At 68.1% G+C, this 55,797-nt stretch carries 55 protein-coding genes, 2 tRNA genes, 1 other RNA gene and 1 pseudogene (2 of these 59 running past the window's edge); 25 read left to right on the top strand and 34 right to left on the bottom strand.

The window, feature by feature from the left end; translation table 11 throughout:
* The 6 genes from EV192_RS14055 to EV192_RS14080 all read right to left on the bottom strand — a co-directional run.
* Nucleotides 1–63: the 5' portion of a hypothetical protein gene (locus tag EV192_RS14055; protein ID WP_132115082.1), read on the bottom strand. 306 nt of this gene lie to the left of the window's left edge; the window shows 63 of its 369 coding nt (coding positions 1–63); its start codon is at nt 61–63; the stop codon falls past the left edge of the window.
* Between the two features lie 173 nt (nt 64–236).
* Nucleotides 237–452: a type II toxin-antitoxin system antitoxin gene (locus tag EV192_RS14060; RefSeq protein WP_132115084.1), complete on the bottom strand. Its 216-nt coding sequence runs from the start codon at nt 450–452 to the stop codon at nt 237–239.
* Between the two features lie 9 nt (nt 453–461).
* Nucleotides 462–1,379: an SPFH domain-containing protein gene (locus EV192_RS14065; protein ID WP_132115086.1), complete on the bottom strand. Its 918-nt coding sequence runs from the start codon at nt 1,377–1,379 to the stop codon at nt 462–464.
* A gap of 30 nt (nt 1,380–1,409) precedes the next feature.
* The gene (locus EV192_RS14070; protein ID WP_243726813.1) at nt 1,410–3,191 is read right to left on the bottom strand and encodes a carboxyl transferase domain-containing protein; all 1,782 of its coding nucleotides are present in this window, start codon (nt 3,189–3,191) and stop codon (nt 1,410–1,412) included.
* Nucleotide 3,192: 1 nt separating this feature from the next.
* A complete protein-coding gene (locus EV192_RS14075) occupies nt 3,193–4,086 on the bottom strand; it encodes a hypothetical protein (RefSeq protein WP_132115088.1) in 894 nt (297 codons plus the stop codon).
* Between the two features lie 160 nt (nt 4,087–4,246).
* Nucleotides 4,247–4,522, bottom strand: coding sequence for a helix-turn-helix domain-containing protein (locus EV192_RS14080; protein ID WP_132115090.1), 276 nt, complete (start codon nt 4,520–4,522; stop codon nt 4,247–4,249).
* A gap of 102 nt (nt 4,523–4,624) precedes the next feature.
* Between EV192_RS14080 and EV192_RS14085 the strand changes: the two genes are divergently transcribed.
* From EV192_RS14085 to EV192_RS14105, 5 genes are all read left to right on the top strand, one after another.
* A complete protein-coding gene (locus tag EV192_RS14085; protein WP_132115092.1) occupies nt 4,625–5,014 on the top strand; it encodes a hypothetical protein in 390 nt (129 codons plus the stop codon).
* A gap of 41 nt (nt 5,015–5,055) precedes the next feature.
* Entirely contained in the window at nt 5,056–5,436 is a 381-nt protein-coding gene (locus EV192_RS14090) for a YybH family protein (protein WP_132115094.1), read from the top strand.
* Nucleotides 5,437–5,526: 90 nt separating this feature from the next.
* Nucleotides 5,527–6,036: a GbsR/MarR family transcriptional regulator gene (locus EV192_RS14095; RefSeq protein ID WP_132115096.1), complete on the top strand. Its 510-nt coding sequence runs from the start codon at nt 5,527–5,529 to the stop codon at nt 6,034–6,036.
* A gap of 9 nt (nt 6,037–6,045) precedes the next feature.
* Entirely contained in the window at nt 6,046–6,756 is a 711-nt protein-coding gene (locus tag EV192_RS14100) for an alpha/beta fold hydrolase (protein WP_132115098.1), read from the top strand.
* Complete coding sequence (locus EV192_RS14105) at nt 6,753–7,511, top strand: class I SAM-dependent methyltransferase (protein ID WP_132115100.1); 759 nt, start codon at nt 6,753–6,755, stop codon at nt 7,509–7,511. Before EV192_RS14100 ends, EV192_RS14105 begins: the two co-directional genes overlap by 4 nt.
* A 7-nt stretch (nt 7,512–7,518) precedes the next feature.
* On the opposite strand, the gene EV192_RS14110 is transcribed toward EV192_RS14105, so the two are convergent.
* Entirely contained in the window at nt 7,519–8,352 is an 834-nt protein-coding gene (locus tag EV192_RS14110) for a class I SAM-dependent methyltransferase (RefSeq protein ID WP_132115102.1), read from the bottom strand.
* A 458-nt stretch (nt 8,353–8,810) separates the two neighbouring features.
* On the opposite strand from EV192_RS14110, the gene EV192_RS14115 reads away from it, so the two are divergent.
* The 4 genes from EV192_RS14115 to EV192_RS14130 all read left to right on the top strand — a co-directional run bounded on the left by EV192_RS14115 (nt 8,811) and on the right by EV192_RS14130 (nt 11,864).
* Nucleotides 8,811–9,575 (top strand): bestrophin-like domain, encoded by a 765-nt coding sequence (locus EV192_RS14115; protein WP_132115104.1) that lies wholly within the window; start codon nt 8,811–8,813, stop codon nt 9,573–9,575.
* A gap of 84 nt (nt 9,576–9,659) precedes the next feature.
* The gene (locus EV192_RS14120; RefSeq protein ID WP_132115107.1) at nt 9,660–10,415 is read left to right on the top strand and encodes an SDR family NAD(P)-dependent oxidoreductase; all 756 of its coding nucleotides are present in this window, start codon (nt 9,660–9,662) and stop codon (nt 10,413–10,415) included.
* A gap of 49 nt (nt 10,416–10,464) precedes the next feature.
* On the top strand, nt 10,465–11,277 hold the full coding sequence (locus tag EV192_RS14125; RefSeq protein WP_132115109.1) for a metalloregulator ArsR/SmtB family transcription factor: 813 nt from the start codon (nt 10,465–10,467) through the stop codon (nt 11,275–11,277).
* A complete protein-coding gene (locus EV192_RS14130; protein WP_132115111.1) occupies nt 11,274–11,864 on the top strand; it encodes a dihydrofolate reductase family protein in 591 nt (196 codons plus the stop codon). Before EV192_RS14125 ends, EV192_RS14130 begins: the two co-directional genes overlap by 4 nt.
* Nucleotides 11,865–12,041: 177 nt before the next feature.
* Here the strand turns inward: EV192_RS14130 and ssrA are convergent.
* Nucleotides 12,042–12,416: a transfer-messenger RNA gene (gene ssrA / locus EV192_RS14135) on the bottom strand.
* Nucleotides 12,417–12,558: 142 nt separating this feature from the next.
* Between ssrA and EV192_RS14140 the strand changes: the two genes are divergently transcribed.
* The 3 genes from EV192_RS14140 (at nt 12,559) to EV192_RS14150 (ending at nt 15,855) form a co-directional block, all read left to right on the top strand.
* Entirely contained in the window at nt 12,559–13,839 is a 1,281-nt protein-coding gene (locus EV192_RS14140) for a sensor histidine kinase (RefSeq protein WP_165960378.1), read from the top strand.
* Complete coding sequence (locus EV192_RS14145) at nt 13,827–14,471, top strand: response regulator transcription factor (protein ID WP_165960379.1); 645 nt, start codon at nt 13,827–13,829, stop codon at nt 14,469–14,471. Before EV192_RS14140 ends, EV192_RS14145 begins: the two co-directional genes overlap by 13 nt.
* Nucleotides 14,472–14,580: 109 nt before the next feature.
* On the top strand, nt 14,581–15,855 hold the full coding sequence (locus EV192_RS14150) for an acyltransferase family protein (RefSeq protein WP_243726814.1): 1,275 nt from the start codon (nt 14,581–14,583) through the stop codon (nt 15,853–15,855).
* Nucleotides 15,856–15,894: 39 nt separating this feature from the next.
* Here EV192_RS14150 and EV192_RS14155 read toward each other — a convergent pair whose 3' ends face one another.
* The 8 genes from EV192_RS14155 to EV192_RS14190 form a co-directional block, all read right to left on the bottom strand.
* Nucleotides 15,895–16,776 (bottom strand): amidohydrolase family protein, encoded by an 882-nt coding sequence (locus EV192_RS14155; RefSeq protein ID WP_243726815.1) that lies wholly within the window; start codon nt 16,774–16,776, stop codon nt 15,895–15,897.
* Nucleotides 16,773–17,255, bottom strand: coding sequence for an SsrA-binding protein SmpB (gene smpB, locus EV192_RS14160; RefSeq protein ID WP_132115119.1), 483 nt, complete (start codon nt 17,253–17,255; stop codon nt 16,773–16,775). Before smpB ends, EV192_RS14155 begins: the two co-directional genes overlap by 4 nt.
* A 29-nt stretch (nt 17,256–17,284) precedes the next feature.
* A complete protein-coding gene (ftsX, locus tag EV192_RS14165) occupies nt 17,285–18,184 on the bottom strand; it encodes a permease-like cell division protein FtsX (protein ID WP_132115121.1) in 900 nt (299 codons plus the stop codon).
* 32 nt (nt 18,185–18,216) lie between these two features.
* Nucleotides 18,217–18,906, bottom strand: a complete 690-nt coding sequence (gene ftsE / locus EV192_RS14170; RefSeq protein ID WP_132115123.1) for a cell division ATP-binding protein FtsE — start codon at nt 18,904–18,906, stop codon at nt 18,217–18,219.
* 58 nt (nt 18,907–18,964) lie between these two features.
* Complete coding sequence (gene prfB / locus EV192_RS14175; RefSeq protein WP_132115125.1) at nt 18,965–20,062, bottom strand: peptide chain release factor 2; 1,098 nt, start codon at nt 20,060–20,062, stop codon at nt 18,965–18,967.
* Nucleotides 20,063–20,137: 75 nt separating this feature from the next.
* Complete coding sequence (locus EV192_RS14180; protein WP_132115127.1) at nt 20,138–20,638, bottom strand: PadR family transcriptional regulator; 501 nt, start codon at nt 20,636–20,638, stop codon at nt 20,138–20,140.
* Nucleotides 20,639–20,740: 102 nt separating this feature from the next.
* Nucleotides 20,741–21,838: a hypothetical protein gene (locus EV192_RS14185; RefSeq protein WP_132115129.1), complete on the bottom strand. Its 1,098-nt coding sequence runs from the start codon at nt 21,836–21,838 to the stop codon at nt 20,741–20,743.
* An 839-nt stretch (nt 21,839–22,677) separates the two neighbouring features.
* A tRNA-Met gene (locus tag EV192_RS14190) sits at nt 22,678–22,751 on the bottom strand.
* Nucleotides 22,752–22,864: 113 nt separating this feature from the next.
* Between EV192_RS14190 and EV192_RS14195 the strand changes: the two genes are divergently transcribed.
* Together EV192_RS14195 and EV192_RS14200 are read left to right on the top strand one after the other, a co-directional pair.
* Entirely contained in the window at nt 22,865–23,806 is a 942-nt protein-coding gene (locus EV192_RS14195; RefSeq protein ID WP_132115131.1) for a GlxA family transcriptional regulator, read from the top strand.
* A 21-nt stretch (nt 23,807–23,827) separates the two neighbouring features.
* A complete protein-coding gene (locus tag EV192_RS14200) occupies nt 23,828–24,445 on the top strand; it encodes a DJ-1/PfpI family protein (protein ID WP_132115133.1) in 618 nt (205 codons plus the stop codon).
* A gap of 157 nt (nt 24,446–24,602) precedes the next feature.
* Here the strand turns inward: EV192_RS14200 and EV192_RS14205 are convergent.
* Nucleotides 24,603–24,676: transfer RNA gene (locus EV192_RS14205), tRNA-Met, on the bottom strand.
* Between the two features lie 74 nt (nt 24,677–24,750).
* Nucleotides 24,751–27,768, bottom strand: a complete 3,018-nt coding sequence (locus EV192_RS14210) for a UPF0182 family protein (RefSeq protein WP_132115135.1) — start codon at nt 27,766–27,768, stop codon at nt 24,751–24,753.
* A gap of 123 nt (nt 27,769–27,891) precedes the next feature.
* Between EV192_RS14210 and EV192_RS14215 the strand changes: the two genes are divergently transcribed.
* On the top strand, nt 27,892–28,410 hold the full coding sequence (locus EV192_RS14215; protein ID WP_132115137.1) for a PPA1309 family protein: 519 nt from the start codon (nt 27,892–27,894) through the stop codon (nt 28,408–28,410).
* A gap of 6 nt (nt 28,411–28,416) precedes the next feature.
* On the opposite strand, the gene EV192_RS14220 is transcribed toward EV192_RS14215, so the two are convergent.
* Nucleotides 28,417–29,484, bottom strand: a complete 1,068-nt coding sequence (locus tag EV192_RS14220; protein WP_243726816.1) for a YlbL family protein — start codon at nt 29,482–29,484, stop codon at nt 28,417–28,419.
* Between the two features lie 44 nt (nt 29,485–29,528).
* Here EV192_RS14220 and EV192_RS14225 point away from each other — a divergent pair, with 44 nt between their 5' ends.
* Nucleotides 29,529–30,824, top strand: a complete 1,296-nt coding sequence (locus tag EV192_RS14225; RefSeq protein WP_132115139.1) for a zinc-dependent metalloprotease — start codon at nt 29,529–29,531, stop codon at nt 30,822–30,824.
* A 469-nt stretch (nt 30,825–31,293) separates the two neighbouring features.
* Here the strand turns inward: EV192_RS14225 and EV192_RS14230 are convergent, their stop codons facing one another.
* Nucleotides 31,294–31,821, bottom strand: a complete 528-nt coding sequence (locus EV192_RS14230) for a M48 metallopeptidase family protein (protein ID WP_243726817.1) — start codon at nt 31,819–31,821, stop codon at nt 31,294–31,296.
* Between the two features lie 118 nt (nt 31,822–31,939).
* Between EV192_RS14230 and EV192_RS14235 the strand changes: the two genes are divergently transcribed.
* The 3 genes from EV192_RS14235 to EV192_RS14245 all read left to right on the top strand — a co-directional run bounded on the left by EV192_RS14235 (nt 31,940) and on the right by EV192_RS14245 (nt 35,350).
* Nucleotides 31,940–32,959 (top strand): hypothetical protein, encoded by a 1,020-nt coding sequence (locus tag EV192_RS14235; RefSeq protein ID WP_132115141.1) that lies wholly within the window; start codon nt 31,940–31,942, stop codon nt 32,957–32,959.
* A 58-nt stretch (nt 32,960–33,017) separates the two neighbouring features.
* On the top strand, nt 33,018–34,319 hold the full coding sequence (locus EV192_RS14240; RefSeq protein ID WP_132115398.1) for an ABC1 kinase family protein: 1,302 nt from the start codon (nt 33,018–33,020) through the stop codon (nt 34,317–34,319).
* An 80-nt stretch (nt 34,320–34,399) separates the two neighbouring features.
* Nucleotides 34,400–35,350 (top strand): hypothetical protein, encoded by a 951-nt coding sequence (locus EV192_RS14245; RefSeq protein ID WP_132115143.1) that lies wholly within the window; start codon nt 34,400–34,402, stop codon nt 35,348–35,350.
* Between the two features lie 1,602 nt (nt 35,351–36,952).
* Here EV192_RS14245 and EV192_RS14250 read toward each other — a convergent pair.
* The 3 genes from EV192_RS14250 to EV192_RS14255 form a co-directional block, all read right to left on the bottom strand.
* The gene (locus EV192_RS14250; protein ID WP_132115144.1) at nt 36,953–37,825 is read right to left on the bottom strand and encodes a class I SAM-dependent methyltransferase; all 873 of its coding nucleotides are present in this window, start codon (nt 37,823–37,825) and stop codon (nt 36,953–36,955) included.
* A gap of 228 nt (nt 37,826–38,053) precedes the next feature.
* Nucleotides 38,054–38,209 (bottom strand): hypothetical protein, encoded by a 156-nt coding sequence (locus EV192_RS53795; RefSeq protein WP_165960380.1) that lies wholly within the window; start codon nt 38,207–38,209, stop codon nt 38,054–38,056.
* 44 nt (nt 38,210–38,253) lie between these two features.
* Complete coding sequence (locus tag EV192_RS14255; RefSeq protein WP_207926022.1) at nt 38,254–38,553, bottom strand: WhiB family transcriptional regulator; 300 nt, start codon at nt 38,551–38,553, stop codon at nt 38,254–38,256.
* 727 nt (nt 38,554–39,280) lie between these two features.
* Here EV192_RS14255 and EV192_RS14260 point away from each other — a divergent pair.
* The 4 genes from EV192_RS14260 to EV192_RS14275 are packed head-to-tail and all read left to right on the top strand — an operon-like array spanning nt 39,281 to nt 40,916.
* Nucleotides 39,281–39,607 carry a hypothetical protein gene (locus tag EV192_RS14260; protein ID WP_132115147.1) on the top strand — a complete coding sequence of 109 codons (327 nt, stop codon included), beginning with the start codon at nt 39,281–39,283 and terminating at the stop codon, nt 39,605–39,607.
* Nucleotides 39,607–40,188: a putative T7SS-secreted protein gene (locus tag EV192_RS14265; RefSeq protein WP_132115149.1), complete on the top strand. Its 582-nt coding sequence runs from the start codon at nt 39,607–39,609 to the stop codon at nt 40,186–40,188. Before EV192_RS14260 ends, EV192_RS14265 begins: the two co-directional genes overlap by 1 nt.
* Entirely contained in the window at nt 40,185–40,454 is a 270-nt protein-coding gene (locus tag EV192_RS14270) for a polymorphic toxin type 28 domain-containing protein (RefSeq protein ID WP_132115151.1), read from the top strand. Before EV192_RS14265 ends, EV192_RS14270 begins: the two co-directional genes overlap by 4 nt.
* Before the next feature lie 51 nt (nt 40,455–40,505).
* A complete protein-coding gene (locus EV192_RS14275; protein WP_132115153.1) occupies nt 40,506–40,916 on the top strand; it encodes a contact-dependent growth inhibition system immunity protein in 411 nt (136 codons plus the stop codon).
* Between the two features lie 26 nt (nt 40,917–40,942).
* On the opposite strand, the gene EV192_RS14280 is transcribed toward EV192_RS14275, so the two are convergent.
* Together EV192_RS14280 and EV192_RS14285 are read right to left on the bottom strand one after the other, a co-directional pair.
* Entirely contained in the window at nt 40,943–41,179 is a 237-nt protein-coding gene (locus EV192_RS14280) for a hypothetical protein (RefSeq protein ID WP_132115155.1), read from the bottom strand.
* Between the two features lie 854 nt (nt 41,180–42,033).
* On the bottom strand, nt 42,034–44,118 hold the full coding sequence (locus EV192_RS14285; protein ID WP_207926023.1) for an ATP-dependent DNA helicase UvrD2: 2,085 nt from the start codon (nt 44,116–44,118) through the stop codon (nt 42,034–42,036).
* A 107-nt stretch (nt 44,119–44,225) separates the two neighbouring features.
* Here EV192_RS14285 and EV192_RS14290 point away from each other — a divergent pair, with 107 nt between their 5' ends.
* The gene (locus tag EV192_RS14290) at nt 44,226–44,957 is read left to right on the top strand and encodes a DUF4191 domain-containing protein (RefSeq protein WP_132115159.1); all 732 of its coding nucleotides are present in this window, start codon (nt 44,226–44,228) and stop codon (nt 44,955–44,957) included.
* Nucleotides 44,958–44,963: 6 nt separating this feature from the next.
* On the opposite strand, the gene EV192_RS55725 is transcribed toward EV192_RS14290, so the two are convergent.
* On the bottom strand, nt 44,964–46,955 hold the full coding sequence (locus tag EV192_RS55725) for a sensor histidine kinase (protein WP_132115161.1): 1,992 nt from the start codon (nt 46,953–46,955) through the stop codon (nt 44,964–44,966).
* Nucleotides 46,952–47,425, bottom strand: a complete 474-nt coding sequence (locus EV192_RS14300; RefSeq protein WP_132115163.1) for an RDD family protein — start codon at nt 47,423–47,425, stop codon at nt 46,952–46,954. The genes EV192_RS55725 and EV192_RS14300 overlap by 4 nt, the downstream gene beginning before the upstream one ends.
* 186 nt (nt 47,426–47,611) lie before the next feature.
* Here EV192_RS14300 and glnA point away from each other — a divergent pair, with 186 nt between their 5' ends.
* A complete protein-coding gene (gene glnA / locus EV192_RS14305) occupies nt 47,612–49,036 on the top strand; it encodes a type I glutamate--ammonia ligase (protein ID WP_132115165.1) in 1,425 nt (474 codons plus the stop codon).
* 67 nt (nt 49,037–49,103) lie between these two features.
* Here the strand turns inward: glnA and EV192_RS14310 are convergent, their stop codons facing one another.
* From EV192_RS14310 to EV192_RS14330, 7 genes and pseudogenes are all read right to left on the bottom strand, one after another.
* Complete coding sequence (locus tag EV192_RS14310; protein ID WP_132115167.1) at nt 49,104–50,285, bottom strand: TIGR02679 family protein; 1,182 nt, start codon at nt 50,283–50,285, stop codon at nt 49,104–49,106.
* A complete protein-coding gene (locus EV192_RS14315) occupies nt 50,282–53,500 on the bottom strand; it encodes an SbcC/MukB-like Walker B domain-containing protein (RefSeq protein ID WP_207926024.1) in 3,219 nt (1,072 codons plus the stop codon). Before EV192_RS14315 ends, EV192_RS14310 begins: the two co-directional genes overlap by 4 nt.
* Nucleotides 53,501–53,543: 43 nt before the next feature.
* The gene (locus tag EV192_RS55730) at nt 53,544–54,005 is read right to left on the bottom strand and encodes a hypothetical protein (RefSeq protein WP_243726818.1); all 462 of its coding nucleotides are present in this window, start codon (nt 54,003–54,005) and stop codon (nt 53,544–53,546) included.
* Between the two features lie 88 nt (nt 54,006–54,093).
* A pseudogene (locus tag EV192_RS57365) lies at nt 54,094–54,537 on the bottom strand (DUF2398 family protein); the annotation flags it as partial.
* A gap of 13 nt (nt 54,538–54,550) precedes the next feature.
* Nucleotides 54,551–54,949: a DUF2398 family protein gene (locus tag EV192_RS54715; protein ID WP_207926026.1), complete on the bottom strand. Its 399-nt coding sequence runs from the start codon at nt 54,947–54,949 to the stop codon at nt 54,551–54,553.
* Nucleotides 54,946–55,659, bottom strand: a complete 714-nt coding sequence (locus EV192_RS14325; RefSeq protein WP_132115169.1) for a DUF2397 family protein — start codon at nt 55,657–55,659, stop codon at nt 54,946–54,948. The genes EV192_RS54715 and EV192_RS14325 overlap by 4 nt, the downstream gene beginning before the upstream one ends.
* Nucleotides 55,660–55,699: 40 nt before the next feature.
* Nucleotides 55,700–55,797, bottom strand: partial view of a glycosyltransferase 87 family protein gene (locus tag EV192_RS14330; protein ID WP_132115171.1) — the final stretch only. Its footprint extends 1,006 nt past the window's final position; only the last 98 of its 1,104 coding nucleotides appear in the window; the start codon falls outside the window, past its right edge; it ends in the stop codon at nt 55,700–55,702.

Below are 55,797 nucleotides of genomic sequence, written 5' to 3' on the forward strand. Positions count from 1 at the left end.
GATCTCTTCTCCTGGTTGCAACAGTGCGCGGACGTGCGCACGATCGCTTGATGACAGTGACACAGCGCACCACCTCCCGACTCCACTGTCCCAAAAACGGAGCACGGATTCGAATCGCAAACGGTGGAAAATACCTGGTCACGCAGGGTTCCAACAGGTGTCGAACTGCTGGTATACCGATTTCGGCAAGGTTACGGAACGTCAGACTCCCGCCCGGTCGGCGCAAACCGACCGGATCACGTGTTGCTGTCAGTAGCGTCGTCCTTGCGTGGCCGTCCGCGTGGCCGAATTCGAGCCGTTTGCTCGGGCATCCGGCCGGCCTCCGACAGTGCCCGGCGAAGTAGGAACTCGATCTGCGCGTTGGTGCTTCGCAGCTCGTCGTTCGCCCACCGGGCCAACGCGTCGTGGACCGCGGGGTCAAGTCGCAACAGGACGCTCTTACGTTCGGCCACAAAGAAACCTCACGTGTAGAGTGAGCCCGCGTTGATGACGGGCTGGGTGTCCCGGTCGCCGCAGAGCACGACGAGCAGGTTGCTCACCATCGCGGCCTTCCGCTCCTCGTCCAGCTCGACGATGTCGTTCTCGGTCAGCTTGTCCAGCGCCATCTCGACCATGCCCACGGCCCCTTCGACGACCAGCTGGCGCGCCGCGACCACCGCCCCGGCCTGCTGGCGCCGGAGCATCGCCTGCGCGATCTCCGGTGAGTACGCCAGGTGCGTCAGGCGCGACTCGATCACCCGCACGCCGGCCCGTTCGACCCGGACGCCGACCTCGGTGGCGAGCTTCTCGGTGATCTCGTCAGCGTTGTCGCGCAACGAAAGCGACCCATCGCCGTGCGAGTCGTAGGGGTACGCGTTGGCGATGTGCCGGATCGCGGTCTCGGTCTGGATGCTCACGAACTGCACGAAGTCGTCCACCTCGAAACTCGCCCGCGCGGTGTCCTGCACCTGCCACACGATCACCGCGGCGATCTCGATCGGGTTGCCTTCGGCGTCGTTCACCTTGAGCACGGATGTCTCGTGGTTGCGGATCCGGGTGGACACCACGGTTCTGGTGGTGAACGGGTTCACCCAGCGCAGCCCGGACGTACGCACGGTGCCGACGTAACGGCCGAGGAACTGCAGCACGCGCGCATAGCCGGGCGCGACGATGGTCAGCCCCGCGAGCAACACGATGAGCCCCAGCAGGACGAGGCCGCTGAGGACGATGAGCGACACGCCGCCGGCCGTGCTGCCGTCCTTGGTGATGAAGATGGCGCCGATCAGCACACCCGCCGCGGCCAGCAAGCCGATGGCGCCGCCGATCAGGAACGGCAGGCCGGGCCGTTCCAGGGTGCCGTGTTCCCGAACCTGAGGTTCGGGCAGGTCAGTGGTACTCATATCACCAGCTTAGCAAAGTGATATCACTTTTCACCACGTGTCGATGTTGGGTCGGTCACCCGGGCGGACGACCTCCGGTAGCGCGGCGGTGATCCAGCGGCGGGTGTCGACCGGGTCGATGACGTCGTCGATCTCGAACACCGACGCGACGTTCAACGCCTTGCCGTGCTCGTACGCCAACTGGACCATCTCCGCCAGGGTCTCCTCGCGCCGCACGGGATCCTCGATCGCCGCCAGTTCCCGCCGGAAGCCGAGCTTGACCGCGCCCTCCAGGCCCATCGCGCCGAACTCCGCGGTCGGCCACGCGACCGTGGCCAGCGGAACCTTGGCGCCGCCGCCGAACATCGCCATGGCGCCCAGCCCGTACGCCTTGCGCAGCACGATCGCGCAGATCGGCACGCTCAGGTTGGCGCCGGTCACGAACATCCGGCTGAAGTGCCGCACGGTCGCGGTCCGCTCGGACTCCGGGCCGACCATGAACCCGGGCGTGTCGCACAGCGAGACGATGGGCAGGCCGTGTCCGTCGCACAGGCCCATGAACCGGGCGGCCTTGTCCGCAGCGTCCCGGTCGATCGCGCCGCCGAGGTGGCCGGGGTTGTTCGCGATGACTCCCACCGGCCGGCCCTCGACCCGGACGAGGGCGGTGATGATCCCGCCGCCGAACCCCGACCGCAACTCCAGCACCGAGTCCTTGTCCGCCAAGACATCGATCACGGCTCGGACGTCGTACGCACGGACCCGGTTCGCCGGCACCGCGTTCCGCAGGACGGTCTGGTCCACTGTGGACCATGACAGCACCGCGCCGAAGTAGGACAGGTACCGCTTGGCGACCCGGACGGCCTCGGCCTCGTCGGCGACCGGGATGTCCACGACGCCGTTGGGTACCTGGACGTCCATCGGCCCGATCTCCTCCGGGGTGACGACGCCGAGACCGCCGCCCTCGATCATCGCCGGGCCGCCCATCCCGATGTTCGCGTCCGCGGTCGCGATGATCACGTCACAGCAGCCCAACAAGGCCGCGTTGCCGGCGAAACACCGGCCGGCGACGATCCCGACCAGCGGCACCAGTCCGGAAAGCCGTGCGAACAAAGAGAACGCGGCCGCGTCCAGGGCGGCGACCGTGGGCACGTCAGTGTCCCCGGGCCGCCCGCCGCCGCCTTCGGCGAAGAGCACCACCGGAAGCCGCCGGCGGGCCGCGATCTCGAACATCCGGTCCTTCTTGGCATGGTTGTACACCCCCTGCGTGCCGGCGAGCACGGTCGCGTCATACGCCAGCACCACGCACTGCACGCCGTTGACCGCACCAATCCCGGCCACCAGCCCGTCGGCCGGTGTCTTCGTCACGAGCTCCTCGAACGACCGGCGTTGTCGTTGGGCGGCGACGACAAGAGCGCCGTACTCGACGAACGTCCCGGGGTCGCAGAGGTCTTCGACATTCTGCCGAGCCGTCCGCCGGCCCTCGCGCCGCCGCCGGGCGACCGCGTCCGGCCGGTTCACGTCCAGCCCGGCCGCCCGCCGCGCCAGGACCTCGGCGAGGTCGGCCCGGGTCTCGTCGCCGTCGGCCGTCGGAACGTGCTCCTCGGCGTGATCGGCCTCCCCTGGCGCGATCACGAGCAACGGCTGGTCCTGTCCGACGGTGTCCCCCACCGCCACGGACACCGACGTCACGTGCCCGGCCCGCGGCGCCGCGACGACGTGCTCCATCTTCATCGACTCGAGCACGACCACCTGTTGGCCGGCTTTGACCTGGTCGCCGGGGCCGACCGAGACCAGTACGACCGTGCCCTGCATGGGTGCCAGAACGTTGTCCACGCTACATATTCCAGCGGATCCCCACGGTCCCCGTCACGTTGAACTCGACGAGGTGCACCGACGCGGCCGGGCTCGGCACCAGCGCCGGCCCGTCCAGCCGGTGGCAGCGGCGCGGCGGCGCGGACCGGTCGAACATGGCCTCCAGCACGTAGTCCCGGGTCGGCCGGTGGAACCGCCGGAAGTACGTGTCGCTGTCGGTGCGCGGCTGGGCGGGGTAGACGATCCGGTACTCCAGGATGATCGTGTCGCCGCGGGCGAGCGGGGCGTCGAAGGCGAGTTCGCCGACCATCATCCGGGTGTCCGGGTCGACGTTCAGCAGCCGCGGCCGGCAGTGCTGCCCGGCGACGACCTCCGGAATCCGCTCGGCGTGGCCCGCGTCCCACACGAGAATCCACCGGTCGGCGCCGTCGTGGCTGGCGCGCAGGATCAGCCGGCTCGCCACCTCGGCCACCCGGCCGGACCGGTCGACCACGACCCGGTCGTGCTGGCTCAGCCTGGTGAGCCGGCCGTCGGACGCGGTGTCGATGCCGGCGAGCAACGGTTCGACACCGGTCCCCCAGGTGGTGACGATCGCGTTGGGCCCCTTGGGATGCGCGGCCCGCCCGCGCGGTCGTGGCGGCCCCAGTAAGGACAACAGCGCCGCCGGCGGCAGCTCAAGCACGTGTTCCAGTTCGGCCAGCGCGCGCAGGGATTCCGGTCGTTCCGGTCTTCGCCGCCCGGACTGCCAGTTGCTCAGGGTGGGCACGCTGATGGTCACGTCCCGCAGCCGCAGCCGGTACCGGATCCGGTCGAGCGCCAGCCCGCTCGAGCTGATCGCCGCCCGCAACGCCACGTGGAACGGCCCCACTGCCAGTAACTCCGCCAACGCCCCGGGCACGGACTGACCAGACGCCATCAACTGAACGTAAGCAGCCGACTCTGGAGTGTCAACACCGCCCATCGGCCGAATCGCGGCGCCGCGAGTCCGGAAATCGAGATTCCGGAATTTCGGAAATGGCGGGCGGTGTTATCGCTCAAGGAGAGTCCGGACGAACCGCGACAACGGTTTTCTTCGACTAAGATCCGGTACCGTCGACCAGGCGGCCATTCGCCGGCGCGTCGAGCAGGTCGTCCAGCGTGAAACCGTCTCGCCCGAGTGCCGTTCCCAGGCCGCGGACCAACGGTTCCAGCGCGCGGACGGCGGGTTTGGCCTCGCCGGTCTCCCATCGGGAGATCTGGAATCGCGACAGGCCGCATTTTCCAGCGAGGTCCTGCTGGGTCAACCCCGCCCGTTCCCGCCATTCACGCAGACGCGCGCCGCTGAACGGCAAAGTAAGCCGGTTCCGCACCATGAAAAGAAAGTAGCGCTTGCAAGCGCCCACAACAAGCCGAGAGTTCACACCATCGGGTGTTCTCCTTTGACGATCGCGGTGAGTTGCGTTTAATGTGCGCTCGTGAGCGCCAATGAGCGGATAGAGGATCGTCTGCGGATGAGCAGGCTGGTCAAGGAAGCGTACGTGGAACAAGGCATGCAGTTGAAGGATGTGGCGCTACAGGGCGACATACCCCAGTCGACACTGCGCCGGGTCCTCAACAAACCGGACACTCCGTTGACCGCGCTGCAACGCCAGCGCATCGAGAAAGGAGCGAATCTGGTCAGCGGCGATCTGGACCGCATACTGACCGACCCGAATTTCCGGCCGAGAATCAAGGACCGCCCGCTCGACGCGTTCAAGTCGCCCGCCGAGGACGTCATCGAGTTCCTCACCAAATACGTGGCGGCCCAGCCGCAGGAGGGACAAAAGGTCCGCGCCGCGGTCGACGTGATCTGGGCGGACGGCTGACATTCGCGATGAGTTCCGGCGACCCGCCGGGTTCTTGTCGTATGACCACTGACGAAGACCGGATCCGTTCCCTCGTCGAGCGCTGGACGGCCGCGGTGCACGCCGGCGACCTGCCCGGCGTCCTCGCCGACCACACCGACGACATCGTGATGTTCGACGTCCCGCCGGCCCGGCCGCGAGGCATCGACGCGTACCGCGAGACCTGGCCGTCATTCTTCGAATGGCAGGCCAGGGGCGCGGTGTTCGAAGTCGACACCCTGGAGATCACGGCGGGCGACGACGTGGCCTTCGCGCACGCCCTGCTGCGCTGCGGGCTCCCGGACCAGCTCGGCGAACCCCTCCGCCTCACCCTCGGCCTGCGCAAGGAGCACGGCCGTTGGGTCGTCGCTCACGAACACCACTCGTTCCCGCATCCTGACTGACACCGGAACACCGCTCCACTTTCACTCAGAGTGAGCGACACGGATGACACTTATTTGTGTCATCCGTGTCGTCCGTGTCAGACTTCGGCCATGCCCACCGCCGACGAGTTCGCGTTCCTGGACCGGGTGGCCGACTTCTACGCCCGCGAGTACGGCTACCCGCCCGTGGCCGGCCGGGTACTCGGGTACCTGTTGATCTGCCAGCCGCCGGAGCAGAGCATCGCCGAGCTGAGCGAGGCCCTCTTCGCCAGCCGCAGCGCCATCACCGGCGCCGTCACCCTGCTCACCGGCTACCGCGCGGTGCGCCGGGCCCGCTCGGTGGGCCAGCGGATGGATCACGTCACGCTCGACCCGCAGGCGCTCGACCCGACCGGCATGGCCGGCACGACGTACCGGGAACAGGCCACCATCGCCCGCGACGCGTTGGCGTTGCTCGCCGACGGCGCCACCGGGCGGCGGGCGATGATCCAGGAAGGCGCCGCCTTCTACGACTTCCTGGCCGAGCGGATGCCCGCCCTGCTCGCCGAGTGGCACGAACTCCGGGGGCCAGGTCCACGGCCACACCCCAACTCGGACGGCGTTGTCGGTGGCATGCTCTAGCCTGCGGCCATGGACATCATCCTGATCCCCGGCCTGTGGCTCAACGGCTCCACATGGGACAAGGTGGCTCCCGTCCTGGCGAGCGCGGGACACCGGACGCACGCGCTGACCCTGCCTGGCATGGCGTCGAAAGACGCCGACAGATCAGGGATCACCCTGCGGGACCACGTGGACGCGGTCGTCGATGTGATCGACTCCCTCGCCGGCCAGGTCGTGCTGGTCGGGCACTCCGGCGGCGGCGCGATCGCCCATGCCGCGGTGGACAAGCGGCCCGACCGGGTCGCCCGAGTGGTCTATGTGGACAGCTGGCCGTTGGGCCACGGCGGAGTCATCAACGACGAGCTGCCGGTCGCGAACGGGGAGATCCCGCTGCCGGACTGGTCGGTCTTCGAGCCAGAAGACTTGGTGGACCTCACCGAAGACTTGCGTGCCGCGTTCCGCGAACGCGCGATCCCGTCGCCGGTGCGCGTTGCGAGCGACCAACAGGAGCTTTCCGACGAGCGGCGCTATGACGTGCCCGTCACGGTCATCGCGTGCGAGGTGTCGAGCGAGACCATCCAGGGATGGATGCAGCCGGATCACCCGTGGCATTCGGCGGTCCGGGAGCTCACGAAGATCCGGGACGTCACGCATGTCGACCTGCCGACGGGGCACTGGCCGCAGTTCACCAGGCCCAAGGAGCTCGGTCAGGTGATCCTGGACAGCGTCGGCCCGGCATGACCGCACCGCGCTCGTTCGAGGAGCTCGTCGCCGAGGCCGACGCGGCGCCCACCGAGGGCTGGGACTTCTCCTGGTTCGACGGTCGGGCCACCGAGGCGCGACCGTCCTGGGGATACCAGCGGTCGATGGGCGAACGGATGGCGAAGGCGACCGCGGCCCTGGACGTCCAGACCGGCGGCGGCGAAGTGCTCGCTGGCGTGCCCAGGCGGCCACCGCTGTGCGTAGCGACCGAAGCCTGGCCGCCGAACGTGGTCAAGGCGACGGCACTGCTGCATCCGTTGGGGACGGTCGTTGTCGCGGCCCCTGAGGAGCCGCCCTTCCCGTTCGCCGACAACGCTTTCGACCTTGTGGTCAGCAGGCACCCAGTCAAGCCATACTTCGACGAGGTCGCACGCGTTCTGCGACCCGGTGGCACGTACTTCGCCCAACACGTCGGCCCGGCAAGCGCCTTCGAAGTCGTCGAGTACTTCCTGGGTCCCCAGCACAGACAAGGCCGCGACCCGGACACCGAACGAGCGCAGGCACAAGAAGCCGGACTCGAGATCGTCGACCTGCACACCGAGCGGCTGCGGATGGAGTTCTACGACATCGGCGCGGTCGTTCACTTCCTGCGCAAGGTGATCTGGATGGTGCCGGACTTCACGGTGGCGAAGTACCTGCACCGCCTCAAGGAGTTGCACGAGCAGATCACCGCCGAAGGCCCGTTCGTGGCGCACAGCAGCCGCACCCTGTTCGAAGCGAGGAAACCGGGCTGACCGGCCGTCAGGGCCGCCAGATGTCGACGGCGATCTCCCGCATCTGCTCGCTGAACAGTCCACTCGGACTGGTGTCGAGCAGGATCCGCCGCAGGTCGGCTTCGAACTCGGTTCGGCGGTCGCCGAACAGGTGTGGTGTCGAACTGGACAAGGAGAAGGTCGCCGCGACGATCTCGTCGGTCAGGCGAGTGACGACCTGGCCCGGTATCTCGATTCGCCGTGGCCCGGTGAATCCCGCAGCCCGGTAGATCTCGCTCTCGCCTGAGACCGTGCCACGCGGCAGGACGCTCCGGCCCGCGCGTCGCACCGGGCCGAGGTACTCGCGCACCAGTTCGGCGATCGCCGCGTGAGGTGGCCTGGGGTGCGGCAGCGCTGTATCGCCCTCGATTCCTTGGTGTGTCGTCGCGTGCACGTGTGCGCAGGCTCCGTTGGCGTCCAGCATCCCGCGCACGGCCGCGGCGACCTGGGACCGATCCATCCAGTGGAACGACTGGGCGAAGGTGACCAGCCTGAAGGTGCCGAGCCCGGCGGGCAGGTCCTCGGCGCGCATCCGCAGCCATCGGGTGTTCGCGATCCCCGCGGCCGCGGCGAGCCGGCCGGCTTCGTCGATCATGCCCTGGTCGGCGTCCAGCCCGACCGCCTGTTCGACCAGACCGGCCAACGGCAGGGTCAGCGAACCGGGACCGCAGCCGACGTCGAGCAGGCGCCCGGTGCCGTCCAGGCCCAGTTCGACGGCCAGGGCTTCGGCCAGGGACTCGGGGTAGGCGAGGCGGCCTCTCGGGTAGTAGGCGGCGCTGCCGGAATACAGTAAGGGATCCCATTCCCACGCATCGGCTGTCACTCTGCCCAGCCTACGGAACGGGAGACAGTACACAGGCGGCCCGACGTGCCGAACGCCATCCGGGGATGTTGACCTTATCGGATGACCGCGTGAGTTCGGTGAGCAAAGTTTCCTTCGATGGCATGAACGGAATTCGACACGCCAAACTTTCGGCTGCAATCCAAGTCACCGCACGCGCCCGTTACCGTCCGCGAGAACGGAATCAGTGCGAACACTCGCCCGACAGAGTGGCGGTCAGCCGGAACCGGTATCAGTCGCCGGCATCGGTCGAGTGACCTGGCCGAAGTATCGTGCCCGGCTCCCAATTTCCCAAGGAACACGGCGCAGTGGAAGCTGTGCAATGTGCATAGCCTACGCAACGATTGGGGGTGGTCAGCTCCCCGGCCGTCACAGTTTCGGGAACGAGCAACACACAGTCTTTTCTCGACCGGCTGCCGGCACAACGATAGGAGTTTCCGATGGCGGTGTTCGTCGCCTGGGGCATCTTGACCGGGATCGTGGCGAGTCTGCTGACCGCGACCGTCGCCGGCCGGCTTCGCCGAACTCGTCTGGGCGAGCGACGGAAAGGGTGGCAGGACCAAACGACATCTCAGGCGGGAGCCCTGTTCAACGTGCTGTTCCTGGCGTCACTCGTGTTCTCGGTGATCCTGGCCTGGCAGTCGTACAACAACGCCAAGATCCACGCACAAGACGAGCGCGCGGCGCTCGTCAAGCTGCACATGACCGTCGGTGCTCTGCCGCACGGCGACGAACTACGCGCAGAGGTCCGAGAACACACGCGCCTGCTCATCGACAACGAGTGGCCACGACTGGAGACGGGCGGGACCGACCACGACGCCGACGTGCGATCGGACCATCTTTCCCAGAAGCTGCTGACGATCCAGCCCACCGACGCGACCGTCCAGGTGGCCCGCACGCAAGCGCTCAAGTACCTCGACAACGTGCTCGACACAAGGCTGGCCCGGCTCCGCGACGCCGCCATGGGCCTCCCGTGGGGCCTGGTTGTCGCTGTGATCGTCGCCGCGTTGGCGCTGATATCCCACGCTCTGCTCGTTGGACTGCCACACGCCGTCGCACCGCTCATTCCCCTCACGGCGGAGGCCGCGCTGATCGCGATGGCGGTGTTCGCCCTGCTCTTGATCCGCCAGCCTTACCACGGCGCGCTGGACATGGAACCCGACCAGTTGCGGCGGGCACTGACGACGTTCACGCCTGTTCACTGACGGCCGCGGCTTGAACTGTCCTGCCACTGCCGATTCAACGACGTGGGCAGAGAATGCCCTGGCACGTTCGTCCTGAGGAGTCAGATGCTTGACCTCACCGGCACTACCGTTCTTGTCACCGGGGCCAGTGGCGGCATCGGCCAGGTGATCGCGCGGCGCTTCGCCGAGGCCGGCAGCGCCGTCGCCGTTCACTACCGCCGCGACCGCGACGCGGCCACCGCGCTCGTCGAGCTCATCGAAGCGGCCGGAGGCACGGCCACCGCCCTGCAGGCCGACCTGTCCAACGACAACGCCTGCCACAGGCTCGTGGACGCGGCGACCGGGTGGGCGGGCAGGCTGGACACCTTGGTCAACAACGCCGGGATCCAACCGGTCGAGGCATTGCCGGACATGCCCGTCACCAGCTGGCGCACCATGATCGACACTAACCTGACCAGCGCGTTCTCCTGCACCCAAGCAGCCGCCCGCGCCATGGCCGACCGTGGCGGCTGCATCGTGCACATAGCCTCGATCGAAGCGACCCAGCCAGCGCCAGGCCATGCGCACTACAGCACCGCCAAAGCCGCTCTCGTCATGCACGCGCGCGCCGCCGCGCTCGAGTACGGCCCGCGCGGTATCCGCGTCAACACAGTGTCCCCGGGTCTCATCGATCGCCCTGGGCTGGCCACGGACTGGCCTGACGGAGTGCGCCGTTGGCAACAGGCCGCGCCACTGGGCCGCCTCGGCACACCCACCGACGTCGCCAATGCCTGCCTGTTCCTCGCTTCGCCTCTCGCCGCCTGGATCACCGGCCACAACCTCACTGTCGACGGCGGCGTCTCCACCCGACCGACCTGGTGACCCAAGATATTCCTTGACATGAATATTCCACTTGGTGAATGCTTGGTCCATGGACCAGATCGCATCAGCACTCGGCGACGCCGCGAGGTGGCGCATCGTGGAGCTGCTCGCTGAGCGTCCCCGGTCTGTCGGTGAGCTGGCCGAACTGACCGGGTTACGCCAACCACAGACCACCAAGCACCTCCAGACCCTGGCCCGCGCCGGCGTCGTCACCGTCTTCCCACTGGGGCAACGTCGTGTCTACGCGGTCGAGGCGGCCCCGCTGGCGGCTCTGACCATCCGGCTGCGTGAACTGGTCGAGACCATCGAGGCGAACGAAGGTGAGCGTGACGTCATCACGCGCTACCTCGCCGCCATCGACGCGAACCACGCGGTCGCGGACCGAGAACGATGGGCGGACGGGCGGACGTTCTCTTTCGAGCGTGCGCTGGCCGCGCCCGTGGACGTCGTCTGGCGACACTGGGTCGACCCGGGCCTGCTGACGTCCTGGTGGGTCCCGCCGTCGATGACGGTTATCGACTGCGTCCTCGAACCGCGAGTGGGCGGACGTGCCGTTCTGGAGTACCGCGACGCCGAAGGGCGATACCACTCCGAAGGATCCGTACACGCCGCGACGCAACCTGAGCGCCTCGTGTTCGACCTGTCAGTGCTGGACACAGCCGGCGCGGTCTCGTTCACCGGCCACTACGACCTGTCCCTCACCGAAGTCGAAGGCGGCACCCAGCTGCGAATGACCCTGCGCATCACCGAAACGACCGTCGAGGCAGTCCCCGCCATCGCCGGGATCGACACCGGCTGGGGCCAAGTGCTCGACAACCTCGCCGAAACCATCCGCAGCACAGAACAGGAAGCAAAGTCATGACCAGCCGCAAGGTGACCGCGAACATCACCCTCACCCTCTACGGACGCTACAACGGCCCCGGCGGCCCCACCGATCTGGGCGCGATCGTCCCGTACGCGACCACAGAGGTCGCGCGAGACCACCTCACCCGCATCTGGCAGAACGCCACAACAGCCGTCCTCGGCCGTCTCAACGCCCAAGGATTCCTGGGCTTCTGGCCCACCATCGCCACCGACGAAAACGCCGACCCCCGCGACCGCGGATACGCGAAATGGCTGGTCGACACCGAAAAAGTAGTCCTCTCAACCACCCTGACCGACTCCCCCTGGGAGCGAACCCGGATAGCCAACGCCCCCACCACGGACGTCATCACCGACCTCAAAGCCACCGGCACCGGCGACATCCTGGTGAACAGCAGCGCCAGCATCATCAAACCCCTACTCGCAGCCGACCTGATCGACCGCCTCTACCTGATGGTCACCCCAGAAATCACCGGAGCCGGCCACCACCTCTTCAAAGACGGCCTCCCACCCACAAAATGGACCCTCACCCACCAAGAAACCGGACCCCTGGGCGAACTAGCCCTAACCTACGACCGCACCCACTGAAACCCGCCACCACGCCGGTGAGCCAGCCGGCCGAAGGCCGCAGTTGGAGTTTGGGCGGAGCCCGCTGGAAAGCAAGGCCGCCGAAGGCGGCACGTGGGGGGTTTTGGGGGGCTCGGCCCCCCAAAAATATGCGGAACGACCCGGCGAGCTTGCGAAGCAAGCGAGCAGGGTCGTCCCGAGTGGAGGTGCCGGGAATCGAACCCGGGTCCTCTGCCGCCTTGCCAAGGCTTCTCCGTGCGCAGTTCACTCTGCCTCTACTTGGCTCCGTCGGTCATGTGAACCTGCCGACGTGACGAGCCCAGTCGCTGTGAGCTTCCCAACCGGGCCCCGCGACCGGACCCGGCGGTAAGCCTCCTAGCTGATGCCAGCAAACCGGGCCGGAGGCACTCCCGGGCTGACAGAGTCACCGTCGCTGCTCAGGCAGCGAGGGCGAACTCGCGCTGACTCGAGGTCTTGGCGCTTATTGGTTTGCGATGACGCTTGAGGTGGTCTCTCGCCTGCACCTGCACGCTTCCCTTGACTCAACGTCCAGAGTCGAAACCGTTCACCCCCCTGGGTGTGTTGCTGTTGTTCCGCTAAGCATAACGCGTCGCGCCGGGTGGTTCATTCCGGTTATGGGGTGGGGTTGGCCCTACCGTGGGTGGACCGGCTTACTCCATCGCGTGGGCCGGCGTCAGGAGGGATGCTTGGGCCTATGACGACCGAGGTGGAGCAGGTGGATGGCCGCGAGCATCAGCCGCGGTCCTTGGGGGCGAACGTCTACCTGCTGGTCAGCTTCCTGGTGGACGTGTTCTGGTTCCCGACGTCTGTCGCGTTCTTCTTCGCCAGCGTGGGGACCGCGGTGGTGTGGGTGGGTATCCCGTTGATGGCGGCCACCATCCTGTGGTGGCGGCTGTACGCACGGTTCGAGCGACGGTTCGTGTACGCCACGCTCGGTTACTACATCTCGCAGCCGTACCGCTTTCCGGAGAAGAATGTCGGCTGGTTCAGGCGCCTGTTCACCGATCCGGCTACTTGGCGTGACTTGCTGTACCTGGCGGTGACGTTCCCGATCTCGATGGTCTCGTTCATCGTGTTCGTGGTGCTGTGGTCGGTCGGCCTCGGGTTCAGCACGCTGCCGCTGTGGTCCCAGTGGGTCAACACCGACATGATGTTCGGCGGCCCCCGGCATCCGTTCTACGTGATCCACTCGTTCGAGGACACGCTGATCCCGGCCGCGGCGGGTCTGCTGGTGCTGTGTCTGGCGTTTGTGTCGAGCCGCTGGGTGGCGAAGATGCGCGGGAAGATGGCGGTCGCGCTGCTCGGGCCGAGCAAGGCGATGCTGTTGCGGGCCGAGGCCGCGCATCTGCAGGCGAGCCGGGCGCGTGGGGTGGACGCGGCCGAGGCGGAGCGCCGGCGGATCGAGCGGGACCTGCATGACGGCGCCCAGCAGCGGCTGGTGGCCGTGGCGATGAGCCTGGGCCGGGCGAAGAACCGGATGGATCTGGATCCGGAGGCTGCGAAGGCCCTGATCGACGAGGCGCACGCGGACGCCAAGCTCGCCGTCGCCGAGTTGCGGGACCTTGCCCGAGGCATCTATCCGGCCGTGTTGGGCGACCGTGGCCTGGATGCCGCGTTGTCGTCGCTGGCGGCGAAGGCGCCGGTGCCGGTCGACGTCACGGTCGAGCAGTCGCTGTCGACGGACCAGCGTCCGCCCGCGGCCGTGGAGAGCACGGCGTACTTCACGGTGGCCGAGGCGTTGACGAACGTCGCCAAGTACTCGAACGCGACCCGGGCCGCGGTGGACGTCCGGCGGGAACGTGACCACGTGATCGTGGAGATCACCGACAACGGTCAGGGTGGCGCGCACACCAGGCGTGGGGGTGGGCTGGCCGGGCTGGCCGACCGGGCTGCCACCATTGACGGCGTGCTGACCGTTGACAGCCCGCCTGGCGGGCCCACAGTGATCCGTGCGGACCTGCCGTGCGAGTGGTGATCGCCGAGGATTCCGTTCTGCTCCGCGCCGGCATCCAGCGGCTGCTGGCCGACGAGGGCATCGAGACCGTGGCGGCCGTCGAGGACGGTGAGAGCCTGCTCGGCGTGATCGCCGAGCACCGGCCGGATCTGGCCATTGTGGACGTCCGGATGCCGCCGACGTTCACCGACGAGGGCCTGCGAGCCGCGTTGCGGGCGCGTGAGCTCACCCCGGACCTGCCGGTCCTGGTGTTGTCGCAGTACGTGGAGGAGCGCTACGCCGTCGAGTTGGTCTCGGCGGGCGCTGGCGGCGTCGGCTACCTGCTCAAGGAGCGGGTGGCCGACGTCGCCGAGTTCGTCGACGCCGTCCGGCGGGTCGCCCGCGGCGGGACGGTCTTCGACCAGGAGGTGATCTCGCAGCTCATGGCACGTGGCAGACGCAACCCGATCGACGCGCTGACGCCGCGCGAGCGCGAGGTGCTCGGGCTGATGGCGCAGGGCCTGTCCAACACCGCCATCGCGCGCAGCCTGACCGTGTCCGACGGCGCGGTGGAGAAGCACGTGGGGAACATCTTCGCCAAGCTCGGCCTGGAGCCCAGCCAGGAGGAACACCGCAGGGTGCGGGCCGTGCTGGCGTATCTGGAACGTCGATAGGTAGGGACAGCCCCCACCCGAAACGGGCGCAGCCACCAGTGTTCTCGGCACTCTCGACCGGAAAACTCTTGGTAGACAACGAGATTTCCGATCGATGGGGGCAGCGGCGGTGTCCAAACGTGATCCTTTCCTCGACGTGGTCAGGGTTCTGGCGATCATGCTGGTGGTGTTCCAACACTGGCTGGTGCCGGTGCTCGGCTGGACCGGCACCGAGCTGACCACCGGAAACGCCTACGCCACACCGGGTTGGTGGGTGCTGACGTGGGTCGGCCAGGTGATGCCGTTGGTGTTCTTCGCGGGCGGCGCGGCCAACCTGCTGTCACTGCGGACGCACCGGGCGCGCGGCGGCTCGGACCGCGACTGGTTGTCCTCGCGCCTGCACCGGTTGGCGATCCCGTTGCTGCCGTTGATCGCCGTCTGGCTGCTGTTGCCCCGGCTGTTGATGACTTTGGGCGTGCCCGTGCAGCCGTTGAACGTCGGTGCCGCGGTCGTCGGCCAGCTGCTGTGGTTCATGGCCGTCTACCTCGCCGCGATTCTTTTGACTCCGTTGATGCTCCGAGCTCACAAAAAGCACGGTCTGAGCGTCTTCATGGTGTTGGTCGGTGTCTCGGTCCTCATCGATCTGGTGAGGTTCGAAGGTTTCGGGATGGCGGGGTATCTCAATGCGCTGTTCGTCTGGCTGGCTGTGCACCAGCTCGGCTTCCACTACGCGGCGGGCAGGCCGGTGTCGACGCGTGGCGCGGCCACGCTGGCTGTCGGGGGCTTCGGTGTTACCGCGCTGATGGTCGCGTTTGGACCGTATCCGCTGAGCATGGTCGGCATGCCGGGTGCGCCGGTGTCCAACGCGGGCCCGCCGACGACGTGCCTGATCGCGCTCGGGGTCGGCCAGATCGGCCTGGTCCTGCTGGCCCGCCCGGTCATCCGGTCCCTCGTGGCCCGGCCGCGGGCCGCGAAGGTGCTCACGTGGGTGGGTGCCCGGTCGATGAGCCTGTACTTGTGGCACATGTCCGCGATGGTCGCGGTCGCCGGCGTGTGGACGATCGGGTTCGGCTACAGCACACCCACCCCGGGCAGCCTGGCCTGGTTCGCCGTGTTGCCGTTGTGGATCGGGTCGTGTGCCGGGGTGTTGTTCGGCCTGTTGCGGCTGTTCGGCAGGTTCGAGGCGAACGCTCCGGACCCACTGACGCTGCGGCCGCCGATGCCGCAGGTCATGCTGGGCACGGTCCTGGTCGCGGCCGGGACGCTGGGCATCGCGGCCACCGGCTTCACCCCAGGCGGCTCGCTGGTGTCCTCGGGTGCGGCGACGTGGGCCGCGGTCGTCCTCGGTGGACTCGCGGCGGCCCGCTACCGGCTACCTGAGATCAGCGTCGTCCGTCAGGCCTAGGCCTGGACAGGGTGATCGGTTCTCGGCGGACCTGCCCGGTCATGGCACCAGGCGGAGCAGCCGGGCGGGGGTGTCGTGCAGCACGGCGCGCAGGAATCCGGCGCCAAGCTGGTCGTTCGCCTCCGCCCAGCCGGCGATCGCGGCGATCTGGTGGGCGTATTCGTACGGGATGTTCGGGAAGTCGGTGCCCAAAGCGATCCGGTCGGCATGGACCGCCAGCCGGGACACGAAGGTGCCGGGCAGCGGCTGACCGAAGTCGACACCGACCATCGTCGTGTCCAAATGGACGTTCGGATACTGCTCCATCAGGTCGAATGCCAGGTCGTAGTCGGGCATCCCGGCGTGCGCGAGCACCGCGGTGAGCCTTGGGTGTCGTCGCAGGACCTCGTCGAAGACGTCCAGACCGGTGAACCTGCCCCGTAACGGACCGTGTCCACAGTGGATCACCACGGGCACGCCGGCCTCGGCCAGCAGTCCCCACGCCGGGTCCAGTTCGAGCGACCGCGGGTCGTACGCACCGATCTGGACGTGCGCCTTCACGCAGCGGGCGCCGTCGTCCAGGGCTTTCGCCAGGTACTGCTCGACTTCGGGCTCGGGGAACAGGGTCGCGGTCGCAACGGCGCCCGGGGTGCGCGCGGCGAACTCGGCGACCCACTGGTTGAGCCATTCCGCCATGCCCGGTTTGTGCGGGTATACCAACGGCGCGAAGCCGATGACCCCGAACCCGCGCAGCAGCCGGACACGTTCGTCCTCATCGAACCGGTAGCGGATCGGCCAGTCGAAGCCGTAGTTCTCGCGGGCCTTGTCGAAGTACGCCCAGATCTTGCGCAGCACCGACTCCGGCAGGAAGTGCACGTGCAGGTCGACCAGGCCGGGCAAGCCCAGCCCGGCGACCCACGCCGGCAGTTCCTCGTCGTTCACCAACCGCCCCCGCGCTTGCGGGCACGCCCGGCAGCCCGGGTGATCTCCCGTTCCGCGTCCCGCTTGGCCAGCGACTGCCGCTTGTCGTACGACTTCTTGCCCTTGGCCAACGCCAGCTCAACCTTGACCTTGCCGTCCTTGAAGTACATCGACAACGGCACCAGGCTCAGGCCGCTCTCCTTGGTCTTGCCGATCAGCTTGAGGATCTCGTTGCGGTGCAGCAGCAGCTTGCGGCGCCGACGCGGCTCGTGGTTGGTCCACGTGCCCATCTCGTACTCGGCCACATGCAGCCCACGCAGCCACACCTCGCCGTCGTCGACTGTCGCGAACGAGTCCACCAGCGACGCACGCCCGAGCCGCAGGCTCTTCACCTCGGTACCGACCAGCACGATCCCGGCCTCATAGGTGTCCAGGATCTCGTAGTCGTGCCGCGCCTTGCGGTTCGACGCGATCACTTTCTGACCACGTTCTTTCGCCATGGCAAAACCTTACGGCACGTGGCCAGCGGTTATGTTCGGACGTAGAGCCGCAGCGTGCTGTACCCGGTGACCACGGCGACGAGGATCGCGACCAGCAGCATCCACGGCGAGATCGCCACGATGTCCACGGTGCTCACCCCCGGGATGATCCCGGCCTGGATGGGTTCGGCCAGCACTTTGTCGATGAACAACAGCTTGCTGCCGATCAGGCCGGCGATCGCCAGGATGGCACCGACCAGCCCGGCCACCACGGCTTCCAGTAGGAACGGAAGCTGGGTATACCACCGCGTCGCGCCCACCAGGCGCATGATGCCGACTTCCGTCCGCCTCGTGAAGGCGGAGACTTGGATGGTGTTGGTCATCAGCAGGATGGCCGCGATCGCCTGGATCGCCGCGACCACGAACGTGGCCGCCTGGATTCCGTTGAGGACACCGAAGAAGCGTTCCAGGAACACCCCCTGGTCCTCGACCCGGTCGACCCCGGGTTTGCCGGTGAAGGTCTGCACGATGACCGACGCCCGGTCCTGCTCCTTCAGCCGCACGTGGAAGTTCGTCGGCAGCGACTCCTTGCGGGTCAGCTGCAGCAACTCCGGCTGACCGGCGAAGATCTTCTTGAACCGGTCGTACGCCTCGTCCTGGTTCTCGTACGTGACCCCGGAGACGGCCGGGTCGCCCTCCAAGGCGCTGCGCAGGCCGGCGCACGGCTGCTGGGTGCAGGTCGTGTCTCCCCAGACCGTCTTGACGAGGTAGACGTTCACCTCCACCTTGTCGCCGAAGTTGTCCCGCATGTGGTCGATCATGCGGACGACGAGCAGGCCGCCCCCCAGCAGGCCCAGCGAGATCGCGGTGGTCAGGATCATCGCGACGGTCATCGTGACGTTGCGCCGAAGGCCGTTGAAGACCTCGGTCAACACGAAACTGAAACGCATCGGGGTGGGGTTCCTCGGTTCGGGGGTTGGGGCTATCGGCCGACGCCGTACACGCCTCTGGCGTCGTCACGGATGACCCGGCCGAAGGCCAACTCGACCACGCGGCGGCGCATCGAGTCCACGATGGAATGGTCGTGCGTGGCCATCAGCACGGTCGTGCCTGTGCGGTTGATCCGCTCAAGCAGCAGCATGATGTCCTGGCTGGTGTCGGGGTCCAGGTTTCCGGTCGGCTCGTCGGCGAGCAGCACCAACGGCCGGTTCACGAACGCGCGCGCGATGGCCACACGCTGCTGCTCGCCACCGGACAGCTCGTGCGGCATCCGGCCGGCCTTGCCGTCCAGGCCGACCAGCTCGAGCACCTCGGGCACCACCTTCTTGATGGTGTGCGGGGGCTTGCCGATCACCTCGAGGGCGAACGCCACGTTCTCCGCCACGGTCTTGTTGACCAGCAGCCGGAAGTCCTGGAACACACAGCCGATGGACTGCCGCAGACGGGGGACCCTGCGCCGGGCCATCCTGGTGATGTCGAAGTTGTTGACGTAGAGCTTGCCCTTGGAGGGCACTTCCTCGCGCAGCAACAGCCGGAGGAAGGTCGACTTCCCGGACCCGGACGGGCCGATCAGGAAGACGAACTCCCCCCTGTCCATGTCCACCGTGACGTCGTCGAGCGCGGGGCGCGCCGACGTCTTGTAGATCTTGGAAACTTGCTCAAGCCGGATCACGGTCGGCGAGTCTACCCACGACCGTTATCGGGCTGTTGCCTAACCCTCGCTAACACGTTCAGTTGGTCCTTCGCCACCGAATTCCGGCTTCCAGGAAACCGTCGATGTCGCCGTCCAGGACCGCTGTGGGGTTGCCCACCTCGTGCTCGGTCCGCAGGTCCTTGACCATCTGGTACGGGTGCAGAACGTACGATCGCATCTGGTTTCCCCAGCTGGAGCCGCCGTCGCCCTTGAGCTCGTCCATCCTGGCCTGCTCCTCCTGGCGTTGCCGCTCGAGCAGTTTGGCCTGCAGGACGACCATTGCCGACGCCTTGTTCTGCAGCTGGGACCGTTCGTTCTGGCAGGAGACCACGATGCCGGTCGGTATGTGCGTGATGCGTACCGCGGAGTCGGTCGTGTTCACACCCTGGCCGCCGGGTCCCGACGAGCGGTACACGTCGATCCGCAGTTCCTTCTCGTCGATCTCGACGTGATCGGACTGTTCCACGACCGGCACGACTTCGACGCCGGCGAACGACGTCTGCCGGCGGCCCTGGTTGTCGAACGGGGAAATCCGGACAAGTCGGTGCGTACCTTGCTCAACGGACAGCGTGCCGTACGCGTAGGGCGCGGCGACCTTGAACGTGGCCGACTTGATGCCCGCTTCCTCCGCATAGGACGTGTCGAAGACCTCGGTGGAGTACCCGTGCCGCTCCGCCCACCGCATGTACATCCGCAGGAGCATCTCGGCGAAGTCGGCGGCGTCCACACCACCTGCTTCGGAACGGATGGTGACCAGGGCGTCACGCTCGTCGTACTCACCGGACAACAGGGTCCGCACCTCGAGGATGGCGACTTCGGACCGCAGCCGGGCGCGCTCGGAGTCCGCCTCGGCCAGGCTGCCCTCGTCGCCCTCGTCCTCGGCGAGCTCGTAGAGCACCGGCAGGTCGTCGAGGCGTTGCCGCAGCTCAGCGAGGCGACGCAGCTCAGCCTGCTTGTGCGACAGCTGGCTGGTCACCCGCTGGCCCTGCTCGGGGTCGTCCCACAGGGTGGGGCTCGCGGCCTGCTGCTCCAGCTCGGCCACCTGAGCGCGCAGCGCATCGAGATCTGTCACCGCCTCGATGCTGTGCAACGTGGCGGAGAGATCGTTCAGGTCAGCTGCGACGTCCGGGTTCACGGCCAAGAAGGTTACGTCAGACCGTGCGCCGGTGTGTTGCCGGTCGGTCGAAACACAACCGACCGGCGGTGGGTTTCAGTCTTTCGGGACGGCGTCGAGCAGTTTCAGAGCGGCCCTGGCCCGGGCCACCGCGAACTCGCCGATCGCCTTCGCGTAGTTGTCGTCGGTGTTCTTGACCGCGTTGCGGGCCTCCTCCAGCTCGGCGTTGTACGCCGTGCGGGCGGAGTCCACCAGCGCCACGCGCTGCTTGGCGGTCAAGTTGCTGGCGTGCACCAGGCGGAGGATCAGCGGGCTGCGCAGGTGGTCTGGACCAGGCTCTGAGGCAAGCCACGTCTTGAATGCCTTCTTGCCGGCCGCCGTGATCAGGTACTGCTGGCTGGACCGCGGACCCTGCTTGCCGAGCCGGACGAGTCCGGAGTCCGCCAGTGCGGGAAGCTCGCGGTAGACCTGGCTGCGCGTGACGCTGAAGAACGCGCCAAAGCGCTCACGGGCCACCGCGACCAGCTGGCCACCCGTCTTCGGGCCGTCATGGAGCAAGCCGAGCAGAGCCGCGGCTGTTGCGTTCAGTTCAGACACGTAACCACCGTGCCATGAATTTCGCTCGCTGTCCACAATGGGCAGGCAAAGTGTCCACTGTGGCTACTCGTCACCCGGATGTCGCAACTACACCCGATTGGCTCAGTACCCCTTCTGCCGTACCCACTCCGACCAGGCACGGAGCCATTCGTCCTGCCCGGTCATCAGCTCCGCGTGCCAGCGTCGCAACGAGTCATCGTGCGGCAGAGAACTTCTTTCCTGGTGTGCGAACGGGTCGGGCGTCCAGGTGCGTTGGGACGCCCAGACGGTCCGCCAGCTCTCCTGCGCGGGCCGGGAGAGCAGTTCGGTCCGCATCCCGGTCCAGTACAGGAGAGTCTCGGTGACCGCCGCGTCGCGGAGTCGTCGGTTGGCGAACCAACTGGCTTTCTCCTGCAAACGGCCCAACTGGTTCACCAGAATGGTCACGGCCTCATTAGCGTCCTGTCTGGACTGATCGGCCAGGTGCATCTGCGCCCGTACGGCGGCTTCCCAGAGTTCGCCCTGCTTACGACCATTGGCCCGGAGCCGCGGCGGACGCCCTTCCCGCGCCGCCGCCTCCAGTTGGGCACTGCGGGCGAGCGTCACGTCGATCAGGGACCGGTGCGCGGTGGCGACATCGAACGGTCGCTCCATGATGGGCATTGTCGGCGGGTTGGCGCGCAGGTCCCTTAGGTACTCCCGGCGGCCCCGCAGGAACGATTCGAGGTTTGGGACGGCCACCAGGTGGGTAGCGGCCAACTCCCACTCGCGGGCGACCACGATGATGTCCGAATCCCGGTGCCAGCACCGCGCGGCCCACATCTTTCGTCGGGTCCGCAGCAGCGACGCGGGCCGGGGCGTCCCGTTCACGACCACATGGGCCGGTACCGGGTCGCCACCCACCGGTCCGGCATCGTCCATGCTGTCCAGCAGGTTCTCCAGGAACCAGCGGAGGTCCGGCGGTGTGGGCCGACTGTCGCGCCACCGCGCCGTGTGCACCTGGACCAATGGCCCACTCGGACGCATCAGGTCGCCGTAAGCCAGTCCGACACTTTCCACGACGCCGTCATGGATCTCCGCCTCACCGAGTAAGCGCGGCTGTGGCGCGGGCTCGGCCATGCCCAGTAACGGCAACGAGCACGCCCGAACGAGCCGCTCATACTCCGCCTCCTGCCGGGAAAGCAGAGCCTCCATCTCCGGTGAAGGGGGCACGAGCTCCATGTGCCCAGTGTGCCAGCTCCGCCACGAACCGAACACGCTCCCGCGCCGTCCGGCGGCAGATCATCGACCAGCGGCCAACAACGACTACACCCAGTGGCGATCAGTAACGCAAACAAACCCACCCCCAGTCCAAAATAGACCCAACTGGTCCAGTCCACCCCACCCCACCACCCCAAACCCCCAACCCCCAAAAAAACCAGAAAAAGCCAGAGGCCCGACAGAGACGCGAAGAGAAGGACCAAAGAGACAGGAGAGCACGCACAGGCGACACGCACAGAAGAAGCGAGAGGAGGCAGGAGGGCCGAGAGGACAGACAAGTCCGAGGAGGAAGAAGGGAGGTGCAGGACGGAGGGAGCGGAGAAGAAGGGTCGGGAAGAAGAAGGCACGAAGAAGGCGGGAAGAGGAAGACGGGAGGACGAGGGGGAAGAAGGAGGACCAAGAGGTGAGAGGGCACGAGGACACAGGAGAGGAAGGACAGAGGAGAGACGAAAGGAAGGAGGAACGAGGAAGGAGGTCTTTGTGAGCAAGCCGAGCGAGGCGCCAAAGGCGCCCGTAGGGGAGCTGTAGCAAGCGAGGCGCCAAGTGGGCATTGACTGAAGCAGCGCGCCGTAGGCGACCTGGGGTTTGAGGAAGCCGAGCGCGAACCAAAGCGCCGCAGGCGCACGCAGGTTTGTAGCAAGCCAAGCGCAGCGCGGCAGGCGTACGCGGGTGTAGCAAGCCGAGCGCGAAGCGAGGCGCCGTAGGCGCACGTGGGGGGTTTGGGGGGCTCGGCCCCCCAAAATGAAGCGAAGCGGACCCGGGAAGGTGCCAAAGCACCGACCAGGGTCCGCCCATCCGCGTAGCGGGGACAGGATTTGAACCTGCGACCTCTGGGTTATGAGCCCAGCGAGCTACCGAGCTGCTCCACCCCGCGTTGTGTTTTGAACTCTACATGGTCGGTCACGGGGTTTTCGCGGGGGGTGCCTTGGCAGGAAAGGTGGGGTCCGTGGCATTGCGGTCACTGGGTGTCGGCGTGACCATGGAGGCATGCCGAAGCTGGTGCTGATGCCCGTTTTCGACGGGTTCCAGACGCTTGATCTGACCGGCCCGCTGGAGGTCTTCGCGGGCGCGACCCGGCATGTCGGCAACGACTACTACTCGGTGGTGACGGCGTCTGTGGGCGGCGGGCCGGTCCGCAGCCACAGCGGCCTCACTATCGTTCCGGACATCGATCTCGCGGCGGTGTCGGAGGCGCACACGATCGTCGTGCCCGGCGGCACGGGCACCCATGCTCCGCTTCCGAAGCTGGTCGACTGGCTGCGGGTGAACGCTCCGCTGGCCGTCCGGATCGTTTCGGTCTGCAGTGGAGCGTTCCTGTTGGCCGAGGCGGGGCTGCTCGACGGCCGCCGGGCCACTACGCACTGGTCCGTGTGCGACATGCTGGCGAAGATGTTCCCGGACGTCGAGGTCGATCCCGAGCCGATCTTCGTCAGGGACGGCAACGTGGCGACATCGGCGGGTGTCACCAGCGGCATTGATCTGGCGTTGGCGTTGGTGGAGGAGGATCTCGGCCGGGATGTGGCCCTGCTCATCGCCCGCCATCTGGTGATGTATCTCCGCCGGCCGGGCAACCAGACCCAGTTCAGCGCGCAGCTGACCGCGCAGGCCGCGGAACGCCGTCCGCTGCGGGAGGTTCAGCAGTGGATCTCCGAGCATCCGTCGGCGAAGTTGTCGGTCGAGGCACTCGCGGCTCGGGCGAACCTGTCGCCGCGCCAGTTCGCCCGGGTTTTCACCGCGGAGACCGGAATGACGCCGGGCCGCTATGTGGACCGCGTCCGCCTGGAGGCGGCCCGGCGGCAACTGGAGGACACGGAGGCCGGTATCACGAAGATCGCCAAAACCTGCGGTTACGGCACTCCGGAGTCGATGCGCCGGGCATTCGTCAGGGTGCTCGGTGTGTCCCCGGCGGAGTACCGCCGCCGATTCTGACAGTGCGACAAGGGAGGAAAGATGAAAATAGCGATCCTCATCTTCGACCGGTTCACCGCCCTGGACGCGGTCGGCCCGTACGAGGTCCTCAGCTGGCTGCCCAACGCCGACCTGGTCTTTGTCGGCGAGCGAAAAGGCCCGGTCCGTGCACACACCGACCGCTTGGCCATTTCGGCCGACGCGACCTTCGACGAAGTCCCTGAAGCCGACATCCTGGTGATTCCCGGCGGCCCCGGCCAGCAGGCCCTGATGGAAGACAGCCCGACGCACGAGTGGATCCGAGCGGTCGACAGCACCTCGACCTGGACAACCACGGTCTGCACAGGCTCGTTGATCCTGGCGGCCACCGGCCTGCTGAAAGACCGAAAAGCCACGACCCACTGGCACCGCCTGGACCAACTGGCCACCTACGGCGCGATCCCCACATCGGAACGAGTGGTCTTCGACGACAAGTACGTCACCGCGGCCGGAGTCTCTGCCGGAATAGACATGGCCCTAACCCTGACAGCAAAAACAGCCGGAGAAACCCTAGCCCAAAAAATCCAACTACTAATAGAATACGACCCCCAACCCCCCTTCAAAGCCGGCCACCCCAAAACCGCCCCCCAAGAAATCCTAAACGCCCTCCTAACCCCCTAACCCAAAAGGAAAGGAGAAGCGGAGTCTTTTAATACCCCAAGCGGTTAGCGAGGCGCCGAAGGCGCACGTGGGGGGTTTGGGGGGCTCGGCCCCCCAAAATGAAGCGAAGCGGACCCGGGAAGGTGTCTCAACACCGACCAGGGTCCGCCCATCCGCGTAGCGGGGATAGGATTTGAACCTACGACCTCTGGGTTATGAGCCCAGCGAGCTACCGAGCTGCTCCACCCCGCGTTGTGTGTCTATTACTTTACCTGGTGGTTGCGGGGTGGAGCAAATCGGTTGAACGGATTTCCCGTTTTCGCTGGTCAGCCGCCTCCTTGCCCCGGTGTCGGCGACGGCGGCGGGCCGCTCTGCGACGAGGGTGGCGGGGCGGAGGAGGGTGGAGGTGCCGCGGCTTTCGCCGCGTCGAACCGCTTGGTCGCGGCGTCGAGGTCTTCGAGCGCCTTGCCGATGTCACCGAGGCTGCCGCCCTGTTGCGCGGTGTGCAGCTTGGCGATGGCCGCGCTGATGTCCGCGATGGCCGCGTTCAGCTCGGGCGTGTTGCCGGAGTTCTGCTGCGCCGGCGGCGGTGCCGCGGTCGACGTCCCGGTGTCCGTTGTGCCGTTGTTGTCGCCCGGCTTTGTGGTGTTCTGGCCGCTGCCCGGCCCGAAGACCTGGTCGAGCGCGGCGTCCAGGGTGGGCGCGAAGCCGACCTTGCCCTTGTAGGACACCAGGATCCGGGCCAACTGCGGGAAGGCGTTGATGTCCTTCTGTTTCAGGTAGATCGGCTCGATGTACACCAGTCCGCCGCCGACCGGGAGGGTCAGCAGGTTGCCGTACTGGATGTCGGTTCCAGGGTTCTGGAACAGGGTTCTGTCCTTTGCGAACGCGTCCGTGATGCGGAACTGGTTCTGCACCTGGATGGGTCCGGGGATGGTGTCGCCCTCGGTGGGTAGTCGGAGCACGGTGAAGTGTCCGTATGTGCCCGGGTCGGACGACACGGAGATCCACGACGCCAGGAACTGCTGTTTCAACGAGTTCAGCGCGCTGATGACCTGGAACGTCGGCTGGCTCTGGCCGGGCGCCTTGGCCAGTACGTAGTACGGCGGCTGCTTGGCCGCGTTGCCGCTCGGGTCGAGTCCGCCTTCCCTGGTGGGGTCGGCCGGCACGTCCCAGAAGGTCTGCGCGGAGAAGAACTCCTGCGGCGTCTTCACGTGGTACTTGGCGAGCAGCTCACGCTGCACCTTGAACAGGTCCTCCGGGTACCGGAAGTGCGCGCTCAGTTCCGGCGAGACCGCGCTCTTGGGCTGGACCGTCCCGGGGAACACGCTCGACCACGCCTTGAGAACCGGGTCGTTTTCGTCGATGCCGTACAACGTCACGGTGCCGTCGAACGCGTCGACAGTCGCCTTCACGGAGTTGCGGATGTACCCGATCTTGCGGTCCTGCTGCTGGCGGGCCACGCCGGTCAGCGAGTCGTTGGTCACCTGGCCGAACGAGGTGGACTGGGCGTACGGGTAGTTGTCCAGAGTGGTGTATCCGTCGACGATCCACAGGATCCGGCCCTTGACCACGGCCGGGTACGGGTCGGTGTCCAGGGTCAGCCACGGCGCGGCTTTGGCGACCCGGTCCCGCGGGTTCCGGTTGTACATGATCTTCGAGCCGTCGCTGATGCCGCTGTTGAACAGGATGTTGCGCTCGCCGTAGTACGCGGCGAACACCAACCGGTTGAACCAGCTGTCGATCGACACGCCGCCTGTGCCCTTGTACAGGTAGCTCCGGTCGGTCGGGGTGTCGTACTCGCCAGGCGCCTGTCCCCCTGTGCCGCCGACGATCGCGTACTCGGTCCCCAGTTCGCCGTAGTAGACCCGCGGCTCGGTGACCGGGATGTCCATGTGCTGCTTGGAGTTGATGGCGTTGAGGTCGCTCACCGAGAAGATCGGGTAGCCGCCCTGGGTGCTGTTGGTGGGATCGGTCGACGGCGCGCGGTCGATCTTGTTGGCCTGCGCGGCGACGAACCCGTTGCCGTGCGTGTAGACCATGTACTTGTTGATCCACGTGTTCTGGCTGTCGGTCAGGCCGGACGACTTCACCTCGCGGGCGGAGACGATGTACTCCTGCTCCTTGCCGTCCACTATGTACCGGTCGATGTCCAGCTTGTCCGGGAAGCCGTAGAAGTTGGCGCGGGCCTCCTTCTGGTTGAACGTGGTCGACACGATGCTCGGGTCGAGCAGCCGGACGTTCGGGATCGTGCCGGTGTCGTTGCGGATCTGCTGGTCGGCGCCTGCGGTCGCGTTGTTGTGGTACTCGTCCACTGAGATCTTGTCGTCGGTCAGCCCGAACGCCTGTTTCGTACCGTTGAGGTTCCGTTCGATCGACGTGGCCTCTTTCTCGTTGGCGTTCGGCTTGACCGAGAACTGGTCGAGCACGGCCGGCCAGGCGGCGCCGACGAGGAGCCCGGAAAGGACGAGCAGCACCAACGCGATCGCCGGCAGCTGCAGGTTGCGCAGGAACGCACCGACGAAGAACGCGATCGCACAGAAGATCGCGATGGACATCAGGATGAGCTTGGCCGGCATGACCGCTTTGAGGTCGGTGTACGAGGCACCGGTGAACAGGTCGTTGCGGCCGGACCAGAGCAGCGTGTACCGGTCGAAGAACAGGTCGATCCCGTAGACCAGGATGAACAGTCCGGCGACAGTGGACAGGTGCACCCGGGCCGGGCCGGACAGCTGGCCGCCCCGGCCAGCGAGGCGGATGCCGCCGAACAGGTAGTGCGTCACGACGGCGCCGATGAAGGCGATCACGAGCGCGACGTAGAACCAGCCGATCAGCCATTCGTAGAACGGCAGCTTGAACGCGTAGAACCCGATGTCGAGGTTGAACTGCGGGTCGGTCTGCCCGAACGGGACGGAGTGGATCAGCAGCTGGATCTTCTGCCAGTCGCCCTGGCCGCTCCACCCGGCGATGACGCCGACGATGACGGGCAGGCCGATGCCGAACAGCCGGAGCCGCTGGACGATGGTCGAGCGGTAGCGGGCGAGCGGGTCCTCAGTGCCGGACACCGGCACGAACACGGGCCGTGTCCGGTACGCGATGGTCAGGCTGATCGCGAGCAGCCCGCCGACGAAGACCGCGATGGCGAAGAACAACCCGATCCTGGTGAGGACCTGGGTGGTGAACACCGAGCGGAACCCCACCTCGCCGAACCACAGCCAGTCGACGTACGTGTCGAGCAACCGGGAGCCGACAAGGAGGACGAGGACGATCACCGCCGCGATGATCAGCAGGATGCGGCTGCGGCGAGACAACTTCGGCAAGCCGATCGAGGGCCGAGAGGCCACTGGACACGCTCCTGGTGTAGCGATCTTCATTCGGGCGGACAGCCGCCCGCTCGACAGCCATCCCAGATGTCCAACTCTACGGACGGTGTTCCGGTTCCCGACTCGGGGCGCCCGGATGGGAGCATGGGCGCCGTGTCGAGCACCGAGCGTTCCGTCGATCTCCCGTCGCTGGCCAAGGAGGTCGAGAGCTTCGTCGGCGCGGCCGGCTGGGACCAGCCGCCCCAGCTGTTCGCCCTGGTCCCCACGGCCGATCTGCTGGCGGCCCAGCCCGACCTGGCCGGCCAGCTGGACCCGGGCGCGGCACTGACGCCGATCGCGCAGGACGAGCTTCCTGAGGGTGATCTCAGCAAAGCCCTCGCGGAGATCATGTGGCCGCCCGCGGTGCACGGCTGCGCGCTGGTGCAGGAGATAGTGGTGCTGCCGCCGGCGGCCGAGGCGGAACTGGCCGACGAACACGACGAGACCAGGCTGCGCCAGTTGGCCATTGACCATCCGGAGCGCCAGGAGGCCCGCCTGGTGGCCGCGGTGCTGAGAACCGGCGACCGCGCGTGCGTGATGCGGTTGCGCGACCACGAGGACCTGCTGACCGGCCCGGACCTGGCGTCGAACCTGACGGCGGCCCTCAGCGCCACCTTCGACTGAGCGCCGTCAGCAACCGGGGACCGGCTTGCCCGCCTTGAGGTCCTTGAGTGCCTGCACGGCCCCGGCCAGGGTGTCCACCTTGACCAGCTGCAGGCCGGCCGGCGGGTTGCCCATCGCCTCCGCGCAGTTGTCCTTCGGCACGAGGAACACCTTGGCGCCGTCCTCGGCCGCGGCGACCAGCTTGAACGGGATCCCGCCGATCTGCCCGACGTTGCCCCTGGGGTCGATCTCGCCGGTGCCGGCGATCGGCCGGCCGCCGGCCAGGTCGTCGCCGGTCAGCCGGTCCACGATGGCCAGCGAGAAGATCAGCCCGGCCGAGGGTCCGCCGACGTCCTGCAGGTGGATCGTGGTCTTGAACGGCACGTCCGCGCGGTCGACCGCGCTGATCCCCATGAACCCCTGGTCGCGGTCGGTCGCCTTGCCCAGGGTCAGCGACAGGGTCTGCCGGGCGCCGCCGCGTTCCAGCACGACCTGGATGACCTGGCCGGGCCGGGTGTCCCTGACCGAGTTCACCACGTCGTCCTGCTGGTGGACGTCGTGCCCGTTGACCGTGATCAGCTTGTCGCCCGGCTTGATCACCTGGTCCGCGGGCGCGCCCTGGGTGACCTGGTTGACGATCACCTTGACCGGGTTGCCGAGGTAGCGCAGCGCGGCGACCTCGGCGTCGCTCTGCGAGTCCTGGAACAGCTGGACGTTCTGCTTCTGGACGTCGTCCTCGGTCTGGCCCGGCTTGATGTACTCCTCGCGCGGCGCGAGCGCGTAGCGGCCGCTGACCCACAGGCCGAACGCGCCGAACAGCGTGACGTCACGCTTCAGCGAAACGGTCGTCATCCGCAGCTGCCCGGTGGTCGGGTACGTCTTGGTGCCCTCCACCTGGACGATCTCGGTGCCGTTGACCTCGCTGAGCGTGTCGTACGTCGGTCCGGGGCCGAGCGCCACGAACGGGACGGGCACGAGCGCGCCAAGGATCGCCAGCACGATCACGATCAGAATGCTCAGCAGCACCGTCCACCCGCGGCGGCTCAGCTGCCAGCGCTCGTCCCGAGCTGGGGCCTGTTCGCTGGGAGTACTCACGAGGCCACAGCCTACGACCAGGCCACGCCGCGTACCGTGGAGGTATGAACGACCTCCCCTTCGGCTTCAACTTGCCGGAGCCCAACGACGGCGACAAGAACGATCCCGCCAAGAAGAACACGCCGGGCGGAGGTCAGGAGAATCCGTTCGGCCAGCTCGGGGAGATGCTCAGCCAACTCGGCCAGATGCTCAGCCAGGCCGGGAACTCGACCGGGCCGGTCAACTACGACCTGGCCAAGCAGATCGCGATGCAGCGACTGGCCGAGACCGAGCCGGCCGGCGCCGAGTCGCCTGAGGCGGTCGCCGACGCCGCCCGGCTGGCCGAGCTGTGGCTGGACGCGGTGACGATCCTGCCGGCCGGCGCCACGTCGACCAGGTCGTGGACGGCCAAGGACTGGGTGGAGAAGACCCTGCCGACCTGGCAGCGGCTGTGCGACCCGGTGGCCCGCCGGATGTCCGGCGCGTGGGTGGACGCACTGCCGAGCGAGGCCAAGGAGGCGGCTGGCCCGCTGCTGTCCATGGTCGGCCAGATGGGCGGCATGGCGTTCGGGTCTCAGTTGGGTAACGCTCTCGCACAGCTCGGCGCCGAAGTTCTCACATCGACCGATATCGGGCTGCCGCTCGGCCCGGAGGCGGTCGGCGCCCTGCTGCCGGTGAACATCTCGAAGTTCAGCGAGGGCCTGGAGCGGCCCGCCAGCGAGGTCCTCGTCTTCCTCGCCGCGCGCGAGGCCGCGCACCAACGCCTGTTCGCTCACGTTCCGTGGCTACGGCAGCGCCTGCTGGCGACGGTCGAGGAGTTCGCCCGCGGCATCACGGTCGACACGTCCGCACTCGAACAACTGACCGCCCAGGTCGACCCGGCCAACCCACAGTCGATCGAGCAGGTCATGCAGTCCGGCATGTTCGAGCCGCAGACCACACCGGAGCAGGAGGTCGCGCTGGCCCGGTTGGAGACCTTGCTCGCGCTGGTCGAAGGCTGGGTGGACGTGGTGGTCGCGGACGCGGTGGCCGACCGGCTGCCGGGTGCGGACGCCCTGCGTGAGACGCTCCGCCGCCGGCGCGCCTCAGGTGGCCCGGCCGAGCAGACGTTCGCCACCCTGGTCGGGCTGGAACTGCGGCCACGCCGGCTGCGAGCGGCCTCCGCCCTGTGGCGTCTGGTCGGCGACAAGCACGGAACCGACGTCCGGGACGGCATCTGGGCGCACCCCGACCTGGTGCCCACCGCCGAGGACCTGGACGACCCGATGGAGTTCGCCGACCGGCTGGCCGCCGGCGCGACCGAGGACCCGATCGCCGAGCTCAAGCGCACCGAAGAAGCCGAGCGCGACGAGGACGAGTGACGCCGCCGGCGGGGTGACCCCTCGGCCTGCTGCCCGACAGCCACCTCGCCGCCGGGCGTCACCCCGCCACGGGGTACCCCGTCCCCGCCAGGCGCCCTCGCCACGGGGCGCCCCATCGCCACCCGGCACCCATCGCCGCCCGGCACCCATCGCCGCCCGGCACCCATCACCACCCGGCACCCATCACCACTGGGTGCCACCTCGCCACCTGATACTCGTTACCGCTGGGCACCTTGTCGCTGCCGGGGCGCCACCTCACCGCCACCCGATCACCGCCTCGCCACCGAGCACCCATCTCTCTACCTGACACCCTGTCACCGCCCGTCACCCCGTGCGCCGAGCCGACCCGACCAGATTCCCCACCCTCGCCGACTCAGCGCCCCCGTGCGCTGCCGGCGCACCACACGAACCAGGGCGGGCCATCCGGCAAGATGGCCCGCCCCGAGCACCAGTGCCCCCGTTCCCCTTCTCAGTCGTCCATCGGCCCTGAGCCCGCCGCCGACGCCAGACCTTCGAGGTACCCGATGGCCCGCTCGGTGCGCGGATAGCGTTGTACCAGCTCCCAGAACTCCTGGTCATGACCTGGTACCAGCAGGTGCGCCAACTCGTGCACCAGCACGTAGTCCAACACCCACGGCGGCACTGCCCGCAAGCGCTCGCTGATCCGGATCGTCCGGTCGACGGGCGTGCAGGATGCCCAACGCGTGCGCATGGGTGGCACCCAACGCACGCTCAACGGGACGGCCACGCCGTCCAGATGTCGCTCCGACAGCTCCGCACACCTGGCGAGCAGCGCGCTGTCCGACGTCCTGGCCGGAGACCGGCGCTTGGACTCGCTGCGCAGCAGGCGGCGTTGCATCTCGGCAACCCAATGCGCTTCTTCTTTCTTGGTCATCCGAGCAGGGAGCAGGACGACAAGGGTGTCCCCCTCCCGGTACGCGGTGACTGTCCGAGTACGCCGCTTGCTGCGACGTACTTCGACGAGTGGTTCGGCCACCCGACAACCGTACGACCAACCACCGACAATCCGGGACTCGCCAGGAGGGTGACCTTCACCCACAGGCCCCTGTGGACAACCGTTTGGCATGTCACGCATCCCTTGCGAGCCTTAAGGTATGTCACATAGTGAGAGCATGCTGCCCCGCCGACTGAGGTTGCTCGCGGGGCTGCCCGTGCTGCGCCGCGGCGACCACGAGATCCAGCTCGGTCTTGATCCGCGACACGCCGTGGTGATCGAAGGAGTAACCAAGACGATCGCGGAGAGTGTTCGCCAGCTGGACGGGCACGCGCACACCCGGCAGCTGCTCGAGCGAACCCCGGAGGCCGACCGGCCGGCGTTGATCTCGCTGCTGCGCGAGCTGTTCGAGATCGGGATGGTCGAGGACGCGACGGAATCCGGCGCACCCTGCCGACTGACAGCCGACGCCATGACGTGGGCACTGCGCACCGGCGGCATTCCGGGCCAGTTGGCCGGTTCGCGCCGTGCCGCGTCCGTGCTGGTGCACGGATCCGGCCGGATCGGAGTCGCGGTCGGCAGCCTGTTGGTGGCCGCCGGCATCGGCGCGGTCGAGGTGAGCGCCGAAGGACACGTCGCCCCGGAGGACATCGGCTGCGGCTATCTCGACGCCGACCTCGGCACACCGAGGCGGGTCGCGGCCCGCCGGGCGTTGCAACGGCACGGCGATGTACGCCGGGTGATCAAGCCGAACCTGGTCGTGCTGACCGACTCCGCGGTGCCAGCGCCCGAGGTGGTCGCCCAGCTGCTGGCCGGTTCGGTCCCCCATCTGGCCGCACGGGTCCGTGAAGGCCTGGGCATCGTCGGGCCGTTCGTCGTTCCCGGCCGCAGCAGCTGCCTCGGCTGCGCCGACCTGCACCGGGCGGATATCGACCCCAAGTGGCCGACGGTCGCGGCCCAGCTCGTCGGCCGGATCCAGCCGGCCGACCTGACCAGCGCGCACGTGACCGCCGCGCTGGCCGCCGAGCAGGTCCTGCAGGCCCTGGCCTGGTTGCCGAACGGTGATCGACTGCCGCCGACGTGGAACACCACGATCGAACTGGACCCGTTCCACGGCCGGATCCACCACCGCGACTGGCCACCCCATCCAGCGTGCACGTGTGGCGCGCGACAGCCGTAGAACCAGGAAAAGGCTGCGAAACGGGCACTGGACACGGGAGAATCAGGAAGTGACCGAGATGCCGCGCAAGACCGTCGCCAGGACGGCACGGCTGGCCAGCCTCCCGCTCGGGGTGGCCGGGCGTGTGGTCGGTGGCTGGGGGAAACGACTTGTCGGCCAGGACGCGGCCGAGGTGAACGCGCAGATGTCCGCCAAGACGGCGGAACAGCTGTTCGCGGTGCTCGGCCAGCTCAAGGGCGGCGCGATGAAGTTCGGCCAGGCACTGTCCGTCTTCGAGGCGGCGGTGCCGGACGAGATGGCGGCCCCCTACCGGGAGGCGCTGACGAAGCTGCAGACCGCGGCGCCGCCGATGAGCACACGGGCCGCCCACCGGATGCTCGCCGAACAGCTGGGCCGGTCATGGCGGTCCAGGTTCCGGGAGTTCTCCGACGAGCCCGCCGCGTCCGCGTCGATCGGTCAGGTGCATCGGGCCATTTGGCACGACGGCCGCGAGGTGGCGGTCAAGGTGCAGTACCCGGGCGCGGACGAGGCGTTGCTGTCCGACCTGCGGCAGCTGTCCCGGTTCAGCCGGCTGTTCCAGATGCTCGTGCCGGGCACGGAGATCAAGCCGCTGCTGGCCGAGCTGACCGCGCGGATGTCGGAGGAGTTGGACTACCGCCACGAGGCCGACAACCAGCGGACGGTCGCGGCGGCGTTCGACGGCGACGAGCACTTCCTGGTGCCCAAGATCATCGCGAGCGCGCCGAAGGTCCTGGTCAGCGAGTGGGTCGACGGCATGCCGCTGGCCTCGATCATCCGGGACGGCGAGAAGGAGCTGCGCGACCGCGTCGGGTACCTGCTGGCCGAGTTCCACTACTCGGCCCCTGCCCGCGCGGGCATGCTGCACGCGGACCCGCACCCGGGGAACTTCATGCTGGTGGCCGACGGCCGGATGTGCGTCATCGACTTCGGCGGGGTGGCCAAGCTGCCGGACGGGTTACCCGCGCCGTTGGGCCGACTGATGCGGTTCGCCATGGAAGGCGATTCCGAGAAGCTGTTCGAGACCCTCCGCGCGGAGGGTTTCGTCCCGCCGGGCGCCAAAGTACCCGCCGAACACGTGCGGGCCTACCTGGCGCCGTTCGTGGAACCGTTGCTGTCCGAGAAGTTCCACTTCACCAGGCGGTGGATGCAGAAGCAGGCGGAGCGCGTCGGCGACCTGGGCGGGCAGGACTTCCGGACCGGCCGGTCGCTGAACCTGCCACCGCAGTACCTGTTGATCCAGCGGGTGCTGGCCGGCTCGACGGGCATTCTCTGTCAACTGGACGCGGAACTCCCGGCCAAGGAGATCGTGGAACGCTGGCAACCGGGTTTCGCCGCCTGAATACCACTCGCACAGCCGAGTTATCCACAGGCTGACAAGCCCTCTGGCCCCACCGTGCCCATCCTTGGCACAGTCGAAGCATGATCGAACCGATAACCCGGGACCTCCTCCCCCCGCCCCTCCTGCTCCAGGACGATGTGGCCCGCCGCCGCGACCTGCTCGCGGCCGGCGTCTCGCAGCACGCCCTGGCCACCCGATGTCGTCCCTCAGGCCCGTGGCAACTGCTCCTACCAGGCGTTTTGCTGCTCGCGAACAGCCCACCCACCCGTCGGCAGCGGCTGCGCGCGGCAGTCCTCTACGCCGGCGCGGAGGCAGTGATCACCGGTGTCGAAGCGCTGCACGAGCACGGCCTTGCCGTGTCCGGCAACGAAGAAGTGCACGTGCTCGTGCCGATCAGACGACGACTGTCCACACGCGACTTCGTGCGGATCGAACGGACCAGCCGGCCGCCCAGGCCGGAGATCATCGACGGCCTGCCCTTCGCTCCATCCAGCCGCGCGGCCGTCGACGCGGCCCGCACGAGCGGCGACGCGGAGAAGCAACGGGCCTTCCTGCTCGCCCCCATCGAAGCCGGCCTGCGATCGGCGGAGCAGATCCGAACGGAGATCAACGCGGGCTCGCAACGCGGAACGGCGGCACTCCGCCCACTACTGGAGGAGCCGCTGGCCCCATTGCTGACCAACACCGTGCACGAAGGCTGGGCTCGGCGAATCACCAGGCAAACCCCGATCCCACCGCCCACCTGGCACGTCCGTGTCTACGACCGGGCGGACCAACTACTCGGCACAGCCGACGCCTGGTGGGACGACGTGGGCCTGGCCTGGGACTTCGGCCACCAGCGGGACGCCAGAACCGCCATCCGCCAGTCCACCTTCGCGAAGGAGGGAATCGTCACGCTCAGAACACCGCTCCCCCACCTGCGCGGCAACCCAGTCGCGGTCTCCGAGGACCTGGCGAGCGCGTTCCTCCGCGCCACCCAACGTCCCCGCCCACCGGTCCGAGCGGTCCTGACGTCCGGAACGGTCCGATGACGTCACCAATACGCTTCCGGCAGCTTCCCCTCGATGTCCCGAACATGAGCGCGCGCACATGCCGGGCAGAGCCACGTCGTCCGATCACCCTGGCGCTCGGAAACCCACGCCAATGCCTCCACCGGCGCGGCCAAACCCCGGTCCCGCCCACACCGGGAGCACAAGACTTCACTCACCCCGGAGAACATAGAGCACCCTCACAACCAACGAGCCCACACACATTCACCCCACACCCCAGCGCCAAAGGCGAACACGCGCTCAGCCAGGAGTTCCTCCACCCCGCACGGGTGAACGAGCTGCCCGGCACCGCGTTCATCTGCGTCGAGCCACGCCCACAGCAGCCCCAACGCCCCCACTCGCCCTTGAAACCCGCGTCCTCCTCGGTGACTCCCCGGCCGAAACCGCCACGTGGTGATTCATCGAGTTCCGCGACGCAACCGAGGATCTCCCACCTGGACCCCACGCCCACCCCGGCAACTCCCCGACCGACACCGCCGCACAGCGACTTGACGAGTCCCATGGCACCACCAGGGACCTCCCACCTGGACCGCGCGTCTTCTTCGGCGACTCCCCGACTGGCACCACCGCGTGGCAACTCATCGAATGCCACGACACCACCGGAGATCTACCAGAGAGCCTGGCTCCCATCCCGCCGCCGCACCAGCGAGACCCGCCTGTTCTCCTCGTCGTCCGCCGCTGCGCCGAACCCACGCAGACCTGACCAAGCGCTCGGCAACGAGCATGGACGACAACCACGACCCGCTGGAGGTGGACACCTACCGCCACGACCCGCTGGAGATAGACACCCACCACCACCCTCCGCCTCGGCATCACCCATTCACCCGAACCCCGAACCCTCGCCCCTCCGCGTCGGAATCACCCACTCACCTGGCCCCTTCCTCCTGGACTCAGTCGCCGACAGCTTGCTGGAACACTCCCGCGTGGGTCGGCCTCTGGGCCGAGCACCTCACTATGGACTTCCCCTTCGCTCCCTCGGCTGGCCTGAGCACCTCGGTGGCCGGCCGGGCGGGCGGCCATCACCGCCTGCAACCTCGTCCTCGCCCCTCCGCCTCGGCGCTACACACTCAATCGCACCTCGCGTCTTCACCCCGTCTCAGCACCGCCCGCCTTACCCGAACCCCGCGCCTTCACCCCCGTCTCAGCACCACCCACCCGTACCCCGCGTCTCTACCTCCGTCTCGGCACCGCCCGCTTTACCCGAACCCCGCGCCTTCACCCCGGTCTCGGCACCAGCCACCTACCCGTACCCCGCGTCTTCAACCCGTCTCGGCATCACCCACTCATCCGAACCCCCGCGCCCTTCCTCGCCCTCCGCCATGGCGTCGCCACTCACCCAAACCCCACACCCTCACCCCTCCGCCGCAGCGCCACCCATTTACCCGGACCCTGCACCCCACCCCTCTGCCACGGCGTCACTCACTCACTTACCCGAACCCCGCATCTTGGAGTCCGTCGCCGCCGACGGCTAGGACCTCCTCATCCCTACCGGCCGCACCCACGGCGCCTCCCGCAGCAGCGAGCACCAGCGACCGACCTTCATGCCGTTCCTCATGTCCGCCGATCGTCGAACCGTCTCGGCGGTCAGGGGCGGCGACCGAGGTTGACCGTGTCCGCGGCCAGGTAGAAGACGTCGTCGCGGGAGCCGATGTATGCGGTGTCCGCTGGGTCCAGGAGGCGGTTGACCGCTTGTTGGTCGTCGGTGGCCAGGTGGTCCATGGCCACGCTGGTGATGTGGGTGAACCAGTCGACGATGGCTGCCCGCACGTCGTCGGTGACCGGCGGCGGGTAGTCGACCACGGACGTGAAGGAGGTGATGTCTGAGAGGCCCGCGTTGGACAGCGCTTTGGTCCAGCCCACTGTGAGGCGCGTGGAACCCGGGATGTCCGCGCGCATCTGAGCGAACCACTGCTTTCGGGCGGCCTGAATTCGATCGATCAGGCCGGGGGCTCCGACGCCCAGGTCCCAGGGGACGCACTGGGTGCCCAGGCCACCCTCGGTCAGGGCGAGCCAGCCGCCGGGAGCAACCACGCGCGTCAGGTTGGTGATGCCTTCCTGCTGGTCACGCAGATGGTGCACAACGAAGGAGGCCCACACCAAATCAGCTGCGGGAACCAGTTCGGCGAGGGTGGTGCCGGCGGCATCGGCAAGGACGGTGGTGACGTTGATCTTGCCGTCCGAGGTGGCGCGGACAAGCTCACCCGCGGCAGTGAGGAGTTCGGGGACGGCGTCGACGAGGACGACGTGCCCGCCGCTTTGGGCGCCCAGGGCCAACGCGAACTGGGCGGCCATGCCACCCGCGCCTGATCCGACGTCGATCACGGTCGCGCCGGGTCTGAGCATGCCGACGAGACGGTCGGCGATGTCACGCTGCCATGCGGTGTGGATGGCGGCACCGCGCCGCATGTAGGCGATCTTCGACACCCAGTCGTAGTCATCATGCGTATGCGTGCCCATGGCGACAAACCTAATGGTCGCGGCCGGAAGTCGCCGAAGGTCGCGACTGCCCGGCACGGCCGAAGGCCCGGGTGGAACTCGGTACGAGGGCGTCGGTCGGCACACCAGAGATGATCAGGCTGGATCTGCCGAGTATGCCCAACGAACGTCCGGTCGGGACCACTGTTCATAACCGGACGGGGTGCCCGTCCACTACTCGACGAGCACCCCGTCCGAATTGGGTTCGCTTTACAGCGAGGATGCCCGGGCGGCGCGCTTCGCGGCCCACTTGGACACCCGGTTCCACCGCTTCGCGGCGGTCAGACGGCGGACCAGACGCAGCTTGCTCGCTGCCTGCTCCGCCTCGAGCATTCGCGCTCGTGCCAGATCTTCATAAAGCAACATGGTGCTGACTCCCAATGAGTTCCGTGTGTGTATGGCGCGCGCGGTCATGCCGCCGCCCCCTGTGCGGTCGCCGGGACGGTCTGGTCCTTGCGCGGACGGCCACGGGGCCGCTTGCGCGCGATGACCACACCGCGCTCGAAGATCTCGCCACCCCAGACGCCCCACGGCTCGTGCCGTGCGACGGCGCCGGCGAGGCACTCCGCGCGGACCGGGCAGGTCCCGCACAGTTGCTTCGCCCGCTCCAGGTCCGCCGGTGCCTCGGCGAACCACAGGTCCGGGTTGGTGGCCGACCGGCACGGCAGGTCGAGCCCTGCCAGCGGGGCCGCGTCGAGCAGACCAGTCATGCCTGCCTCCGCAAGGTCGATGGGACTGAAGGTCGATCTGTCCTCGGGCGTCCGAGGGACAGTGATCGGAGACATCTCTTTCGAGCTCCTGTCAGGTTGTGGTGCTGTTCTTTTCGTTGTGGGGCAACAAAACATAAGGGCCGCGGATCCGTTTCCGGTCCGCGGCCCTTGTGAGCCTTGAGGTTCCTGACCTTAGGTCAGGCCCTGCGCTCCTGCGCGGACAGAAATGTACGGGAAATCGACGTTGACGGGCCGGCCCGTGTGCACACTGGTCCCCTGGATCCACATCTGCTTGGGCGCGACAATGGCGCCACCTCGCAAACGACGAACCAGAGTCGGCTCTTCAACGACACGCCCGAAGGCGCCCATGGTGAAGCCGCTCGCGGACAACGGGAGGCTTGGAGCGTCACAGCGGATTGTGTAGAGCTTCATGTCCGTGACACCCCCCATCTCGACCGTCGTCTCCGCGGAGACTAGAACCGTTCTGATCTTCCCAGCGGACCTTCTCGGCCCGGCTATTGCAGGCTATTGGTGGTGCAGGGGGCACCGCAACCAGTTTTCCGGAGAATATGGTGACCCCGGTCACACAACCGCCCGATCGGGCGACGCAAGCCGTCAACCAGGGCAAAGGCCGTCGCCGACCGGTCACAGCGAGTACCACGGAACCCTCGCGTTCAAGTGTCCGTCCAAGTGCGCACCACTGGGCATGGGGAGGGTGAGGCATCCGATGCCGGAAGGATTCAGCGTGGACCTGGCCGCCTTGCAGCAGGCGGCCGAGGGAGTCACCGACACGCTCAACACGCTCGCCACCAAGAAGGTCAGCGACATCGACGCGGACAAGTCCGCCTTCGGCCACGACAAACTGGGCGGGACCGTGTCGGACTTCTGTGAACGGTGGCAGATCGGGGTCGAGCATCTCGCCAAGGACGGCCAGGAGGTGGCCGACCGGCTGAACATGAGCGTGAACGCGTACACCCACGTGGAACGTACGGCGCACGCGAACATGCAGGGCATCCTGCAGCAGTCGACCGGTCCGGACCCGGCGGCGCAGTGATGGCGGAACTCGGCGAGACACAGAACCCGAAGGAACTTGTGCCCGGTGACGTCGGCTCGGTCACCAGCACGATGTACGCGATGCGGTCCTACGGAGACGCCCTGCACGAGGCGGGTGCCGGCCTGTCCAGGATCGACACCCAGGACGGCTGGCAGGGTCAGGCCGGCGACCAGTTCCGCGGCCGCTTCCACGGCGAACCGAAGAAGTGGCTCGACGCCGGTGACTGTTTCCACGGTGCCGCGAACGCGTTGGACTCGTACGCCTCCACGTTGCAGTGGGCGCAAGGGCAGGCCGGCGACGCGATCACACTGTGGAATGACGGCCAGACGGAAACAGCGAACGCGAAGGCGGCGCACGACCACGCGGTCGCGCAGGCCAAGCAGGACGCGGCCGACAAGACCGCGAACGGCACACCGACAACCGCGCCCGACATCCCGTTCAACGATCCGGGCGAGGCGAAGCGGGAAGCCGCCCGGCAGAAGCTGAACAGTGCTCGCAGTCAGCTCAAGTCCACAGGTGACACGGCGGAGAAGAGCCGACCGAGCCCGCAGGCAAGTCCGGCACGAAGACGGACCGGATGAAGGAGCACCTCACCGAGCGGGACCTGGACGCGGCCAAACGCGAACTGAACGGTGAGGTCGTCGCCCGGAAGCCGGACGGCACCCCCTGGGACCACGTCGACGAGGTGCGCAACGCCCAACGAGGCCTGGTCAACCGCATCAACCAGCTCAAGCGCCAACTCGGCGACTCACGACTGTCCGACGCCGACCGCGCCACCGCGCAAGAGGAGCTGTCCGAAGCGAGCCGCCTGCTCGACCACTCCGAGCAGTACGTTCCCCGGAACTGACCGGCCCGGATCCTACGATTGCCGTCACCGACCACGGAGGTGCCACCCACGATGCCGGACAGCCAGGTCCAGAACGACGACCTCTCGGTCGAACAAATCGAAGACAACGTCTGGGGCAGTCCCCCACCCGGCGCGACAAAGCTGATGGAAACGGTCCACCAACTCCGCCGCAAGCCGGTGCGCACCCTCGAACCCGAAGACCTGAGGGTGATGATCTCCCAGCAGGTCGGCCTGGAAATCCTGGTCCCGCGCGCGCTGGCCGAGCTCGACGAAGACCCCCTCCTGGAAGGCGACTACCACCCAGGCGACGTCCTCGTGGCAGTCCTCAAGGTGCCACCGACCTACTGGTCGACGAACCCCAGCCAGCGGGCGACGCTCAACCGGATCATCGACACAGTCACAGACCCGGACGCCGACCTCCGCGCCGACATCGACGCCTTCCGCCAAGCCAACCCGGCCTGAACTGGCCCCACAGTGGGACGCCCCGGTCAGCGCCGGACACAGAGCACCCGCCCAGCCACCGGTGGCATCGAGGAGGCGGGACAGATGGCCCTTGTCGCGATGACCAGCAGGCTGGCCTGATCGACCAGCACTGGCATGTCGCGATCGATGATCGTCAGTGACTTCCTGGTGTTCGTCGCGCCCCAGACTCGCCAGGGCCCAGGTGCTGGGTAGTCCGCCCGGATCACGCGCTTGAGCAGCGGACTTGCGTCGCGCAGTCGCATCTTTGGAGCCGGGGCTGCGAGGACAGGCACGAGAAAAGCACCAAGCAGCTGGCGAGGGGAATCGAGGCTGGCCGACGACGCCCACCTCGACGAGCGGCGAGATGACCCGGCGCCCGCAGCGACCTCAACGCCACCGGACCCCGAAGCCGACGGCGAGGGAAGAACCCGAAGCTGGTTGGCGACACCCACCTCGGTGAGCGGGGTGCCCCGGCAGGCAACCTCGGCGCCACCAGACTCCCGAGGCAGACGGCCAGGGACGAGCCGAAGCAGGCCGGCGGCGACCACCTCGGTGAACGGGATAACCCGGCGGGCAACCCTCGGCCCCACCAGACCTCCGAAACAGACGGCCAGGAAAGAACCGAAGCAGGCCGACGACGCCGGCCCGACCAGCAGGATGACCACGCAGCCGCAAGCGTCCCCAAGGCCACCGGACCTCCGGAGCAGACGAAAGTCGCAGCTGGTCGGCGGCGCCTGCCTTCGATGAGCTGGGGTGGCCCTGCGGCGGGCAACCTCGGTGCCACTGGACTTCCGACGTGAATGCCGAGGGAGGAACTCGAAGCCGTCGGGCTTTCCGAATGGATGCCGAGCAGGGCGCGGCCTCTTCTTCGGCATGCGGAGTTGCTTGGGCGTGGCTTTCATGTCTTGACCAGCTGTGATGCGGGCTGGCGTCGTGATCGGACTGGTCTGGCCGGTGGTGGCGGGTCCGGGGTTCCGGCTGAGGTTGATCGGTACTGCTGTGGGGGCGGCGGGCCTCGTACGGTTGCTTGGGTCTTTCGGTCCGTGTGGCGGGTGGGAGTCGGGCTGGCGGGAGGTGAGGGGTTGGAGGCGAGGTGATGGGTGGGTGGGTGGATGGGTTAGTTGTTCTTGGTGGCTTCTTCCTGGACCAGGGCTAGTACGTCGGTGCCGAACCGGTCCAGTTTGGATGCGCCGATGCCGGAGATGGCCACCAGGCCACCTGGGTTGGTGGGGCGTTGTTCGGCGATGGCCATCAGGGTGGCGTCGGTGAACACCACGTAGGGCGGCACTTTCAGTTCGCGGGCTCTGGTGGTGCGCCATTCGCGGAGGCGGTCCAGGAGGGCTTGGTCCACGTCCGACGGGCAGTCCGAACAGCGGCCGAGTTTGATCGACACGGTGCCGACCAGTTGGGCGGCGCAGACCCGGCATCGCAGCCTGGCGGTGGCGGTTTTCGTTCCGGCCTCGGCTCGGACCACCCTTGCGGTGGGGTGGTCGTCCGGGATCAGGCTGTAGAGGAACCGGCTGCGTCGACGGTGTCGACGGCCGCCTGGTGCCCGGGACAGCGCCCACGACATCCAGAGGTGCTCGCGGGCCCGCGTGACACCGACGTAGAGAAGGCGGCGTTCCTCCTCCACGGCGGCTTCGTCGCCGTCGGCGAACTGGATCGGGAGGGTGCCGTCCACCAGGCCGATCAGGAAGACCGCGTCCCATTCCAGGCCCTTGGCGGAGTGCAGCGAGGCCAGTGTGACGCCTTCGACCGTCGGGGGATGCTGGGCTTGCGCGCGCACTTCCAGCTCGGTGACGAGCTTGGCCAGGTCGGCGTCCGGGACCGACGCCACCAGTTCCTCGGCCAGTTCGACCAGTGCGAGCAGTGACTCCCAGCGCTCCCTGGCCGAGCCGCCGGTGGGTGGTTCGGCGGTGAGACCGACCCGTTCCAGGGTCTTGCGGACGATCTCGGGCAGGTCGCCGGAGACCGCGTCACCGCTGGCGGCGCGCAGGACGACCATGGCCTGACGCACCTCCTGGCGTTCGAAGAACCGCTCGCCGCCGCGGACCAGGTACGGGATTCCCACCTCGGTCAGCGCCTGCTCGTATGTCTCCGACTGGGCGTTAACCCGGTAGAGCACCGCGACCTCGCTCAACGGTGTCCCGGCGTCCACCAGGTCCTGGATCCGGCGGACGACGGCCGCGGCCTCGGTGGGCTCGTCGTCGAACTCGGCGAACCGGGGCGGCGGGCCGACCGGACGCTGGCCGACGAGTTTCAAGCGGGACCCGGCCGGCCGGTCCCGGGCCGCGGAGATCACCTGGTTGGCCAGGTCGACCACCTGGGGGGTGGAGCGGTAGTCCCGCTCCAGCCGGACCACGGCCGCCTCCGGGAACCGTCTGGTGAACTCCAGCAGCGGGCGGGGCGACGCGCCCGCGAAGGAGTAGATCGTCTGGTTCGCGTCCCCGACCACGGTCAGGTCGTCCCGGGCGCCGAGCCAGCCGTTCAGCACGCGCTGCTGCAGCGGTGTGACGTCCTGGTACTCGTCGACCACGAAACAGCGGTACCGCTCGCGGAACTCCTCAGCGACCTGGGCATGGTCGTCCAGCACCGCGGCGGTGTGCAGCAGGAGGTCCTCGAAGTCGAGCAGCTTCGCCTTGTTCTTGAGCGCCTCGTACGCCTGGTACACCTGGACCACCTGGGCGGCCGGGACAGGCGGTTCCCGGCGGCGACGCTGGACGGCGTCGGGGTAGCTGTCCGGGGCGACGAGCGAGGCCTTCGCCCACTCGATCTCGCTGGCGAGATCGCGCAGGATCTCCACCTCGGTCGGCGCGCCGACGCGGTGGGCCGCCTGGCCGACCAGCCGGAGCTTGCCTTCGACCAGATCCCATGGCGGGCCGCCGACCACGCGTGGCCAGAAGTAGCGCAGCTGGCGCAGTGCCGCGCTGTGGAACGTCCTGGCCTGTGCGCCGGGGATGCCCAACGCACGCAGCCGGGTGCGCATCTCGCCGGCCGCACGGTTGGTGAACGTCACCGCGAGGACCTGCCCCGCGGACACATGCCCGGTGTGCACGAGGTAGGCGATCCGGTGGGTGATCGTCCTGGTCTTCCCCGTGCCGGCACCGGCGAGCACGCAGACCGGGCCGCGCGGTGCCTGGACGGCCGCGCGCTGTTCCGGGTCGAGGCCGTCGAGGAGGCCCTTTTCCGCTTCTGTGCTCATGTTCTGCATCCTGACAGAGAGGTCGTGGTCGCCGTCAACGACATCGCGGGGTGTGTCCGCACGAACGGACCGTTCGCACGGATTGGGTCGGCCGTATCCTGGTGGTCATGGCGGGTAAGCAGGACAAGGAAGCGACGGCCGCGGCCAAGGCCGAGAAGAAGGCCGCGTCGAAGGCGAAGCGCAGCCAGATCTGGCAGGCGTTCAAGATGCAGCGCAAGGACGATCCGTGGCTGATCCCATGGATGGCCGGCGTCCTTGTGGTGGTGGCCGGGGCCGTGTTCCTGCTGGGCCTGATCTTCGACATCCAGTGGATGGCGCTGCCGGTCGGGATCATGTTCGGCGTGCTCGGCGCGGTGATCGTGTTCGGCCGCCGGGTACAGAAGAACGTCTACGCCAAGGCCGACGGCCAACCGGGAGCCGCCGCGTGGGCGCTGGAGAACATCCGGCGGGGCGGCTGGCGCGTCACGCCGACGGTCGCCGCCACGACCCAGCTCGACGCCGTGCACCGGGTCCTCGGCCGCCCCGGCGTGATCCTGGTCGCCGAAGGCGCGCCGCACCGGGTGAAGGCCCTGCTCGCGCAGGAGAAGAAGCGCATCGCGCGGGTCGTCGGCGACACCCCGATCTACGACATCACCATCGGCAACGAGGAGAACCAGGTCCAGCTGTCCAAGTTGCAGGCGAAGATGATGAAGCTGCCCCGCAACCTGGGCCCCAAGCAGGTCGACGCACTGGAGAAGCGGCTGTCGGCGCTGGCCAGCAGGGGTGCGGCGATGCCGAAGGGCCCGTTGCCGCAGGGTGCCAAGATGCGCAACATCCAGCGCACCATGCGTCGTCGCTGACGAGGGCTAACGGGACAGCGGCAGGATCGCGCGGACAAGCGACCCGGTCGACGTCGTGCGGCAGGAGAACTCACCGGAGATCTCCTGGGCCCGTTGCGCCATGAAACGCAGGCCCATACCGCGGCTGCCGGCGTCCGACGGGAAGCCGACGCCGTCGTCACGGACCTCGACGACCACACCGCGGTCGTCGATGACCAGGCTGACCCACGCCGACGTCGCCTGCGCGTGCTTGACCACGTTCGTCAACGCCTCGGCGACGATCCGGTACGCCGCGACCTCGACCGACTTGGACAGCGCGGAAACGTCCACCGGCAGGTCGGTTTCGACCTTCAGGGTCGGCCCGGACAGGAACACCGAGAGTTCGCGCAGCGCCCCGACCAGGCCGAGGGTGTCCAGCTCGGGCGGTCGGAGCCGGTAGGCGACCCGACGGACGATCCCCAGCGCGTCCTGGATCGCGACCACCGCCCTGTCCATCAGGTCGAGCGCCGGCGCGTCGTCAGGCAGCTTGGCCCGGACCGCGTCGAGCTGCAGCCGAATCCCCGCCAAGGTCGGCCCGACATCGTCGTGCAGGTCCCGTGACAGTCGTAATCGCTCTTCCTCGCGTGCTGTGACCAACTGTTCCCGGCTGCGCAGGAGTTCTTCGTCCAACCGAAGAGCCGCGACCACAGGCGCCACCTGGTCGGCCAACGAGGCCAACGCCTGTACGGTCATCTCGTCGAGATGCTCACGTCCCTCCGGTGGCGCAACCACTAGCCGCCCCACAACCGTGCCGCGGTGCCACAGTTCGAACGTGACGGGTTCGCCTTGCGCCTCGCATCGTCGAACCTCGGCCAAAGTCCTTACGCCGTCGGCGGTTTCCAGCTCCAGTCGGGCGAATCGGAGCCGCAGCGCGCTGACGATCTCCTCGCACACCGCCGCCGGCACCTCCGGTATCGAGAGCCGGTCACGCATTCGTTGGCCCAGGCCGGTCACAGCCTCCACGATGTCGACCCGACGCCCCCACGCGACCTGCCTCACCCACCGGGTCAGTAGCAACGCCACCGGGAAGATCGCGGCACCCGCGAGCCCGGCCTCGAACACCGTGCTCACCGGCCGGACGACCCCGATCACGGCGTACAGGCCGAGGTAGCAGGCGAGCAGGCTGGCCACGACGGCGACCGAGACCACGGCCCGGCGAACGGCCAGGTCCAGGTCGTACAGCCGGTCCCGGGTGACCGCGACGGCGACCGCCATCGGCACCAAGGCGGCCGCGGCGACCTCCAGAATGTGCTGCGCCAACGACGGCATCGGCACGACCCGGCGCACGCCCGCCTGCACCGCGCCGAACAGCAATGCCCAGAACAGCAAGGACAGCCGTCTGGCCTGTACCCCGGTGGCCAGTCGCCACCGAACGGCCAACGTGACCAGAGCCACGCCGGACGCGATCAGCAAGATCCATTCGCCGGCGTTCTGACAGAACTGGGCGAAATCCTGCCAACCGGGCACCGCCGCCGGATTCATCACCGTGTACTTCCCGCCGAAATAACCCACCGAAAGGGTGAGTCCGGCGACGTAGAGCACAATTCCGAGCGCGGTGAACCCGACCGCCCACCACAGGTGCCGGCTGGGCAGCCGGCCGTCCGGGTAGATCAGCGGCAGCAGGGTCGCGATCGCCCAGATGGGCGGCGCCCATCCGCCGGTCTGGATGGGCATGAGGACCTGGACGACCGGATTGTCGGCCGAGTCGAACGCCCCGACCAGGGCCGTCATCACGGCGACCACGCCGTCCCACGCGGCGATCGACAGCAGTGCCCAACCGACGAGATTCCTCGGTTTGCGCCAGGTGACAAGCATGCCCATCGCGGCGTAGAAGATCGCCACTTCCACGTCCAGCGGCATCGGCTCGTACGCGGAGTAGCCCCACGAGTCGGCGGCCTCGGTGATCACCGCGGCCGTGATGCCGCTGACCAGGCCGAGAGCGCCAAGGCCGGCAGCGGTCGCGACCGCGATCCGGCTCAACGGGTGCGGACGACGACCGTGCCGAAAAGCTTGTCGTGCAGACCCCGGCGGTCGGCGTCCCAGATCGCCGCCGGGATGATGAGCGCGACCAGCAGGGTTCGCGGCACCGCACGCAGCGGGCCGACCATGGGATTGTCGCCGAGCCGCGCCACCCGGATGCCGCAGGCCGCCATGCCGGGGGTGAACCCGAAGAAGGCGACCGCGACAACGGTGATCGCGAACCAAGCCGCTAGGCTCCAGTTCTGGGGCAGTTCAGGGGCCGTGAACAGGCCCGCGACCAGCCCGGAGAGCACCGCGTCCACCAACAGGGCGAGCGCGCGCACCCCCGTCCCAGACACCGAGCCGGGCCCGCTCTCCGGGAGCCCCAGGCGTTCGCCCGGGTAACGCTGCGCTGGTTGGTCGCCGGCGTCCGCGCCCGGTTCGAGCGCGGAGCGGTGCCCGGACAACCACGATCCGGTCCACCTTGTCACCCCTAAAGAGTAGAACGGGGGCTCGGGTCCACGTCCGGTGGTCGACAATTCCCTCATGAGCAGGGTAGTTAACATCGGCGCAACACCCGGGTGACGGTCGGGCAACACCCCGCTCCTAGCTTCACTACGCACAGCGGAATTGGCGCGCCCGTCGGCGCCAACATCACTTTTAAGGAGCCTACGAGCGTGTTCAACAGTCCCGACGAGGTCTTGCGCTTCATCTCCGACGAACAGGTCCGCTTCGTCGACGTCCGGTTCTGTGACCTGCCGGGCATCATGCAGCACTTCACCGTCCCCGCCGAGTCGTTCGACAGCTCGGCGTTCGAGGACGGGCTGGCCTTCGACGGGTCTTCGGTGCGCGGCTTCCAGTCGATCCACGAGTCGGACATGCTGCTGCTGCCCGACCCGTACACGGCGCGGATCGACCCGTTCCGGGTGGAGAAGACCCTCATCCTGAACTTCTTCGTGCACGACCCGTTCACCCGTGAGGCCTACAGCCGGGACCCCCGCAACATCGCCCGCAAGGCCGAGCAGTACATCACCGAGTCCGGCATCGCCGACACGGCCTACTTCGGCCCGGAGGCCGAGTTCTACATCTTCGACTCGGTCCGGTTCGACAACGCGGAGAACGGCTCCTTCCACGAGATCGACTCGGTCGAAGGCTGGTGGAACACCGGCGCCGACGAGGAAGGCGGCAACCGCGGGTACAAGACGAAGTTCAAGGGCGGCTACTTCCCGGTGCCGCCGGTCGACCACTTCGCCGACCTGCGCGACCAGATCTCCCTGAACCTGATCGGCTCCGGTTTCACCGTCGAGCGCGCCCACCACGAGGTCGGCACGGCCGGCCAGGCGGAGATCAACTACAAGTTCAACACCCTGCTGCACGCCGCGGACGACCTGCAGCTGTTCAAGTACATCGTGAAGAACACGGCCTGGGCGGCCGGCAAGACGGCAACCTTCATGCCGAAGCCCCTCTACGGCGACAACGGGTCGGGCATGCACTGCCACCAGTCGCTCTGGAAGGACGGCGACCCGCTGTTCCACGACGAGTCCGGCTACGCGGGCCTCTCGGACGCGGCCCGCCACTACATCGGCGGCATCCTGCACCACGCCCCCAGCCTGCTGGCGTTCACCAACCCGACGGTCAACTCCTACCACCGCCTGGTCCCCGGCTTCGAGGCCCCGGTCAGCCTGGTGTACTCGCAGCGCAACCGCTCCGCCTGCGTCCGCATCCCGGTCACCGGCAACAACCCGAAGGCCAAGCGCATCGAGTTCCGGTGCCCCGACTCCTCCGGCAACCCCTACCTGGCCTTCTCCGCCATGGTGATGGCTGGCCTTGACGGCATCAAGAACAAGATCGAACCCCCGGCCCCGATCGACAAGGACCTCTACGAGCTGCCGCCCGAGGAGGCCAAGAACGTCAAGCAGGTCCCGGCCGACCTCGGCACCGTCCTCGACACCCTGGAGGCCGACCACGAGTTCCTGCTCGAAGGCGGCGTCTTCACCCCGGACGTGATCGAGACCTGGGTCGCCTTCAAGCGTGAGCAGGAAATCGACCCGCTGCGCCTGCGTCCGCACCCGTACGAGTTCGCCCTCTACTACGACGTGTGAACCGCTTGCCTGGATCAAGAAAGTACGGCCCGTCAGCCTTCGGCTGGCGGGCCGTCGTGCATCCCGGTTACGCGCCGCTGAGGTCGTTGAGCAGCAGCGGGATGAGACGTTCTTCCATGATGGCTCGGCCGTGGCGGGCCATGTGGTCGGCGAGGTTCGGTTCCCATGGGCTGGTGGCCGGTGGGCCTTTCAGGGGTTCCGAGTCGCCGGTTTCCAGCGCCGTGAGGTAGTCGGTGCAGGTCATTCGCCAGGGAATGGCTTGGTGGCGGGTGATTGCCGTGGCAGTGGTGCGCAGGCCGGTCCAGTCGAAGTCGCCGCGCCAGTGGAGTCGGCCGCGAAATGCCGTGAGCAGTGTGTGGCAGGCGGCGGAGGGTTGGCCTTCGGTGCAGATCAGGGTGGTGGTGGCGGCACCGAGTTGGGATGCGGCTGCGCGTAGTACCGCTGGGTTCTCGCAGACGTAGATGTCTTGGCCGGTGGGGACAATGGGTGCGAGGTTGAGTTGGTGCAGGGTCAGTCGGAAGGGGATGCCGGTGTCGGCGGCGTCGCGGAGCCAGGTGGCCACCGCGTGATCTCCGGCCGGTCGGACGTTGAGGACCAGGACTTGGCTGGCCAGGTCGTCGACGATCACACCGGCTGTCTCCCAGTGGACACGCGCTGGGGTGTCGGCGCCGTCGCGCAATGCCAACGCGCGCAGGACCAATGTGGCCAGTGGGGTGCCGGCGAGCGCTTTCGTGTTGCCGGTGGTTTGTTCGGCCAGGACTGGCAGCGGCACGTTGTCGGCGGGCAGGCGGTCCAGGATCTGGGCGGCCCTGGAGAGTTCTTCGGCTTCGCCGCGACGCACCAGCCGGGTGAGTGTGCCGTCCGTGGCCACACCGTCCAGCCAGGCAACGAACCAGGGCTCGGTTCGGTGTCGTGGGCAGTGTGCGCTCGCCTGGGTCAGCGCGTCGCTCGAGGCTTCCGCCTCGGTGGCTCGCTCGACCGCTCGGTACCGCAACGGCCCCAACACCGTGTGCAGGCCCGCTCCGCACAAGTCATGCAGCGCTTGATCAAGCTCAGCCAGGTCGATCCGTAAAGTTCGGACATCTGCGGGCCGGTGCCGGCCGGTGATGCCGATGACGACACGGCGCTCGGCGTCCGTCGGGTCCCGCAGGCTGACGCCTCCGATGAGCTGACCCGAGTCCCGTTCCAGCTTCCGCCGCGCGGCCGCCAACAGCCGCTGCCAGCCCGGGTCACCAAGCAAATCGCTCATTCGTCGTCCTCGGCGGACAACGCCTGCTGACCGTCACTGATCGGGCGACGGCGGGTGCCGGGCGAGCCGAGAGCGGCGGCCAGGTCGTCGGTGCCGTCGGCGAGGATCTCCTTGCCGTCCCACACCAACAGCAACGCGCTGACGGTGTGCTCGACGGCGGAGTGCGACAGGTCGTAGTGGGCGCACGCCGGTACCGTGTCGTACGTCGCCCACAGGTCGTAGCCGGTCATGAACAGGTCCAGGTCGAACTGGGCGGTCAGCCCGAGCAGCTCGCGGCGGCCAGTGTCGTCCACTCCCGCGAACGCCTCGTCCAGCGCCAGCAACCGTGGGCAATGCGGGTACGCGGAGAACAGCGTCACGTGCGCGGCGGCGAACAGCGGCAGGTGCAGCGACACGGACTGTTCCCCGCCGGACAGGGTGCTGTGCCGGGCCTGGGTCAGCCGTTCCTCGCTGCCGTCACCCCCGACCAGCGTGAACGCGAACGTCCGCCAACGCCGGTAGTCCAGTACGTCGGCGAGCAGATCGGCGTACGACTTGTCCTGGTGCTGCGCGCGTGCGGTTTTGATCTTGCTCGCGAAATGCGCTCGCATGTGCGCCAGGTCTTCCGGGCCGAGCCGGGAAGCGTCGCGGTCCAGCAGCCGGCAGACGTCCCGCTGCCCTTCGTCGAGGTTGTCCGCGAGTTCCCAGTGCACTCCGACGGTCACGCCTGAGGACATCCGCCGGGTCCGCATCTCCGTGCTCATCCGGCCGATCAGGTCCCGGGCGTCGATGGTCCGGTCGTGGATCTGCTGCGCCAGCCGACCGAGCAACGCGTCTTCGAGGATGCGCCGCTCCGCTTCCTCGACCAGCTCCGCTGGAGGTGGCCAGTCCTCGGCCGCGGTCGGCCACGCTGGGCCGGCCGGCACGCGCAGCAGGTCCAGGATCTCCCTGTGCGCGTACGGCGCGAGCCGGCCGGCGTCGGCCTGTGCCTCAGCGATCGCGCTGCCCAGTGCCGTGTGTGCGCCGGTGACCGCGCTTCTGGCCTCGCCGGCCGCGGTGTCCGCAGCGCTCTTGGTGCCTCGCCGCCTGCGCAGTTCCGCGTCGGTGGCGACGATACGCTCCTTGACCGACTCGATGTCCCGCAACACCTTCTCGACGTCATCGCCCACCGACGCGCGCAGCGTGGCCAGTCCCTCTTCCTGCTCGGCGTGGACTTGTTCGGCGCCGGTCGCCTTCTCGGCGAGTTCAGCGGCCTCTGTCCTTGCGTCGACCAGTCGTCGCTCGGCGCCTGCGACGGCCTCCACACAGTCCTTTTCCACGCCGCGGGCGGTGGTGAGCGCGACCGCCGAACGGCTGAACCGGTCGACGGCGGCGGCCACACTGTCCACTGTGTCCGGTGAGACGCGATGGTCGGCCGCGGTCCGGGTCAGCCGCCGTTGCCGGTCACCGGCTTCGGCGACGGCACGGTCCAGCTTGCCGCTCGCGGCGTCTCTGGTCGCCCGGTGCGCCCGCAACTCGCCCACCGCTTCAGTCTGCTTGCGCACCGCTACCGCGATCGGGCCAGTCTTGGGCAGCTCGCCACGCGCCGCGGCCAGATCACCGAGCAGTGCCTCGATCCGCCCGATCGCGCCGGCCAACTCGTCAGCGACCAGAACGCCCTCGGCGATCTGGTCGTCGAGCTCGGCCAGCCGCAGTTCCCGACGACGCCGACGTGCCGTCACGCCCACGAATTCCGCGTCAGCCTTGGTGTGCGCGCCTACCTGTACGCCCTGGGCGAAAGCGCCGCCGAGGGAAACGGCCGGCGCACCACCGCCGGTGGGCACGTCCTCAACCATGGCGATCGACGCGAGAATCGCGCGCACCCGCCCGGTGTCGACACCGGCGCCGGACTCGGGCACCAAGACGTCGGCCAGGGTCGGCCCAGACGGCCGCCGGGCCTCGGTGAGGGGCATCAGGTAGCCGTCGGAACGTCCAGTGGCGACAGCGGTTTTCGTCGCGTCGTCATCCACGTCGACCCACGCGTCCAACACGTTCGCAGCGGCCAGCGCGGCTTCCACCGCGGCGGCTCGCTCGGCGGGCAACCCGTCCGCGAAACGGACCAGACGCCACAGCGGCGCACCTGCGCGGTCCGCACGCGACGCGGTACGCGCACCGAACGGCTCGGGCGCATCGTCGTGTTCCCTAGCGATCCGGTCACGTTGCTGGCGCAGCGAATCGAGGTCCGCACGCGCCTTGTCCAGCTTCACGGACAGGCGATGCAGCTCGGCCTGGTTGGCCTGGACGCCCGCACTGGTGAGGCCGTCGAACGTCGACTCGAGCGTAGCCGCGTCGGGCTCGCCGACCAGGTCCAACACGGTGACCAACGACTCAAGGCACGCCACGACGCCAAGGTCGGCCAATGTCCGCGCATGCCGTGAGTCCCAACCCGCCAACGCTTCCCGCGTGTCGGCGCGGGCACAGGTCAGGTGCTCGGCAGCGTCCCGCTCAGTGGCCTCGGCGGCGAGGACGCCCTGTTCGGCATCACCGAGCGCCTCGTCGCACCGGGTTCGCTCGTCGTTCGCGCGACGCAGATTCTCCATTGCGGCGCGGACCATTTGAACGTCCTCGGCGCGGCCCGTGACCCGCGCACTCACCCGGTCACCGAACGCGATGTCAGGTTCGGCGTCAGCCGCGCTCCACACGATGCCCGCGTCCTCGGCGTCCTCGGCGACGACCGCAGCGGCTCGGGTGATCGCGTGACGCGCGGACGCGAGCCGCTCCCGCGCGTTACGCAGCTCGGTTTCCCGTTGCGCCGCAGTCATTGCCGCCCGGTTCGCCGCCTCGCGCTGCTGCCGCGCGGCCACCGCCAGCTTACCGACCAGGTCGGAGAGCCGTTCCAGATCGCCCTTGTGCTGCCGATAGGCCGGACTGTCCTGATGGGACTCCAGGGCGGCGCGAAGTTTCCCCAGTGCCGCTTCGGTTTCGGTCACCGCCGCGGCCGCCGAGTCCTGGGCCGCGATCGCCGCCGCACGAGTGGACAGCACTTCGGCGAGCCCGACGCGGGCCTGCTCGACGTCGGATCGGCGTCGAGCCACCACATCAGCCGCGGCTCTCGCGTGCGTACGCAGGTAAGTGGTGTAGCTGGCGAGGAACGCGGACGCCGCGTTGTCGGCCCGCACCAGACCTTCCAGGGTGCGCTGCACCGCTTCCATGTCGTCGAACGACCGGGCCGCCTCGGTGATCAGCTCGTCGTCCAACGGCCGCAACCCGTCCGACAGGGTCCGGGAAAGCCCTTTGGGGTCACTGCGCCACGAGCTGCTTGCGGGTCAGCGGGCGGTCGTCCAGGCCGAGCAGCGAGAAATCCACGCCGACCCGGCCGTCGACGACGAAGTACCACCGGGTGACCTTGTCGTTGTGCCGCTGGGCCCGCAGCCCGACGCCGACTGTCACGGCCTCGCCCGAGCTGTGCCCGAACTCCAGCCACACGTAGGCGTGCGCGGTCTCCTGCTTGCGGTACAGCAGGTTCGACTTCATCGTGCGGTCCTCGCCCGCGAACGGGTTGAGCCGGCGCGGCTCGATCCGGCCGTCCAGGACGAACGGGAACAACACCTCCAGGGCCTTGGTCTTGCCCGAGCCGTTCGGGCCGCGCAACACCAGCCGGCCGTCGGCGAAGACGAACTCCTCGTCCCGGTAGTCCCACAGGTTGACGACACCGGCGCGAACCGGCCGAAATCGTCCACTGTGTACAGATAGGTCCGTCACGGGTCGGCATCGCCATCCTGGCCAGCGGCGACGCGTCCAGGTCGTCGATCCGGTCCGCGATCTCCCCGATGAGCAGCAACGCCGCCTGGGCCACCGTGCCCGTCCCAGGGAATCGCACGTCCGAGAACGCGCCCGAGGTGTCCAGCAACGCGACGCCTTCCGCGCGCCGCTCGGAGGGTAGGCCGGTGAGCCGTTCGATGTCGGCGACCGCATGCGGCCCGCGCAGGATGTTGGCGGCGTCATCCTCGAGCTCCGAGTAGTACGCCACCGGCCGCTCCACCAGGGCACGTCGGGCCCGGTGGCCCGCCTCCCGCCGTCGGGTGTCCCGGCTCGCCGCCGTCCACCGCGCCAGCAGCGACGTCACGCTCCGCAGGTGCTGCAGAACCCTGGTGGGCCGGTACACGGCGTGCACGACGTCACGGTCGATGTCGTACAGCGCCTCCCCGGAGTTCGGGTCGTCGGCCCAGCGGCGTGCGCTGCCGTCAGCCAGCCGCAACGCGCCGCGCGCCGCCAGCCACGCCACGGCGTCCACGAACGCGGCCCGGTCACTGGCCCGCTCGGTGGACAGGCCCCCTGGTCGCGTCGGCCGCGACCGCGTCGGCCAGCTCGGACAACGCGATCTGGGTGCCGGAGCGGCCCAACGCGGCCAGGGTCAGCGCCAGGTAGGCATAGCGCCGCCGGTCGAACGGGCGGTCGGTCTGGGTGCGGGCCGGCTGGGTCGGGTCGAGACCGTCCATCACGCGCAGCAGCCGCGCGGTCGACGGGGACAGCTCCAGCCGGTAGCCGAAGGCGTCAGCGAGGTCCGAGCGCAGCTCAGTGGCCCACCGACGGACCAGGGGCAGGCTGTCGGGGTCCGGATAGGTCTCGGTGATCACCGGGTGGGCCAGCACGGTCCGGACGGCCCGCTGGTACGAGGCGAGTTCGAAGGTCGGGATCTCGATCACCGCGGCGTCACCACCAGCGCCAGACGATCCAGGTGCAGGATTTCCCGAACAGTGCGCACCACGGTGGACACCGGGTGCGGGCGCAAGGTCAGCCGTACACCGTACGCGGATCCGCTGCCGCCGACCGCGCCCGACACCGCGACCCGGGCGGCCAACGCCAGGTCCAGCAGGCCGAGCAGCAAGTCGGTCTCGGTGTCGTCCAGTACGCGCCCGTCCACACCGGCGGCCAACGACTCGGCGGCGGCGGCGGTCATGGCCTGGCGTTCGGCGAGCTGGCGCTCCCGCAGCCGACGGCGGCCCGCGTCGTTGCGTTCCACCCGGGCAGGCGCGCCCGGCTTGGCCGACTTCCCGTAGCCCGCCTGGGAGAACTGGTAGACGTAGTGCCGGTTGCGATATTCGGACAAGGTCGCCGCGCGGGCGCCGTCGTAGCTGCGTTCCAGCACGTGCCAGCCGTGGAGCTGGTCGAGCAACGGCGTGAGCTCACCACTGACGGACGGCATTTCCGGATGCTCGGCCGTCAGTTCGGTCAGGTTCGCCGCGACCTCACTGGCGTGCAACAGGACCACGTAGTTCGCGCGGGCGTGCTCGAACGCCCGCAACACCCACAGGTAGTCGACGCGCTTGTCCGCCGCCGCGAAGTTGAACAGCCGCAGCCGGTCGTCCAGCTCAAAGGCCCCGATGCTGAACACGGACCCGTGGTCGTCGACCATTTATCGCCCCCCGCCTGGCGATCCTACGGTCTGTGCCGATTCACGCCAGTTGTCTTGCGGGGGTGAGCATGTCCGGCAGGGGTGCCAGGCGGCGGCCCACTTCCTTGTAGGCGACGAGGCCGACGACCGCGACGGCGT

Source organism: Actinocrispum wychmicini, from assembly GCF_004345645.1.
GTDB lineage: Bacteria > Actinomycetota > Actinomycetes > Mycobacteriales > Pseudonocardiaceae > Kibdelosporangium > Kibdelosporangium wychmicini.

What these genes read in the sequence shown, in the direction of transcription:
- EV192_RS14115 (WP_132115104.1), top strand. Translation starts at nt 8,811, where the DNA reads ATGGCGGTGTTCGTCGCCTGGGGCATCTTGACCGGGATCGTGGCGAGT.
- smpB (WP_132115119.1), bottom strand. Translation starts at nt 17,255, where the DNA reads ATGGCGAAAGAACGTGGTCAGAAAGTGATCGCGTCGAACCGCAAGGCG.
- EV192_RS14245 (WP_132115143.1), top strand. Translation starts at nt 34,400, where the DNA reads ATGATCGAACCGATAACCCGGGACCTCCTCCCCCCGCCCCTCCTGCTC.
- EV192_RS14140 (WP_165960378.1), top strand. Translation starts at nt 12,559, where the DNA reads ATGACGACCGAGGTGGAGCAGGTGGATGGCCGCGAGCATCAGCCGCGG.
- EV192_RS14275 (WP_132115153.1), top strand. Translation starts at nt 40,506, where the DNA reads ATGCCGGACAGCCAGGTCCAGAACGACGACCTCTCGGTCGAACAAATC.
- EV192_RS14310 (WP_132115167.1), bottom strand. Translation starts at nt 50,285, where the DNA reads ATGAGCGATTTGCTTGGTGACCCGGGCTGGCAGCGGCTGTTGGCGGCC.
- EV192_RS14125 (WP_132115109.1), top strand. Translation starts at nt 10,465, where the DNA reads ATGGACCAGATCGCATCAGCACTCGGCGACGCCGCGAGGTGGCGCATC.
- EV192_RS14240 (WP_132115398.1), top strand. Translation starts at nt 33,018, where the DNA reads ATGCCGCGCAAGACCGTCGCCAGGACGGCACGGCTGGCCAGCCTCCCG.
- EV192_RS53795 (WP_165960380.1), bottom strand. Translation starts at nt 38,209, where the DNA reads ATGTTGCTTTATGAAGATCTGGCACGAGCGCGAATGCTCGAGGCGGAG.
- ftsX (WP_132115121.1), bottom strand. Translation starts at nt 18,184, where the DNA reads ATGCGTTTCAGTTTCGTGTTGACCGAGGTCTTCAACGGCCTTCGGCGC.
- EV192_RS14215 (WP_132115137.1), top strand. Translation starts at nt 27,892, where the DNA reads ATGGGCGCCGTGTCGAGCACCGAGCGTTCCGTCGATCTCCCGTCGCTG.
- EV192_RS14200 (WP_132115133.1), top strand. Translation starts at nt 23,828, where the DNA reads ATGAAAATAGCGATCCTCATCTTCGACCGGTTCACCGCCCTGGACGCG.
- EV192_RS14120 (WP_132115107.1), top strand. Translation starts at nt 9,660, where the DNA reads ATGCTTGACCTCACCGGCACTACCGTTCTTGTCACCGGGGCCAGTGGC.
- EV192_RS14235 (WP_132115141.1), top strand. Translation starts at nt 31,940, where the DNA reads ATGTCACATAGTGAGAGCATGCTGCCCCGCCGACTGAGGTTGCTCGCG.
- EV192_RS14095 (WP_132115096.1), top strand. Translation starts at nt 5,527, where the DNA reads ATGCCCACCGCCGACGAGTTCGCGTTCCTGGACCGGGTGGCCGACTTC.
- EV192_RS14250 (WP_132115144.1), bottom strand. Translation starts at nt 37,825, where the DNA reads ATGGGCACGCATACGCATGATGACTACGACTGGGTGTCGAAGATCGCC.
- EV192_RS14285 (WP_207926023.1), bottom strand. Translation starts at nt 44,118, where the DNA reads ATGAGCACAGAAGCGGAAAAGGGCCTCCTCGACGGCCTCGACCCGGAA.
- EV192_RS14090 (WP_132115094.1), top strand. Translation starts at nt 5,056, where the DNA reads ATGACCACTGACGAAGACCGGATCCGTTCCCTCGTCGAGCGCTGGACG.
- EV192_RS14130 (WP_132115111.1), top strand. Translation starts at nt 11,274, where the DNA reads ATGACCAGCCGCAAGGTGACCGCGAACATCACCCTCACCCTCTACGGA.
- EV192_RS14265 (WP_132115149.1), top strand. Translation starts at nt 39,607, where the DNA reads ATGGCGGAACTCGGCGAGACACAGAACCCGAAGGAACTTGTGCCCGGT.
- EV192_RS14075 (WP_132115088.1), bottom strand. Translation starts at nt 4,086, where the DNA reads ATGGCGTCTGGTCAGTCCGTGCCCGGGGCGTTGGCGGAGTTACTGGCA.
- EV192_RS14290 (WP_132115159.1), top strand. Translation starts at nt 44,226, where the DNA reads ATGGCGGGTAAGCAGGACAAGGAAGCGACGGCCGCGGCCAAGGCCGAG.
- EV192_RS14270 (WP_132115151.1), top strand. Translation starts at nt 40,185, where the DNA reads ATGAAGGAGCACCTCACCGAGCGGGACCTGGACGCGGCCAAACGCGAA.
- EV192_RS14225 (WP_132115139.1), top strand. Translation starts at nt 29,529, where the DNA reads ATGAACGACCTCCCCTTCGGCTTCAACTTGCCGGAGCCCAACGACGGC.
- EV192_RS14325 (WP_132115169.1), bottom strand. Translation starts at nt 55,659, where the DNA reads ATGGTCGACGACCACGGGTCCGTGTTCAGCATCGGGGCCTTTGAGCTG.
- EV192_RS14260 (WP_132115147.1), top strand. Translation starts at nt 39,281, where the DNA reads ATGCCGGAAGGATTCAGCGTGGACCTGGCCGCCTTGCAGCAGGCGGCC.
- EV192_RS14195 (WP_132115131.1), top strand. Translation starts at nt 22,865, where the DNA reads ATGCCGAAGCTGGTGCTGATGCCCGTTTTCGACGGGTTCCAGACGCTT.
- EV192_RS14080 (WP_132115090.1), bottom strand. Translation starts at nt 4,522, where the DNA reads ATGGTGCGGAACCGGCTTACTTTGCCGTTCAGCGGCGCGCGTCTGCGT.
- EV192_RS14100 (WP_132115098.1), top strand. Translation starts at nt 6,046, where the DNA reads ATGGACATCATCCTGATCCCCGGCCTGTGGCTCAACGGCTCCACATGG.
- EV192_RS14185 (WP_132115129.1), bottom strand. Translation starts at nt 21,838, where the DNA reads ATGGAGCTCGTGCCCCCTTCACCGGAGATGGAGGCTCTGCTTTCCCGG.
- EV192_RS14065 (WP_132115086.1), bottom strand. Translation starts at nt 1,379, where the DNA reads ATGAGTACCACTGACCTGCCCGAACCTCAGGTTCGGGAACACGGCACC.
- EV192_RS14105 (WP_132115100.1), top strand. Translation starts at nt 6,753, where the DNA reads ATGACCGCACCGCGCTCGTTCGAGGAGCTCGTCGCCGAGGCCGACGCG.
- EV192_RS14280 (WP_132115155.1), bottom strand. Translation starts at nt 41,179, where the DNA reads ATGCGACTGCGCGACGCAAGTCCGCTGCTCAAGCGCGTGATCCGGGCG.
- EV192_RS14255 (WP_207926022.1), bottom strand. Translation starts at nt 38,553, where the DNA reads ATGACTGGTCTGCTCGACGCGGCCCCGCTGGCAGGGCTCGACCTGCCG.